This window comes from Leptospira ainlahdjerensis (genome assembly GCF_016919175.1).
GTDB lineage: Bacteria > Spirochaetota > Leptospiria > Leptospirales > Leptospiraceae > Leptospira > Leptospira ainlahdjerensis.
Map to the genome: position 1 here is coordinate 1 of NZ_JAFFPU010000086.1, position 46,405 is coordinate 46,405.

A 46,405-nucleotide genomic window follows, 5' to 3' on the forward strand; every position below is an offset into this window, starting at 1 on the left:
AACGAAGGAGTTCCTACTTTTTAGAAGAAGACTGTGAAAACGAAGGAGTTCCTACTTTTTAGAAGAAGACTGTGAAAGCGAAGGAGTTCCTACTTTTTAGAAGAAGACTGTGAAAACGAAGGAGTTCCTACTTTTTAGAAGAAGACTGTGAAAACGAAGGAGTTCCTACTTTTTAGAAGAATCCAAAGCCCCTTCAAAGCGATTTTCAGCCGACAAATCCATTCTTTCGAAATTCGAATCTAAATTTGCAGAAACATGCAAAAAAGAATTCATTTTTCTACGTTAGACGGCGTATTTTATTTCCGCAAAAATTCTGACTTACAATACGATTCACACATGATAGCACTCGATCAACCGGATGTCTTTCCCTACATTCCCTTTTTATAAAATACTCTTTTATAAATTCACATTCGGTCTTGAAAAAATAGGACTCGAATTCTTTTCTATCCATCCAAGACGAATTCACACATTCGATAGAATGAAATATTGTTCAAAGAATCGTTTATTCAGTTTTTTTGCAGAAACGAAGAGAAAGGTTGAAATCCAACTAAGGAGAAAGTTAAGAAAATGAAGAAAAAAATAGATTCCAAAATAACTTTTCAAAGAAAAAACTCTCTGATTTCTTATCTGCAAATTCTGACTCTCCTCCTCTTTGCGACTTCTCTTCAGTTCTGTAAAATAGATTCGACTAACAGTAATTTAGCGATTTTAGTCGTGGCCCTCCTCGCAGGGAACTCCCAAACCATCACCAGCGATCCCGCCGATTCTTTTATTCCGGGAGAATCTCCGAATCGACCGATCTTAAAAGAGCTAACGGTTCAAACCGCTTATCTTAATGTGGGAAGCGGAGAACAGAAAATCCAAGTGGATGTATCCTTTGAAAACAATCCACCCTCTCCAACTCTCAAAGTTTACTTAGGAAGACCGAGTCTGATGTCCCTAAACGGGGACGGAATAAGCGTACGGAACTATATGCAGGAGAAACTCAATCCGGATTCCACGTTATTTCCGAATCGATTCAGTTTTTTTTCACCCGAAATCACACAACGTTACAAAATCATCATCGTTGCTTCCAATTCTTTTGGGAAATCTTCGAAAGAAATTATTTCTATTCCGCCGACAGCACCCGGCGGACCTTGCGCGGGAGCGCTTAACGCGCCCACTACAATCGGGAACTGTGCGGAACATTGTGTTCAAGTGGATTTAAACGGAAACACGATGGAGCTGACCGCAAAAGACACTACGGCAGCGGTTCAGGATTATTTCTATCTGGATCTGACAACTTCAACTCCTTCCGGAGGAACCGGCCCCACTCCTTTCTCTTATATAGAATTCGGCGTTGAAGAACCGCCGATTCCGGTTCCAACCGGAACCCATTCCACTCCCAAAAAAACCCTCGATACACAAACCTATGACAACGCCTGTGTTGTTGTGAGTTCATATCGAGTTCTGGACGGGCTTGGCGGTTTTTCAGATCACTACCTAACCCAAAAAATCATCGTTCCATAAAAAAGTCTCAAATCGATTCTACATTGAAAAGAGCTCGAAGCGACGGAACGAAAACTTCGCGACGATTCCGAGAATCCGAATTTTATCAAATTGTAATTTGATATTTTTCTCAAAAATTTTAATGCGACTTTCCATTTGTTCTCTGTTATCTACACAAATTCTACCGTAGAATTGGAAAACCTATGGAAGAAAACAAAAAGGACCAGAGTCCAAAATCGATTCCGAGGTAAATATGATTATCCACCCTTCTCTCTCGCAGGAAGAAACAACTTCCGATTATCATTCTCAATTCTTCAGTTACCTGGATCGGTTCGATTTTGACGGCGCCTTTAAGCTCTTATCGTCGATCTTCCAAAAGGAAGAATGTCAGAATAAAAAGGGTAAACCCACCGATTTTCATTACGAAGAAGACGCAAACTCTATAAAAAAATTATTTCAACACTTTCAAGAATTGAATACAGCGTTTCACTTTTCAGAACCTCTCGAAAGCCGTATCGGAAGAATTTTAGAAAATCTGGAAGATAGCCTTACCGAAGACAATCTCCTCAAACATCGTTTTAAGCCTTTCAACGGTTTCCTTTTTAAGATGAGCGACTATGAATTCTGCAACGCGGTGATGGACTCCATACATTTCGATTCTTCCGAAAAAAAAACGTCTTCAGCCCTCGAACTCAATCATGAGATCATCTGGGACGCTGACTCCTATCCTCCGGAAGAATCCTCCGAATATTACGATTTTATTTACGACCTCAAAGAGGGAAAATATCCGATCTCCTTTCAGGGAAAAAAAATAAAAGGAAACGATCTCCACGTTCATACAAAATTACTTCTCTTTTCAAAAATGATAAGCGAAATCGTAGGAACTTTATTCAAGGAAGAACGATTCGCCAAAATTCCGAAGGTATTCCCGTTTTACGTTCTGATCGATTCCCAAGAATGTTACGACTATAAGGGAAAACCTTTTCTTTTGGAAATTCTTCCCGCGATCGAACTCGAATCTTTAAAAGAGAATCCGCACTTCGCGTTGATTCAATCCTCTTCCCAAGAAAAGAATCAAACTTCCCCCGAAGAGGAGTTCCTCTTTGCGATCGACTATCTAGAAAAACCGGATCAAAAAGAATACAAGCGTCTTCTCAAACTCGTAAATTCTCATCCAGAATGGAAAGAATTGCTCCTTATGGCGGCAAAACAATCTCTCCAAAGAACACAAACTGTGATCGGAAAGCCTAACTGGAGAAGACCGTCCGTAAAAAATGAAATCGCCGATTCCGATCTGAGCTCCAATAAAACTTCTACTTCCGTGTTGAATGAATCGGAATTATCAGTGTTTTGGAAAAAAGTCCAACTGTATCCACCATCCTATTTTTCGAGTTTTTTCTGGAGACTCGCCGACCTTGATCCGGATCTTCACTTGGAAACGGCAAACAATTTTCAGAAAGAAATCTTTTTAAATTCTCCCCAACCTCTCGAAGACTCCTATCAAGACGCCCTTCCATACATTCAAGAATTCTCATATACGCTGATTGATTCCTATTTGGGAATTCCAAAAAACCGAAGGGAAGAATTGGGATCCTCTTTTTCGGAAGCGCTTCTCCGTCTACAAGAACTTCCTCATCCAGGTTTTAAGTTGAGAGCCATGGAAATTCAATCGCGTCTTTCTCTAGACGACTGGGAATCTCAAATCAGTCCGATTCTAAAAAGCGCAACCGAAGAATATCTAAAACAGATGATCGGTTTGGTCCGTTGTATGCCGGAAAAATTTCCTTGGTTCGGCGAGCCCTGGGATTTTATCTTCGAAGATCGACTGATTCCTCTCGGCCACCAAGCCAAGGTCGTGGTTCCGGTTCTCACAGACGTTTTAGAAAGATACAATCGAGACTATTTCAATGAAGACGTTACGCGAAACCTAGCTCCCGTTTTTTACGAGATCGGTGCGGAGGATATCCACCCCCTCATCCACGAACTGCATGAAAGAAACGAATTCTATATGGAAGAATTTTATTCGAAGTGGTCCAAACAGGCGCCCGCGAATCGATGGGAAAGTTTTGCGGAAACGATCGAAAATTCTCCCGAATCCCTCAGTTCTTCCTCCGTCTGGGAGAAATTTCTCTACGACAGCCCGCCCGGTTTTCAACTCTATTACGAAAACATTGAAAAGAGAAAGGAAAGAGATTTTATTTTTCGCTCCTTTCTTCAAGCGCTTCAGGATCAACCTTTCGATCTTTTGCAAAGATTCGCTCTTTTTTATTCGGAGTCTAAAAGGAAATCCGCTAAAAAAGGAAACGAAGATTATTTTAAAATTTTAGCGGAAACGACGGAAATTCTTAGACTTCTCAAACCGAAACTATCACTCTCAAAAGAGTTACAAGAAACCTTCGAACTCGGAATCTCCTCGAAGGCGGTGGAAGCTTTCGTGAAAAGAAAGGAAAAAACCGAAGAGATTCTCGAACAAACGTTAATCGAACTTCCCAAAAATCCGTTCTTGCTCTTTTTAAAAGTCAAAACGATCGAAACAAATTACGGATTAAAAGAGGCGATGGAAGAATTAAAAACGATCCTTCCGAATCTCTGGAAAGAAGACCACGTTCTCGACAAAGCCTTTTTCTTATACTGTTTACAAACCCATCAAGACTGGAGTCGAATTTCCTCGGAAGAAGTTTATGCTTTTTACGATAAGGCGAACGATCTTTTCGAAAAACATTTCTATATGGATGGAAAATTTTCGGGAACGCTCGGCTCGTTTAAAATGGATCTTTTTTCGAAAGTCTTAGAGGAGGAATATTCCAAAATTATCCTGGAAACACACGATACATTCTTAAAACAAAAAAAGGAAGAATTCAAAACACTTTCCACGTTAGACACCCTTTCCATGGAAACAATGATTTCTTATCTAAAACCTGGAAACTCTTCCTTAAATCTGATTCTTGTTTCCAAGTTGATCAAACACTCGAAACAATTCGAAACCTCCCTTTTTCAATCCTTAGAATGGGAAACCGAAGAGGAATCGATTTTTTCCTATTTAAAACTATTTTATCAAGACCCTTTTTTAAAGGAAAAACTAGTCGACCATCCTCTTTTTTTGGAACACCTTTCCTACTTCATTCGAAATTACGGAGACATCGACTCCAAAGAACTCGCAAAATCCCTTTTTCATCTTTTGAAAGAAAAGAAGAATTCAAAACCGATCGTAAAAGCAGTACGAACTCTGGATAATGAAACGATCATAAATAGTTTTCTTTCGATCCACTGGGCCTTTCAAAACGAAAACCAATTGGAAGAATTGGAAGAACTTACGGATCGGATTCTGCAAAAAACGGACTCACGGAAACCCGAATATGTACTGGTCGCGGGAAACCTCAGCGCAATGCACATTCTAAGCGGAAATTTGGAAAAGGCAAAGCAAATTTTTCAAAATCTTTTTTCAATGGATTGGAGTCGTTTCGATTATCAAAAAAACGAAATGGCCTTGGATATGGAAAAAATTATCGGACCCGATATCAACGAACAATATGCGGTAATCTTTCGAAAGTATTTTGCTATGGCAAAATACAACGCCGCTTGTTTGTATTCCAAGCTGGAAGATCCGACGCGAGCGATTTCCTTTCTGAAAGAAGCGGTTTCTCTCGAACCTAAAACTTACGATCGCGAAAAGATTCAATCCGAAACCGACTTTTCAACGATCTGCGAAAATCATACATATAAAGAATTTCTAAACTCTCTCAATTGAGGAAAACAAATGTATAAACCGCAGTTAAAACTTCTCAAAAGAATCCCATTAAATTCTGCAAACCGTTTCGTAATTCACAAAAGTCATGCGTTCGTGTATGAGATGTACGGACTCGCGCGGGAAATCCACGTTATTGATCTGACATGTCCTGAGGATCCGAAATTAGTCGATTCGATACGATTTCAAAAATCGATCGGCAGTCTTGCCATTCACAAAGACAAGTTGTATGCGACAGAAAGCCGAAGAGCGCTTCATGTTTTTGATCTTACCGAAATTTCCAATCCTAAGTTTATAGAATCCCATATTCTGTTGGGACACGACCTCTATGATTTGCGAATACGGGAGGAACGGGCCATTCTCGCAATGAACTGGGAAGGGATCGGAATCGTAGATTTAAAAAAACCGAATTCGTTCCAACCGATATTTATGCAAAAATTTGATAATGGATTCGTGGAAAAACTCCTTCCTTTCCAGAATCGTTTTTTACTCACGAATAACAGAGAATTATTATATTCCATTTCCATTCTCGATGACAAATTGGATGAAATCGAAAAACGGAGCTTTCCAAATTTTAAACCTTCCAAAATATTCCCAAACGGCGAAGAAATCCTTCTCTTCGGAGAAGCAAAAAAAGGGAAAAAAGAATTTTCTTCGATTCTTCTTTTGGATAAAAATCTGCAAGCGCAAGAAGAGCCAATTGCGATTCGTCAAGAACCCGTAGATTGTCTTTCTCTTTCTGACGGAAACATCCTCTTCGGTTTTGATCATTCGTATGAATATTTGGATCGGATCGAAAAGAAAATCCGTCCTTTATTCGAACTTTTTGAGGAAAGGGAATCCAAAACCTATGTGGAAATTCCTGCAAAAGTTTACAATCCATCCGAAAATTCGAACGAGGATCAGAACGGAGAAGAATACGATTCTCGCAAAGATAAATTGTACTGTTTTGATTCTCTGAAATACGTTACCAAAAGAGGAAATTTTTTATTCGCTACCTACGGGAACGCCTTTTTTTCCTTTTCCATTTCAGAGAATTCTTTCTTTCAAAAAATCTTAGAATGATTTTTAAGACCGTCTTTTCTCTGATCCTAGATCCTTTTTTGAATTTTTTAAAACATTCGAACTATGTTCGACAAATCTTTGTAAAACGAATGATTTTGTCCGCATCGCGACGAATCGGGAGTTCCACATTGATCTTTGAGGGTCCGATACAAAGGGCGAAATAACCCAGGATCACTTTTATCTATCAGTATATTCTACTTTTCGCAAGTATTAATCTCTTCTTTCCGCTTCTTTTGGATTTCAAGAAATATTCTTTTTGCGGTCTTGTGGATTCTAAGAGTTTGCCCCAGGAGCCCATCGAGCTCTCTTAGAAGCTATAAGCTGAGTTTCGCGGAATGCAGGAACTCCAATCAAAATGGAACCTCAATCAAGTGTTCGAATTTTCCGGAACCGTTATAAGGACGAATGTGCGGAAATCGCCGGCGCATTATTCTGAACTACCGTTTCAATCGATGGCGCTTACTACGATCAGGTTTTGAGATAGGTTCTAAATGGCTTTCCAACTCGTAAGAAGGATCGCCTGATTAGAAAGAGATTTTTGTTGAGTTCGCCCACAAAGCTCTTTCCTCAAAAAAACATTCGGAGAAATTTCCTTTTTTAAAATGGAGGGATCTTCTCACGCGACACTGCACTGCGAAGGACGAAAATTCAAATTCTAAACTTCTAAAAACGAGTCTGGCGCTCGAGTCCCCTTTTGGGGCCGGTAGATCACCTCATTCTTAACCCAAATTCGCTCGTAAAGAATTTCCCGAACCTTCCCTCGAATTTTTTGAGAATTCCCACTCTATAAGAAGTGAATCCGAATTCTAAAAAATGAACTAAATTGAAGGTGGGCATTTGTTGTCTTTTCAAGTTATATCTTTCTAAATCAATGAAACAACATTCCAATTCCAAACACCCTTTGATTTCATTTTTGTTTTTGATCCTTATCTGTCTGCTGCTCGTAGCTTGTGTTCCGAAGCCCGATGGAAGTTCTTTTATTGATACGGCAGTTTTTTCCAATTATCTGACCAACGCTCAAACTCCGATCCAACTTAGGGTTCGGGTAAAAGGGCTTGCGAACGGCGCGTCTTTTACGATCTCGGATCAGGATTCCGAAAACCTGTCGATCACGGGAAACGGAGATTTTGAATTTTTGAAAAAGAAATCGAAGTATTCCGAATTTACGATTTCAATTCTTTCTCAACCGGTCACGACCCCGAGCCAAACCTGCGTCATTACCAATCCTACGGGAATTTTAAGTCCCGATTCTAATCTTGTCGAGATCAACTGCGGAACGAAATTTTTCGCTCTCAATCTCAATGTTTTTGGAATTGCAAGCTCCGCGACCGGAACTCTTTCCGTTCGAAACGGAGCGGTAGATACCCTGAATCTTACGACCGACGGAACCTATTCCTTTTCGGCTCAGGTTCCCGATTTAGGTTCTTATTCAGCCGCGATTCTTTCAAATCCGAACAAACACAATTGTATCCTGGAACCGGTTCCTGCAGCCGCAGGAACCGTCAACGGCGCACCCGTGACACTCAACGTGAATTGTTTGAGTCTGATTGATTCATTGCCAGTCGATCAAACTGTGATCGGTCCGAATGACAATCTGATTTTTACATTTTCAAAACCGGTCACGCCGATGAGCTGTAATTTTGTCGCTCCGCCTGCGACGTGTTTGGCGGACCTGAGCGCAGCCGCCCTCGTACCGGTCGCCGCAAACTATAGCGGAAATCGACTTACGATCAGCCCTAACCCAAACTGGAATAACGGTCTTAGGCAGTGCCTCCAACTCGCGGGTTGTACGGAAGCGGGAACCAATCGTCCTTTCAATCTTCCTCGACCCACGAGTTACGCGGTTACGAATCAGATAAAGTACGTGAGCGCGGGAGGCGCAGTCGCGGGCGCTTGTAGCACCGTCGCGACGGCTTGCGCGAGTATTCAATATGCGATTTCTCAGTGTAATGTTCTTTCTCCTTGTTTCGTTCTCGTTTCTCAAGGAGTTTACTCCATCGCTACGATCCCAGACCGGATTATGTTGATCGACCGACTGCAACTTTTAGGAGGATTTAGACCCGACTTTCAATTTCGAGATACTACCGCCTTTCAGACCACGATTCGGGACGACGTAGCGGGCGGCGTCTGCGGTGCGAACGACCCCACGTCCTGTACTCCGATCGCAGGCGGCGCCCTCGCTCTCACGTCAGACATCCTGATTCAAGGTTTTACGATCATTACCAATTCGAATAACCAAGTTTCGACGGGAATCTGGTTGAATAATATCAATACGGGCGCGAGCTCGCTTTCGATAGACGGAAACATCATTCTCGGTTCCAATTCCGCGACCCCCTACGCCCTGATGCTTACAAGATCGGGGGTTTATGCTTCCAGCGTTTCCCCATCCTTTGTAGTTTCTGGAAATTATATTTTAGGCGGGAGCGGCAACTCTATGTCGGTCGGCCTACGTTTGTTAAATGGAACACAAGGTCTGGTTTTGAATAACTCGATCAGCGCCGGTTCTCACTTAAATCTAAACGACGGTCTCGACTCTTCTATAGGAATTACGGTCAACAACGCTGTGAACAATACGACTCAATCTTTGGTGATCGCGAATAACATCATCAACGCTTTTCATGTCAACGGAACTCCTCCAGTTACGGCTACAACTTCAAGCGGTATCCAGGCACTATCGATCAACTCTCCGAACTTTTACGTTTTACACAATACGATCTACGGAGGAAGCGGAACCACCCGTTCTTACGGAATCCATCACCAATCTACCGGACCTCTGAATGTAAACGTGGTCAACAATCAGTTTAGTACGAATCCTACCGCGACCAATCGGATTTGTATGAACTATGACGTCAACAGCGTGAACGCCGGATCCGATATCCGAGGAAATAACTTTCTCGGATGTAACATTCCGGTCCAAACCTTTCCCGGCGGAACCTTCCGTCTTTGCGGACCGGAACCCGCCAACCTGAGGGAATCAAATTTTTGTATCACCCTTCTTACGAATTTGGCCGCGAGGAATTTCAGTCACGATCCGCTTTTTCCAACACCGACCGGAAATCTGGATGTTTTTCTTCTAAACTCGAACTCACGATGTAACTCGGTTTACGGAGGAGTTGATCCCGGATATCCTTTTCCTCTTTCACAAATCTATCAGCGTGATATCCGAGGCGCTACGAGGACGGCGAACGTCCTTCCAGCCCCGGTTCCGACCGGCTCTTTCGGATATTCGATCGGAGCTTTCGAATACAACGGAAGTTGCACTCCTTGATGCTGATATTTTTTCATTTTAGAATATTCTAAGATTCTAATTTTTACTGGATCGAATTCGCTCGAAAAAAAGGAAATTCCGTTCGAATTCTTTCTCAAAAAAAATATTACAGGATGGAGTGCCGCTTTTTCCCGATCTTAGTTCCTCTTTAAAAAAGCATATCTTTACCCACAAGTTGTCTATATCTTCGGAGAATCTGTCGGAACTACGACGGCTCCTCCGTGAAAGTCGCGCGCCCCGCCCTGATCTTGGGTGGTGGGGCGGGTGGTGGAAAAATTCCGGAAATTTTCCTCTATCACAGAATTTCACTTTTTACAAGTCAAAATTCCCTTGTAGGAACTCCTACAAAATTCCTCTTAGAATCCGAGTGAAATCCAAATCGCTTTCAACTTGTGAGTAAAAAAACGCGTAGATTTCGAAGCATCGTCCCATCATTGAAAAGACCCAACACTCCGAGATAACTTCGAAGAAGTGTTTCAAGAGATCATTCTTCCAGAATCAAACTGTTCGTATACAATCGATAGCCGTTCCAAACACGATCCAACGGATAAGCTTCCTTGATCGCATCCAAAGATTCTTGAAAACGAATATAGAGCGGAACTTTTGTTCGGCTTCTTTTGGTTAGGCGTTTTAAAAAGTCGACGTGGGCGGTATCACTTTGCTCGCCGATAAAAATTACCCCCGGACCGATAAACCCTTGAGCAAGCCAATAAAAGGTGTCCCTATAATTGATAGTATCGGATCTTTCCTCATCCAAAAAAGAAGAAGTAAAAATCCAATTTCCCTTTCTCTGGGGCCCCAAGGAATCGGAAACGTTTCTCCCGCCGATCGTCAAGCTTACCTGATTTACGATTTCAAGAGGATATTGAAGAACATACAAACGACTCTTGGGATCGGATCCAAGATCGCCCGAGCCGATCTCGAAGGTTTGTAGATCCTTCAAGGTCTTTTGCCAGACTGCTTCCGGTTTGGAACTTGCTAAAAATTGAATCTGATATTCCGGGTTGAATTCTTCCTGAGTGGAAAAGACCGGATTCGCGATCAAAGATTCCGGGTCGTTTACAAGATAAAAACGGTCTTCCGTTCTAGGGACCAAAGGAACTCGAAAATGATAAGAACTCAAATAGAGATACGTGAGTTTGTTCTTCGCGAGTTTGATGCTTTTTCTATATTCGTTTTCCAACTCTTCCCGAAGTAAAACCTCGTATCCGCCACGGGAAGCTTCTTCGAGATATTGAAAAAGGGAGGCTCGAAACTTACGATTGTCCTTAATCGCGAGATCCCCCTTCGACTTTCCCTTTACAAAACGAATATAAAACGATTCCAAACCGAGATCCATCACGGATAAAAATTCCTGGTCCTTCGGAAGTTTTTCTTTGAGACGTTCCGAAACCGATGCGAACACTGGAATATCCTTGTAATCGGCGTTGTGATTTAAGACCAAAGGCCTGCTCATAGAAACCAAGTCTTTCGCCAAAGAAAGATCGAAAAAAACTTCCGAGTTGTTCTTTCTAAAGGATAACTTCTGCAAAAATGTGATCAAATCCAAAAGTTCGATGCGATCCCTGGAATGAAACGGTTTTCCTTTTTTGGAACGGACAAAAACGTTTAAGAATTCTACAAACTCGGTCGGCGGCTTGGACACGACCTTATCGTATAACGGAAGCCATTCTCCCCGTTCCGTACCGGAAACGGTTCCCACTTTTTGATTTTTATGAAAATCTAATTTTTCTAAAAAGACATTCTTTTCTTTGAATATGATTTTGTATTCATTGCCGATCTTGTATTCCGAACCGATTTTTTCGATCCAATTTCGGCTCTTCTCCAATTCTCCTCGAGACAAAAGCGCTTGAGAATAACCTAATACCATTCTTAAAGCTCTTGATTTCGCCCCGATACCCCATTCGAATTCCACAAGGGAATTCGCCAAAAGATCGGCCTCCTCGTTTTCCTGAAACGGAACCGCGTACAAAATCAGATGATAAAGAAGACTTCTCTCTTCTGGATCCAAGGATTCGAACAGTTTGGAAGAATTTCCGTAAACTTCCGAGTATAAAGAATACGGAGAAAACCAAGCGCCCGTAATTTCTCGTTTCCAATTCAAAAACAACCTTTCCCGAAACTTACCGGTATCCTCTTCAGCTTCTTTTTTCTTTAGAACTTCAAAAGCCGCGTCCCATTTGCCGGAAAGAATGAGATACAATTCCTCCTTTCTAAAAATCTGATTCTTAGAAAGATTGGATCCCTGCAAAAAATATTTCTGAGCCAGAAGACTTTGTTGAATTTCTTCCACCTCTTTTGTCTCCTCGGAATCGGTCGCCAACACAAGCGCGTTGTTATAAGCAAAATCTCCGACTTCCCACTCGTAGAGATTTCTGGAAATTTTAAGTATCCTTTTGTAATAAGAATAAGGATCGTAAAACGATGCAATCCACTTGGGCGACACACGAAGCGATTCAGGGGAAACCGGGATACCGCTCCTAAGAGAATATAAGGATAAAAGAATATTCTTTTTTTCTAAATTATCCACATCTTGGGGAGAATAAGATTCGCAATCCTGCAGATTCTGATCCAGGTAACAGGTCAAAAGCGCCGAAAAAAGAACCGAATCCTTTTCATCCTTATTATTCAAAACATCTGAATAGATATCCTTTAATGAAACTCCCGTGGAAAGTTTCCACTTCAGACGAAGGAGATCCAATTCTCCCGAAACGACGGGACTTGTCTCAGTATTCACCGAACGATATGAAAAAGCGTGAGAATAAGCTTCTCGAATCTGATCTTTTCTTTCGTGATTTCGAGCTGATTCGTAGGACTTGTTTCCGATTTTGTAATCGGATTTAATTCTTAAAATACTCGCACCCACGAAGATATTTCCAGGAAGAGGTTTTTCTAAAACCGTTTCCGGTGGGTTTTCGGAACAGTTTTGTTTGAGCTTACAAAGCGAGACATTTCGAATACCGGAAGCGCTTAAGAGTTCGTAAGCTTCGGATATTTTCCCGAGATCCTCAAAATCTTCTCCGTAAAATAAGGCGGATGAGATTTCATTACGATTGTGAAAAAGGTCTTTCAGCGCGAGTTCTTTCGCGGAAAAACTCTCACCGAAGGAATTGTCGCCTTCCACTTTTGGAAAAAGGGAAATTATCAAATCCGTATCCAACAGCCTGGAAAGAATCCGGTTTGACTCCGTCTTTTTTATTCTTAAAGTAGAATCATTGTTAGGTGATCCTTCCATAAGGGCCGCAGATCTGAGTGGTCTGAAATCCTTTTCTTGAAGGGGTCTGAGATGAGAAGGCCTAAAAACCAAGGAATGTTTTTGGGGAAGGCTCTCTTGTAAGGATTGAAGATTGATTCCGCCGTCCAGCTGCACAAACCAAACCTTCCGACTTGCAAAAGGGACCTTACCGGAATTTGAGATTTGTTTTAAAACTTCTTTCGGATCTCCGTTCAACGTTAGATATTCTTCCGTCGAGGAACCGGCTCGATAGATTTTTATCTTAGAATTGGATGATTCCATTCTCAGATAACCCTCTCCGTCACCGAGAAGCACTTGTGCTGAAGGTTCCTCCGAAAAAATTCCCACATACCCGTCTAGGTTCGGGTTTTTGGTTTTTATCTTGGTAAGAATTTTATCCAGATCCTTTGCAAAACCTTGATAGTCCTTTTGTGCGGAATCCGACTTTTCTTTTTTTTCCAACAGGTTCTGAATCGCAGCGTACGCGAACTTTTGTTTTTTAAGAAGAACATGAAGTTGATTTACATCCGCCGTAAACCCCGAGTCTTCCGATTCGTGAGGGATTCTTACGAACTGCCGATACAAATTGATCTTATGAAGACGATCTAAACTCTTAAATCCTTCCGCCAACCTCCCTGACTCGAAATAAATCTCGGCTTGTATTTTAAAAAGTCTGTGTATTACAAAAAACTTAAGTTCTCCGATCAGATGGGGATGAGATAGGAGAAGAGCGGATGCCTTGTCTATTTTCTCTTTTGCCCTCGTGTAACTTTTTTCGTTTTGTAAAATTTCGGCCTGAACGACGAGACATTCGATCCACTCCTGGATATAATAAAATTCATTCGCGGATTCCGCAGATAGTTCCAAAAGATTTTTGGCTCTTTCTTCGTCCCCCAAGCGAACGTAAAGAGCGGCTCTGCTCAAAGAATGCAAAATTCTTTCTCTTCTCGAATACGGATCCGCAGGCAATCCGACTACCTCCTTCGGAACCTGGGACGGATTTTCCAGAAGCCCTGCGGACAAACCGAACATCTCAAAGGCCGAAGCCGATTCTCCGAGACGAAAGAACTGCTCTCCTAAATAATAATATACTAATGCAAGCGTTGGATCGTGATCAGGATTTGCGGCGTAAAACCGAAGGTGGCACTTTTTTCGTTCCGAGTGGATCATCTCTTCGATATATTGAGCATCACCCAGACAACGATTCACAAAATCTTGTTTTGAACCTACCAAAGTTTCCAGAGCCGTTTGTAAGGTTTCCGATTCCAAGTTCGGATCTTCCTTGGAGTTCTCCAGGTGCGCAAAAAAAGAATAAAGCCCTCTTCGAAAGGAAATGCGCGCCTTCGATACAAATCCTTGATCCGATTCGAACTTCTCAGCGTCTTCATAGAGGGTCATCGCGGCTTTGAATTCCTCTCTTTTGAAGCGTAGATATCCCAAATCATTAAACGAATTGGATCGAATGAGAGCGCCCGCAAGAGTGCGGCCGAGTCCCTTGGATTTCACGTAGGAAAGACGGGCGTTAATCTCTTCAATCGCCTTTTCGATTTCGTAGGAGTGAATGAGATTATTGACTCTAATTCCACTTGTCATCAAAGGTTGAAACTTTGGCGAAATCGCCTCAGGAAATCTTCCTTCCCCGGAAATTCTCACTCCGTCCGGAACCGCCACATCCCAGACAAAGTCCCAGAAATAATCCCAAAAAGTAATCTTCACACCCTTGGGAATCCAATCCCCTCCTCTTCCGGAGGAGATTTTTTCAGCATCTTGTAGATGAGATTCCGATAATTTAAATTTTCCTAATTTTTGATAACAGAGCGCGAGTCCGTTATGAAGATTGACCGGATCGATCCAACCTTTGTCTCCGTTGAGTGAAAGCGCGTCCTTATAAAACAAAACCGCGTTTGAAAATTCTCCGGATTCCATATAAGAAAGACCGGTTAACGTGAAAAGCAGGGCTAACTTAAACTTATACTGCTGAAGTTTTTCCGGTCCTTCCTTTCCCGCCAAAGTTTTTCTCGACTCGTTTTCAAAGTACAAACCCGCGGCGGCTTTGAGTTTGCCGACCGCCGATTTATAGTCCGCCACATAGATCGAAGATCTCGCGGAATTAAAAAGAAACATTGCCTTTTGACGATAATTCTCAAATTGCGTTTTTGAAATGATGTAATTGGAAAGAGAATCGACCTTAGAATACTGTTCGTTAGCTCTAGGATAATTTTTTAATAGGAAGTAGTTGTTTCCGAGATTCAATCTGAGATCGGAAAGTGCCTTTTTATTCTCGAAATTCTCGCCTAAGAGTTCGAGAACCTGACTGTAGAGTTCGATGTTTTCCTCGAAGTTTTTTTCCGGAAAGTATTTCTTATACACTCCTGAATATTTTTCCTCGTCGGTCGGCTGGTCTTCCCCGGATTTTCTCCCTTTTAAAATGTCTATATACTGATACATCCAACCCAAAAGCTGATAGGCTTCGTAATATCGGGGATCGGCAAAGATGATCCATCTCAATTCATATTCAGCTTGTTTAAAGTCTCGGAGAATCTCCTCCTTTCTCGCTGAAGTCATCGAATCGGCGGCGTTATAATAGCTTTCGCGAATCACACTTCGATTGACCAAATAATAAGAATAGCCGTAGAGAGTCGCCAGATCCAAAACGGGACGCGATCTAGGAACCGCAATTTTATAATACTGATTTATATAAGCGAGCCCTTCTTCCGCAAGAGGATCGACGCTCGCGATATCGATGATGTCGATTTGTTTCAAAAGAGCCTTTTGTTTTTCTTCGCTAAGAAAGCCGGCGAGTTTAAAGACAGCATCAACCATCATCCTTTGATAATATACGGCGTATTCCTTATACAAGGTTTCCAAGAATAGATTTCTGCTCTTTACGAGAAACATATTCTCCGTATTATAGAAATAGTGAAAGGCCGCATCTTGAAGATTTCCCCTTCGATCGTGGTCCCTCGCTTTGTTTTCGAAGTATATAAAAGACCGTTCGATTTCTTTCTCTTCAAGATCCACGCCCAACAAAGGATCGTATTTTTCAAGATAGATCCGTAGTTCGTCGAAGGACTTTTGAACCTCTCCAAGACCTTTGAAGTTGTCCGATTTCAGAAGATGTCCTTTTAAAAAAAGAGGATCGGTTTCTGCGACGGAAGAAAGAAAGGAGTTCATCAAAGAATTACTCTCTTCAAAAGAGCCTTTTCCATTCAGACCGAGAGCTTTGATATATAAGAAATATTGAAACAAACGTGGAGATTTTTTCTCCAGGAAATTCGTAGAAATTCCCGCATCAGCTGCGCTCATTCTCTCCGAAAAATTCTTACCTTCTAAAAGTTCACGATCGATTTGTGCGTAGAGGAGTTTAAGATCTTCTTTTCCTGCATTCGGATCGTTTGCGATCGAATAAAACGTCTCGGGGATTTTGTAAGAATGAATCGAAGCGTTTTTGAACTGGAGATCCCCCGATTTTCGGTAGATGTCCCTGATCCGATAATAGCTCGGATACAAGTTTAGAATTTCCTGATATAGTTTGAGGGATGTTTTCAAATCCCCCGCTATCCCGGAAAGATCTGCTTCTTCCTCCAGAAGCGAAGCCAGAACGTTTGCAGAGACGGAGGCGACGGTTTTGATTTGTTCGTAGTATTTTTTCAGTTCCTGTATCGCGGAACCGTTCGAGGATTTTCGTTCCTCCGCCAAAAATAAACCGTAGGCAAGCCCCGCAGAAGGATGAAGCCGCGTTGAAAAAATTTCCTTTTTTACGTTTTCCGCGACCGAGCTTCTTCCGGAATCGCGAGCTTCCTTGTACTTGAGAAGAAGCGATTTGGAATGAATGAGAGGAAAAATCGGATCTTGGGAAAAATAAAAATCGATCGCGTCGATTGCGAGGAGAAAATCTTCGAAACTCTGTTTATCCCTGTATTGAAGCGCAAGTTCGTATTGGGAAATGATATCCTTCTCTTTCGAAACGGATCCGGACGCAGGGATAAAATAGATATTAAGAGTATTATAATATGCTGCCGTAAAAAGAACCGAACCTCCGTTAAACGAAGAAAACTTGGAGTCAAAAAGGGAATCGTTTCCGGAGGTAAGCTGCCGCGCGACTCCGGTTTTTAGATCCTTTCTCACGATCAAACTGTTGTCCCTTTCGTCCAAACGGCCGTTTTTATTTGTATCGTTTCGAATCGAAGTATAAAACAGATAACGATTATCGGTCGAGAGAGAGGGTGAAAAGTTGAGATAAGGATCCGAAGTGACTCTTTCCTTTTTTCCGGAAGCCACATCCAAAAGATAGATATCACCCGTGTTTGAGGATTCGTAGGAAAGATAGGTGATCGTTTTTCCATCTGCGGACCAGACCGGCGAAGTTCCGCCGTTCTGAGTCAAAAGTCTCATCGGCTCCTTTTCATCGGTGTCCAGAACGACCAAGTTTTGAACGCCGGGGCTCAATCGATCGGAAGAAAAAACTACTCTACGGTTGTCTGGAGAAAAAGAAGGATCGGTATCTACAAAACCGTCCTTTTTGCCGGAATCGGAAAAATTAGGATTTGTTAATACAACAAAATCTGAATTTAGAAAACGTTTTCCTTGGAGAATCTTTTCCGCCCAATAAGAAGGGTCCATTTCAAGCAAAACGATATCCCCGGAAGAATCGTACTGTTCGGAAACAAAAACCAACTTGGTTCCGTCGGGGCTGATCGCGGGTTTTAACTCCGGGGCAGGATGTTCCGTGACCGGGACTGTGATCGAACTTTTGAGATCACGAAACCAGATGTCGTAATTTCCTTTTTGTCCCGTTGTGTAAAAAAGATATCTGCCGTCGGCGGTCGCGGAATTGTATAAGTTATTTCCTCTTTGAACTGTGAGAGGAAAAGGTTTTTCGTTTTCGGGAGTGAAATAGTTAACCGCAATCGAGGAATAATTAAACTCGAGCGGTTTAATCTTCGCACTCGATTTCAAAAGTGCACACTGATAAAGAAAAATAAAACCGAAAAGCCAGGAGAAACGAATCATCACTTACTCCTTAAGCACCCATTTGCCGGGGGACTTTTCGTAGTATTCGCCTTTTTCCACGAGTCGATACCAGGTTTGTTCCAGATGTATCCGAAGATTTGCAAACGATTCCTTTGAATCCGTTTTTGTTTTCCCGTCTATCTTTGCGGAAATCACTTTGTTTCTGTGTTCGTTAGCGAGAGAAATCAGGGAATCGATCCGTGATTTGATTTCCTTTTTAGAAAGTTCATTTTTGATTCCTGCTTCAGCCGCAGAAGGATTGATTCGAAGTTTGCCGTCTCTTCCTTCCGCGAGAAAGCCCTCCTCTTTCCACGTTTTGATCTCTGGGGCTAGATAGGCAAGAGCCCTTAAGGACATTAGAATATTCTTATCTCCTTGCGCATACGCGTCTCCAGAATAATCCTTTTTCCAAACCTCGGAGCCTGCGGATGAAGTTTTGATCGAAGAGATAAGCCAACCGTCCTTCTCTAGAATCCGATCCTCTCCGATCATCTGTTTTTCGGAGGAAGTCTGAGTCTGTGTGAACGTGATCAAAGGAGATTTGATGATACAACCGGAAAATAAAATCCCTAAGAATAAGATACGAACGTTTCGATTGAGAATAATAGGTTTCATGTTGGAGCTCCTTCACTGATACGTGTCGATTTCGGATCGTGCTCTTTTTAAGAAGTTTGCGAGAGGCATTCTTTGCTGTGAAATCTGACTGTTTTCCAAATTGATAATCGTGTTCAAAATAGAACGTTTGAACTGAATGACAGCGTAGACAAGCCCCTTAGAAAGCTCCACTTCGATCTTATCCACGGCATAACTATTGTAGATAAAATCGGTGAATACGTTCGAGGGAGTGAAAATATTCACAGCGCTTTTAGCAAAATCCTGTCCGATCTGAAAGACGCTAAAGAAAAGATTTATATTCGGAATCGGATCCGCGAGATTTCGACCGGAAACGTTTAGATCGGCCTTGATCTTTCCGTCGTCGATCTTGGATCTGCTTTTCGGAGGAAGGAGTTGTTTTAGATCGATATCCTTAATCTGAACGACCGCGCTAAACTCCATCGTCTCCGGCCGCCCCTCACCCACGTTCACGAGAATATCCTTTCCGGTAATGAGACCGTCTAACGTTAGAATTTTCAAATATTCTAATTTAAGAAAGTTTTCGGAGTAATCGATCCTCGCCGACAAACCAGGCTGACCGGCTTTTGGTTTTACATAGTCGAAAGGAAGGCCGCTGATGGAAGGATGAGTTCCTACGATCTGTTTGATCGTAAAGTTCGGGATGGGAACTCTTCCGTAAGTTTTGATGAACTTCTCCTTGTTCCCGTCGATAAGATTCGCAGTCGTTTTGACCGCCAGGTCGTGGACAAACGGAAATTCCGCATTCATTCCTTCGATCTGATAGAGTTTACAATCTTCGCCGGGGCAAAAGGAGTTCGCATAACCGACGTTCGTATTTTTTGAAAGTAGGCTTCCGCTCGCGATCGAATTTTTCAAACGAAACCCGATCGAAAAAAGCCCTTGAAAAGTAATCCCTTTAAAAAGATAGGCGGGGTTTTCGGATTTAAAAACGATCCCACCCTTGAGATCGGGAATCAGATCGCCGAACACACCTTCTTCCGTCTTAGCCGCTTTGCGGAGATTTCCGCTGGCTTCCATCCTAAATCTGGATTGGAACGCAGTAAGGGTAAATTTCGGAAGTGTAATGGAAGAATCGTTTCCAATCTTAACGTCCAGATCCAGCTTTAAATCCTGAACTTGAATTCCTGGGAGGTCAAAAAGAAGATTTCCTGAAATCGTTTGGGCTCCTTCCATAAGAGCGTAGTCCGCGTTCCCATCGAGGTTGATTTGATTTCCTAAATTACTTCGAACCGGAATCAGACTTTCCCTAAGAGAAAGAGGAAGTGTAGGTGTTAGTCGATCGAGCGTCGTTTTCAGCTGCAAGGAGGAAAGGACCATTCGAAATCCTTTTTCAAGAAAAAGAATTCCTTTCGAAGAAATCGCGAGGGATTCTTTTCCATCCGTTCCTTTTGTGAGAAGGAAAAGAGAATCGAGCTTTACGACGCTCGGAATAAAGGGTTTCTCGAATTGAATCTGAGACTTGACTTCCATCCCGACCGGAATCGGAGAGGATTTTCCCCTTCCCATCGGAAAACGAAAACCTCCGATCTGAACACCTCCGAGTACATTCAAAGAATGGAATGAACCGCCGACCTTCAGTTGTAGTCCGAGAAGACCGTTGAGAGTTTTTACATATTCCGTAAGATTTAATTTTTGAACCGCAAGATTCAAGTCGAGTTCGGATCCTCGAAGAATGCTTCCCGTCGCTGCAAGTTCGATCCCGTTGTAAGTGAGGGTCAATTCTTTCAATTCCAGATTTTCGAGAATCGGAAGCGGTTTGGACGCGCTCGGAGATTCTTGTGTGAGAGGATGTAGGATAGAATCCGCGACCAAACGTAAGGTCGGTATTTTATGATTTTTGCCCGCGATAGAAACGAGAAGATCTTTTGCGGAAATATCCGCTGACACTTTCAAACGAGTGTCTTTACCGGAGATCATGATCGGAGCCAGACTCAATTCTCCATCCAACTGCATCTTTGGAATTCCGGGAATCGTGGATAAAAAATCGGAGAGCGGTTTTAATCGAATCGAAGATTTCTGAATTGCAAATTGAACGTTTCTTTCTTTGGAAGAAACTCCGGTGATCTCACCCGCGCCTTGTAACCAAACGTCTTGATTCACCTTCCATTCTAAACTTTCGAGTTTGAGTTTGTCCTCTTTTTCAAGATAACCGAGTTGATAACGGAATGCAAAACCGAAAGGAGCCAAGAGTTGATTGCGGACACGGATCGGAATCGAATCGGAACCGATATCGGCCTTCGAAACAAGAAGGCCTCCGGCGACGGAATCGTCTCTTGTGAGTTCGAGATTCATTCGAAAAGGTTGATTCAGAGATTTGGAATCGTCTTCGAAAAAAATCTGAACCGTCTTTTCGGGGTTCAATTGAAAACGAAGCGTATCAATCAACTGAAGAATTCTTAGATTCAAAGGGATCGTTCGAAATCGAACCGTATCCAATTCCAAGGCGAGATTGAATCCTTCCAAACCCGCTTTGTAAGAGGAAAGACCCGACTCCGAAGTAACGTGAACAAAAAGATCTTTGAGTTCGAACCGAACATAAGCGCTCACAGGAAGATACGTTGTGATCTCTTCAAGAGGAGTGGACATTTCTTCCTTTTCCGGAACCTGATCCGAAGGAGGAAAGAGTTTGGAAAGATTCCATTCTCCTTTTTTTTGTCTCAGATCGACGTTCAATCCAACGAGTGCAATTCTTGAAAGTTTGGCCCTTCCCAAAACGATCAGCGGAAGATTGTAAGAAAGATCCAATTCCTTTAAGGAAAATACGGGTTTGTTTTCAAAGGAAGAATCCGATCGAACGGTCACATCTTCCATCGTGAACCCGTACAGAAGTGAGAACTTCGTGACGGTAAAACTCGCGGTTCCCTGAATCGAACCGGAAAGAGCTTTGTTTAAAACGTATTGCCCGGTGAACCGGTTGAATACGAGTTTGTAAATAAATAATAGACTAAAGAGAATGTAATAGAGTCGTTTATGGCGTTGGAAATGACGTTTGAAAGTTTCCACGACTTCTGATTGGATCAGTATTCAAAAGATTCAAGAGCTTCTTCCAGAGTCTTATAGATTTCAAAGATGCTGGCGAGCTTAGTAATCTCCATTAAGTTCTCGATATCGGAATTGAGGTTTGTAAAAACCATTCTTCCTTTTAAGCCGTCGATGTGTTTGTAAATATTCAAAAACATTCCAAGACCTGCGGAGTTGATAAAGGGAACTTTTTTCAAATCGATGATAAATTTCGGAACGTCACCTTTGGAAATGTATTCTTCTATTTTTTGTCCGAGCTCGAACTCATTCCCTGCTTTGATCGGCCCTTCAATCTTGATGATGTGGACGTCGTTTTTCGTGGTGACTTTAATTTTCATAACCCTGACTTGGATATTGGATGCAAGTATAATTTAATTTCCTGGCAATTTGTAAAGAGAATTTTTAAGCATAGCACTAAAAATCAGGGCAAAAACCCGATTTCGCAGACATACCGGCAAAGAAGTGAGCAAGAAGCTTCAAGACGAAAGCCGGGGAATAATTCTGGACAAAAAGCCGACTCCTGCAATCCTTACGGGTACATCTTATGGCCGAAAGACCTCCTCTCCTTTCCGTTGTCATCCCGATCTACAACGAAGAAAAAACCATTCCCGAACTTACGAGAAGACTTTTTATTCTCCAAGACCTTTTGATTCGAAATCGATCCTTTAAAAAAGACGATTTGGAAGTTCTCTTTGTCAACGACGGATCTAGAGACGATAGTTTCGGCGTTCTTAAAAAGTTCTGCGCTCAGACAAGCGGGTTTCATCTCGTAAATCTGTCTCGCAACTACGGTCATCAAACTGCGATTACAGCCGGCATCGATACCGCAAGGGGTGAGGCTGTCGTTGTGATGGACGGAGACTTGCAGGATCCTCCCGAGTTCGTGAACGACCTCTATGGAAAACTACTCGAAGGATACGATGTCGTATATGCAAAGCGGAAAAAAAGACCGGGAGAATCCTGGTTCAAACTTTTGACAGCTCACGTATTTTACAGAATTCTAAAGAAGATCACGAGGTTCGACATCCCGATCGACACGGGCGATTTTAGAATCATGAGTCGAAGAGTCACGAACGTCCTCTGTTCCATGAGAGAACAACATCGTTACATCAGGGGACTCATTTCGTGGATCGGGTTCAAACAAACCGGACTCGAATACGAAAGAGAGGAACGATTCGAGGGCGTCACAAAATTTTCCGTAGGAAAGATGCTCAAATTCGCGTTAGACGGAATTACTTCCTTCTCCTCGGCTCCTCTAAAATTATCCTCTTATCTCGGTTTTTTCACCGCGTTCGGCGGGGCGATTTATGCGTTATTCGTCATCTATCTTCGGATTTTTACTTCCGAGACGATCACGGGATGGAGTTCTATGATGATCGTCGTACTCATCTTAGGCGGAACTCAACTCCTCGCGCTCGGAATGATCGGGGAATACTTAAGTCGTGTCAACGACGAGTCTAAAAACAGACCCCTCTATGTGATCGAAAACGTGTATTCTTCCAAAAACGCAAAACAGACAAAGAAACGATAGAAAGTGACGAATTCACTTTCACGGAGACGAAGATGAAAAAAGATAAATTTCTGATCCCGGGTATTCTACTTTGTTTATTATCCTTGGGACTTGCGTTTTACATGGGTTATGCGAACTGGGAAATTTTTATCCGGACTTGTAGCCTAAAGGATCTTCTAACTTGGGATGAAAACATCCGACTCAACGTCGTCCTCGATCAGTATCAGGATTTTAAGGAGTTCCGTATTTGGAGGGCTTTTTTTCCATTTTTAGAATCTCCCACCTGGCCCCCACTCCGGTCCTTTCTTTCCCTTTTACTCCTTCTTAGCCCGGGAGAAATGCCGATCACTTGGAAAGATTCCTTTTTGGGACTCGTATTCTACGTTCTTTGTTTTCCGACGATCCTCTATGTCGTTTATCAAATCACCGGTTCGGCTTGGAAAGCGGGATTAGTTTCGATTCTTACTCTTGCGCTCACGCTTCATACGACGGAAGCACCTTCTTACAGCCTTTCTTCGATGCTGGAAACACAAGGGATGTTTTTTCTATTATGGACTTATTATACTCTTTATAAAATCTACAAACAGACGGAAGAAGATCCCTATCGAATAGAATTCGACAAAAAGGAAAAAATAGAGTTGTCCGTGATATTTTCACTTTTCGGATTATTTTTTACGAAATATCCGTACGGGCTTCTTTTGTTTATCGCGATCGTCGTCTACGAAGCCGTCTCCAAACCGAAAGAATATTCCGAAATCGTAAAGTTTGCGTTTACAAAACGTTACAGAGGAATTCGAAGAATTTTTCTCATTCTAGTCGTCGCGCTCGTCCTATCACTACCGATTTTGAGAGTAGTCACAAACCTAAACCTGGATCAGAGACAGTTTAAATTGATCATCTACTATTGCTCCGTTCTACTTTTTATCGACTTCAATCTTTTTCTCTACTTTCAAAAAGAAGAATGGAAAAAAATCGCTCCGTCCTCTATCCGAGTGATCTATCTTTATGCGATCGCTCCTTCGCTTGCCTGGATCTTTGCAAACCCGGACCGAGTGATGAGTCTCATCAACGCGCAGATGATCGTAAACGAATATGTGAAAAGTTTCGTCTTCGCTCTTTTTGCGTCTCCTACAACGACGAGCCCTGTGAGTCACGTATTTCAAGAACCTTGGATCTTTCGGATTTTCTTTTTTGGAACGGTCGCTCTGATCTTATGGTTTTTTAAAACCCGTCTTCAGGAAAAAAAGGGAACCGTTCTTACCTCGATCGCCGAAACCTTTCGAGATCCTCTCGTCGCGGTTACGAGCATTCTATTTTTGCAATATATCATCATCGACGCAACCACCGGAAACAAACAACTCAGACACGTATTCCCTCCTCTACCTGCGTTGTTTACGATCTTCTCGCTTTGGGTATTTCGTTTTATCGAAAGTCCGATTAAAAAAGAAAAAATCGCGGCTACGAGCTTCGGTTTGATCGTATTTTTATGGAGCGCAAGTCTTTACCTAAGAGAAGGTGGGCTTTTGACAAAAAGTTTTGAAAAGGTCCAATACTTCTGTTTAAAAGGATTTCAGACCGACCTTTTTCAGCCGGCAAGAGATCTCACCGCAAAAATTTCTCCGGAAGGAAAATACATCGTCTTCAACGGATTTCACGAAGAATTCAACTTTGACAAAAAAGGAAGATTGATCGCCTCCGAAATCGATCTTTTGATGAGAATGAAAACTTTTGAAAAAGGAAAATACCGCAACGATTCCAGACACAAATGGAAAACTTGGGAAGAATTTTCATCCGCGCTCGTGATCACTCCAAGCTGCGGGCAAAAGGAAATGATGGACAAGTTTGCGATCCGTGCTGCGGCCGTTGGCAAAAATACAACTCTCAAAAAAGAATACAAACATCCTTCCGGAAATTACTGCCTTAGAGAATATACGATTCAATAAGAATGAAACTGAAAACCGCATCCATCGATGCGGGTTTTACTTGAGTTTGAAATTCTTAGCCGATCTTCATCTCAAAAACATGCTTCAACCGATCCATCTTCGGTGATTTGAAAAATCCGATTTTCACTGGAAGATCGATTCTTTCCAAGGACCGCAAAAAAAAATCTTAATTCCAAAAGCGAAACTTCTAAAGTAGGGTTCCTCAGAAAATGAATTGCAGGATTGAGAAAGATCGATTTACTCTGGCATTGATTTCAAATCTCGTATGCAGCCTTCCTGGATCATTCCTTCTATTTTTTTTGCACTCACAGCGGTTATCATTCTCAATCTTGTTTATTTATTCTTATATTTGACCGAGAAACATAAATTTCTCTTATTCTGGTTGTTTTCGTGGTTTTTCCAATTAATTTTCCTTCTTGGAAATCTTTACCGGGCAACGCTCGGTCCCGAAGAATGGGTTTCGATCACGACACATTTTGCGGATGTGTCTCGTGCTTTCTTTTTACTGGCGGGTTGTTTTCTTTTTCTAAAAAAAGAAATCCCAAAACATACCTTTTTGTTATTTCCGACCGGTTTTATTTGGGCGATCTTCGAAGAGATTTATTTCCCGGGTTCCGATCTTGCATCGGCTCCTATCTATTTAATCGTCGGCGGGGCTCACATCTATTCGGGGATTCTATTTTTAAAAATCCCTTCCACGTATTATAAAGGAAATCAAATCGCGGGATGGAACTTCATTCTCTGGGGAATCCATATCCTCGATTATCCGCTATTGCGAGGAATTTCCGACTTCGCGATCATCGGCTTCTTGTTAGGCGGGCTTTTTAGATTGAGTTCGGCAATTTCAATTTTACTGATATACTTCGAGTGGTCTAGAGAATCGGAGATCCGACTCGATTCACTTTACAAAAAGATAATAGACACTTCTCAAGAGGGAATTTGGATCATAGATAAAGCGGGAAATACAACGTTTGCTAATCCAAAAATCGGAGAACTCTACGGACTAAAACCCGAAGAGATGTTGGGTGTGAACATTTTGGACGTCGTAGAGCCGGAACGCAGAAACTCGGTTGCCTATCGTCTGGAAGAGAGAAAAAAGGGAAAGACTGAAATCTCAGAATACAACTTCGTAAATCGGCTGGGTGAGAAAAGATTCGCGATCGCCTCGGCAAATCCTTTGTATGACGATTCGGGCAATTACGACGGCGCTCTCGCGATGATCGTAGACATTACGTCTTTGAAGATGGTTGAAGAAAGGCTAAGAGAGAGCGAGAGACAAATCTCCACGATCATCAGCAATATTTCCGGGATTGTGTATCGCTGCAAGAACGATCCTCCCCTCTGGTCCATGGAATATATCAGCGAGGGCTGCCAACAACTCACCGGTTATTCTACGAACGAGTTTTTAGAAAACAAGACCCTCGATTTCGGGGATCTTATATTGGAGGAGGATCGCGTCCAGGTCGAAACTTCGGTTTCGGAATCGGTTGAAGCGGGAAAACCGTTTCAACTTACTTATAGGATCCGAAAGAAAGACGGAAAAATTCAATGGTGTTTCGAACAGGGTATGGGGGTTTTCGATTCTCAAGGAGTTCTACAAGCCTTAGAGGGAGTTATCATAGACTACTCTTTGCCCAAAGAAGCGGAGGAATTGATTAGCAATTCCCTAAAGGAAAAAGAATTACTCTTAAGGGAAATCCATCATAGGGTCAAAAACTATATGCAAGTTTTATCAAGTTTGATAGGACTTCAATCGGAATACTCCGCAGAACCTACTGTACAGAAAGTTTTGGAGGATAGTCAAAATAGGATCGCGTCTATGGCGATGATTCATGAAACATTATATTCCAAAAGTGTGGAGAGTCAGATTTTTCTCCCGGATTATATCCAAAAACTGATTTCAAATCTGATGCATTTTTTCGGTTACGATGAAAAAGAGCTCAAAACCTCCGTTCATTGCGATTCATTGGTGTTAAACCAGGGAATTTTAATTCCCTTAGGTTTGATTCTAAACGAACTCATAACAAATTCGATGAAACACGCGTTTCCAAAAGTAAAGGGAATAAAAAAACTTTCGGTTAGTTTTACGATGGGAAAGGAGAATTCTTCCTGTCTCGAAGTTATCGACAACGGCCCCGGAAAGGATCCGAATTCTCCTCCGAAAAAAGATTCTCTGGGAACAGAATTGATTTCCCTGCTCACCCACCAACTCAAAGGTCGTCTGGAAGAGACGACGTCTAACATAGCTTATACTACACGCGTCTTTTTTCCTCTCAAATAAGGATTCTTTTAAAGGAGTAGTTAGGCCGCTGCCGTCTCTTCAGTTTTTCCGATTGGATCGGATAATCCCGTCGAGGTCGAGTTTGGACTTCGAGAAGAGACATCTTCGAATGTTTCCTTGTATTTTTCATGGTTGGTTCCCATGATCTTGTCCCAAAAGTTGAAGTAGAGGGAAAAGTTACAGTTGAAATACTTATGATGCATGTTGTGATGTGTCGTCGTATTGTGCCAGTTCGTAAACTTGCTTCTTAAAAACCAGGAAGGAAAGAGTTCGTAAGAGAGATGGCCCAAAACGTTAAGCGAAGTCATATAAACGAAAAATACGAGCATCGCCCCTTGATGAAGGGGAAAAAGAACGGACGCAAGCGGAATGATCCCCGCCTCTACGATCGCTTCCAGAGGATGAAAAGAAAACGCCGCCCACGGAGAAGGATTTGTCGATTTATGATGAACGAGATGAAAACTTTTGAATAAAAGTTTATGGTGCATCATCCGATGCGTCCAGTAGAAGTAAGTGTCGTGCAAAAGGATCAAAGCGAAAATGCTGAAGATCAGATAAGCAATTCCGTAGTCGGAGACTTTTTCATAAATGAAATTGTATCCGTTTACCTGAGACCAAGCAGTAAAAATACCGGAAAGTGCAAAGACAAAAAACGTGATCAGGGAATATTTTACTTCGTGCCAAATTCTTGCGGATTCCGGTTTTTTCCCTTGGATGAGTTTGTGCGAAAGTTTTTTACCTAAAAAAATCCAAACGATCAGAAACGCTCCCCCGGCAAAGAGCACATAACGTATGAACAAGGTTCCCCAGACTATCCCGAAAAATCCTGTATAACCGACCTTTGAAAGCAATTCTGACATTCTTCTTTTCTCCAATTCTACAAAATAAGACTCGTAGAATTCCATTTATTATGGCCTGGAAAATTTATTTAGGCTTACTATTTTCAAAATCGTTCAGGTTTATTTTCGGATCTACTCGGTTTTTTCGATATTCGGTCGGCGTGAGAGACGTAAGTTCCTTAAAAGCGCGGTTAAAAGGCCCCAAAGATTGATAACCGAGATCCATTGCGATTCGAATGACGGGGATCTCATCCTTACCCGGATCTAAAAGTATCTCGCACGCCTCTTGAATTCGATAACGATTGAGAAAATCGTTGAAGTTGCGAAACCCAAGATTGCCGTTGATAAGCCTTCTGAGTTTGTATTCGTGAACCTGAAGTTCGTCCGCAAGACCACGTATCGTCAAACCTTCGGAGCGATACATCTTCTCTTTTTCAAATGAATCGATGAGTTTTTTCTGAAGAATCGGATCCACCGCTGGAGGTTTTTCCTCTCCTAAAATTCCCACTTTCTTTTGGATGAGACCGTCTTTGAGTTCGAACATCAAAAATTGAAAGGCGAGAATGAGTCCCCAAGCGAGTGCCCCGTTGATCAAATCCAAGATTTCCGAAACTTCCTTTCCGCGTAAGAAAAGATGGGAGAAGATATTGAGTGCGATTACCGTTCCGGAGATAAGAATATGAATCTGCCTGAGTGTCCTTCTGGATTCTACAAGGTCGTCCTTTCTTCCGATGTAGGTTTGGATAATCGCGGTCAAAACAAAACCGAGAGAAAAGATCGAAGGTAAAAGAATCCGGGATAGAATTCTTTCGGATTCCACGGGACCACGCAGAGAAATTTGTCCAAGTTCAGGATATGTCGCGATCGTTGAGATGATCAGTTTTCCCGCGAGGAGCGCCCAGAACCATTTTTTGATTTCGAAATGATCTTCAAACGCGGCTAACGTAATGAGCCAGTAAAAAAAGGGCAAAGCCAAAACCGATAAGAAAAGAAGATTCCGGATCATCGGCGGAATCTGAACGTTTACGTCCAAATTGAGGATCAGATAAGAAAGAATCGAAAAGATAAAGAAGACGGCGATCTTTCCTCGGATATCATACCAATGACGAAGCGAGAAAAAAAGAAGGAGAGAAATCAACCCGCCTATCGAAAAGAAATGTAAGATATTCGTAATTTCAGTGATCACTGATTCCTTCCAGATTTTCCAATTCTGCCCAAAAGTCTTTTGTTTGTAAATCAGGAAGCACGTTCCGAATGAGCCCGCTATCGATAAAACTATCCTCTCGATCGGACTCTACGATTTCGGATTTCGGAATTCGATCGTGTTCTTCCAGAAAGGAAAAAATTTCTTTCCAAGTATGCCATTGATTATCCGAAAGATTGAGGACGTTCGGAAGAATCTCAAAATTCTTTTCCCGAATGAGTTGTGTTAGACGAACAACCGTAAGCGCGACGTCGTCCCCGTGTATAAGATTGAGTTGTCTCGAATTCTTCTTTACCAATCCTTTTCTCGCCCAGTCTGCAGGATTTCTGCCGGGACCGTAGATTCCGCAGAGACGAAGAATTTTGCCGCCCCTGCGAAGCCATTCCTCTTCCACGGAAAATCGATCGTGATCTTCCAAGAGTGGAGTCGATTCTACGATATCGGGATCTCTTCGATAGATGCTAGTTGTTCCCAGAAGAATCGGATTCTTAACCGATACAAAAAGAAGATCCAGAAAGAGAGAAGGATCTTGTAGTTTTTGAACCGGGAAAGTTACGATTCCAAGATCGATTTCTTTTGGAGAAATCTTTTTTGAAAACGTTGTAAGTGAATTCGTATCGGAAAAATCGAAATTCTCAGTTCCGGAAATTTGAGTTTTCGAAGAAAAACTGCGAAGCGAAATCTCCGGAAACGCTTGGAGCTTTTCAGCGATGCGCTTTCCGGTATAACCTAGACCGAAGACGGCGACGTTCCGCACTACTCCAATCCCAGACGTTTGTAGATGAGTCCCACTTTTTCAAGATAAGGTTCGATCTTAAAGATATCATCCAGATCTTTTTGTGTGAGAACCTGATTGACGCGAGAATCCTTTTCCAGTCTTCCTTTGAGAGTTTCGGATTGATTCCCCCAGACCGCCATCGCGTGTTCTTGCACGATGAGATACGCGTCTTCGCGAACGATCTTTCCTTTTTCGATAAGCGCAAGAAGAACCTTTTGCGAAAAGATCAAACCACGTGTGACGCCTAACGTTCTTTCGATCGCATCCGGATAGACGTGGATATTTTTAATCACGAAGAGCATCTTATCCAAGATGTATTCCAGTCCAATCGTAGAATCGGGAAGTACAACTCTTTCCGCAGAAGAATGAGAAATATCCCGTTCGTGCCAGAGGGCTACGTCTTGCAATCCTACGTTTACGTTCGCACGGATCACTCTGGAGAGCCCGGAGATTCTTTCACAGATCACAGGATTTCTTTTGTGAGGCATCGCCGAAGATCCCTTTTGTCCGACGGAAAAAGGCTCTTCCACTTCTCTTCCTTCCGTCTTTTGGAGAAGTCTAATCTCAGTCGCCATTCGATCCAGAGAAGAAGCCGTAACTCCTAAAACGGAAAGATAAAACGCGTGACGATCCCTCGATACTACTTGGGTAGCGATCGGATCGACGCGAAGTCCCATCTTTTCGCAGACATAGGATTCGATTTCGGGATCTATATTGGAATAAGTTCCTACGGCTCCTGAAAGTTTTCCGACTGCGATCTCTTCTCGGGCGTCAGCCATCCTTTTTCGATTTCGGTTTAATTCTTCAAAAAATAATGCGAACTTAAGTCCCAAGGTCATCGGCTCCGCGTGAATTCCGTGAGAACGTCCGATACAAGGAAGATCCCTATACTGAATCGCCTTCTCTTTTACCGCGACGATCAACTCGTCGGTTTTTTTTAGGATAAGATCCATCGCTTGAACCATCTGCACACAAAGCGCGGTGTCTCCTATGTCGGAGGACGTAAGACCGTAGTGGACGTGACGTCCCGCGGGACCGATGTAGGAATTCATATTGGTTAAGAATGCGATGACGTCGTGATGAACCTTGCTCTCGATCTCGAGAATTTCATCCACTTTGAATTTTGCTTTCGTTTTGATTTCCTGAAAGTCCTCGGCCGGAACTTCTCCGCGTTTCATTCGGATTTCGCAGGCAAGAATTTCTATTTCTTTCCAGATTTCAAATTTGTTCTCTAATTCCCAAATTTTGGAAATGGAAGGATTGGAATATCGATCGATCATTGCTGGAAGGTCCTTTTAGGAAAATGAATTCAAATCCACTCTTCTATAGAAGGTCTTTCTGTAAAAAGAAAAATTGGACCTACAAAACGAGGAAGGTCTTCTGTGAGAGGGAAGTGTGCGGTGTTCCGTCCACTTTGCAGACGGGAAATCCTTGCTCCGACAAAGGATCCCATAGAAATTTTCCTTAAAAAAGGACTCGAATTCAGCCAAACGAGATCCTCGAAAAGATTTTTACATCCATTTAAAAAAAGGAATTTCAATTTTAGAATTTAGAATCCAACGATCCCAAATCATCTTTTCAAACGGATGTTCTACCGTGAAAAACGGACGGTCTACCGTCCACTTTCACCCTAGCTCGAAAGAACGAACAAACTCGCGGATCGTATTGATATGATCGATCTCCGGAGAAGGATTCTCCTTACTCGGCTCATAAAGATGCTCGTCGAAAACATGATAATCAAAAATCTTCAGAGAAAAATCCGGAAACGTGATGATGATATTTTCCGAATGGATATCAAAGATCAGCTTCTCTTCTTCCGCGAGATGTTTTGTCACCTCGATTACTCGGTGAAAATCCAAAGCGATTTTTTTCAACTTCGAACGGCTGATCACACCGAACTTATGAGTATCAAAGTTCAACTTCCATTTTGGAAAGAACGCGTCTTGCAGAGGATTCTGTCGGATCTTCTCATTCAAACGAATGAATTCCTTCAAATGTTTTCCGGGCAGAAGGTTCTGATTGTCGCAAGGCGTTAGAGTAAGAATCGGAATTCCGAACGGAGTTCTCCTTGCACGAAGACCCATAAAGTAACGAGTAGGAAGAACCAAATCCGGAATCAAGGATTTCAATTTCCAATAATGAAGACGTTCCAAACCAAGCCTTGAAAATTTAAACTGAATGTCTTCTTTTGCGGACCGACCCCATGTTTTGGATTTCAAAAACTCCATCAAATGAATTTCTTCCGGTTTCAAATAACGATCCAGATTCTTATTCACATGTTTGTATAAGGAACCGAAGATCGGATCCGAAGGAAGTTTGGATTTACCGATCTTTACGACCTGATTCCAAGGAAGTGCGTAAACAAACTTATAAGAACCTCTTCCGATATATTTTTCGGCGGAAAGAGGCATGAAGTTATCAAGATACTCTCTTTCATAACGATGCGTTATGCGAAACAGATGGGAGACGGGGAAAAGTCTCTCGTATGTTTTTCTCACGAACCCCGATTCTCTCAGCCGAAAATCGACGGGAAGATCTTCGATCGGGATTTCGGGTTTCGCCTTATCCGGATCGTAGAAGAGTTCCTTATCGAGCCCCTTCTCCAAGAGCTCGATAAAGTTCGGAATCTTAGGCGAACTTAAAAAATCGCGTATGACCCCGCCTAACTCTCCTAAACGATTTCTCTGAGCCATAAGCTTGAAATCTTACTGAAAATAAACCTTTTCTGGAACTACCGGCAATTTGGATTTCGTCCTCAGTGCCTCTTCTAAAGTTGAAGCTTTTTCCGTATCAACCCACCAGAGTGAAGATGCTGCTTTTTCACTTCCAAATTTTCCTAACGGATTTTTGGGAAATTTAAATTTATTCCAATACATGATTCTTGTGGCATTTGTATTCCAAAGGAGAACATATGGGACTTCCTTTGTTAAAATTTTATCTATCTTTCGAACGATTTCATTTCTTTTTAGAATAGAGAATTCTGATTTTTGTTGTTCAATGAGTTTATCAACTTCTTCGTTCTTAAACCCTGCAAGATTATTTTGACCTTTTTCATCTGCATATTTAGAATACCACATTGCTTCCGGATCTTTAAAGACGCCGCCACCCCAAGCGGCCCAGGTCATATCAAAATCATATTTATCTACTCTCGAACTCCATTCCGATAAATCAGTAAGCTCCAGATTAATTACAATTCCCACTTCCCTGGCTTTTTCTTGTATAACTGTCATGTATTTCTCAGCCGTTCTATCTCTTTCTAAAATAGTAAATTTAAATTCTTTCCCATTTTTCTCTAATATACCTTTTGCATTTGTTTTCCAACCGGCTTGTGCGAGAAGTTCTCTCGCCTTCTTAACGTCGAAATCGATAGGAGGATTGGGAGAAGAATTTGACGGCCACAAATCTTGATAGAATGCGTTCGTCTCCTCATATTCGTTGTAGGCAAGTTTTTCAATGAGAAGTTTTCGATCCACAAGGTGCGCGATCGCAGTTCTTACTCTAACGTCAGAAAAAATTTCTTTTCGAGTGTTAAATACTAATCCTTGAAAACCAATAGGTTTAGCGTTATAAAATTTTTGCTTAAGTATATAATTTTCTTCGAACTTTTCTCCAACTGCTTCCTTTACCCAAAAGGAAGCAGTATAAGCTGGATAAATGTCAATATCACCTTTTTTGAATGCTTGAAACGCGATCGGTTCTTCGTTGTAAACCTTAAATAGAATCGTATCGAAGTTATCCATTCCTTTGTAAAAAGGATAGGCTCGCATCCAATAGTCGCCTCTTCTTCTCATCTTTACATAACGACCCTTTTTTGCGGACAACATCGAATAAGGCCCCGAAACCACAGGAAAATCAAAATTCTCCTTATCGAAGTTTCTGCCTTGAAAGTGATGCGCCGGAAGAATGTAGAGTGAATTCGCAATTGTGTTAAAATTGGACCAGTGAATTTCTTTCTGAGTGAATTCGATTTCTCGGTCGTTTAAAACGACCGGTTTTTCAAATCGGGAAAGATCGATTCGAAAAAAAGCCGTGTTATTGTTCTTATCCATCAGGGTTTCGTATGTAAAAAGAACGTCATGCGCCGTGATCGGTTTTCCATCCGACCAAGTCGCGTTCGCGTCGATTGTAAAAGTAAATTTCTTTTTATCCGGAGAAATCTTCCAAGAAGAAGCGAGATGTGGAATCGGTTCGAGTGTGATCGGATGATAGTCGAGAAGAGGTTCGAACATCAGACCGAAAATATGCGCGGTTGTCGAAAATTGATCCAAATAGTAGTTTAAAGATTTCGGAAACTGATGGCTATAGATCCGAAAGGTTCCCCCCTTTTTTGCTTCCGGAGAAACGATCGGGTTTGGAACTCGAAGCGCCGCCGGAATCGAATCCGGATTCCCTTTCCAAAGAACGTCTTCAACAACCGCGGAAGTATCGGCTTCTTCTTTTTCGCCGCACTGAATGAGAACGCCCGCTGAGACAAAAAGAAAAGAACAGTAAATAAAAAGTTGATAGATCTTTTTCAAAAAAAGTTACCTCGTGTTAATTTTTAATTCGATGAGCTTGATAAACGTCCGGGATTTGTTTTAGATTGCTCAGAATTTCCTTGAGCTGATCCAAATGTTCCACTTCCACTTCAAAACTAGCAACGAGATTTCCTCTCTGATCCGTAGAGGCTTTGGATTCTCGAATGTTGGTTTGTGTGTTGGAAATGGATTTTACGATTTCCATAAAGATACCTTGACGATCCTTGGATTTCACTTCGATCAAAACAGGAATGGATTCGCTCTGACCGTAATCCCATTCGACCGTGATGACACGCATGGATTCTTCTTGTTCCTGTTGTTTGGCGGTAATACATCCCTTTTTATGAATGCTCACGCCTCTTCCTCTCGTAACGAAGCCGATGATCTCGTCGCCCGGAAGAGGAGAACAACAACCCGAAAGTCGAACCGGAATTCCACGAAGGCCCGCGACTACGACCTTACCTGCGGCTAAGTCGATTTGTTTCGTAGGTTTCGAGGAAGGTTTTTTCTTGAGCTCTTCCAAGACGTCCGCGTTAAGCGTAATCTCGGCGGCGAACTCCGCTTCTTGTTGGAGATCTTTTTTGGTTTCTTCTCTGAGTCTTCGAAAGTATGCTCTGAGTTTTTGTCTCGCGGAAGGAGTTCTTACGATCCGAAGCCAGATCGGAGAAGGTTTGGTTCTTTTATCGGTGATGATTTCGATCTGATCTCCGGAACGAATTTCGGTTCGAAGAGGAAGCATTCTTCCGTTGATTCTTCCACCCTTTGCTTTTAAACCGACATCGGTATGAATACGAAACGCAAAGTCTAAGATCGTCGCACCTTTTGGTAACTGGAGAATCTCGCCTTTCGGCGTAAAGACGAAGACTTCGTCCTCGTGAAGATCGTATTTTAGTTCTTCTACAAACTCTTTTGGATCCAGAGCGGAATCCTGCCAAGAACTCAAGAGTTCGAGCCATTTTACCTTTACGCTCTTTCCTCCCGTGGAAGGTTTTCCTTCCTTGTACATCCAGTGTGCGGCGATCCCGTATTCCGCGATATCGTTCATCTCTCTGGTTCGAATCTGAACCTCGAGAGGTTTTCCGTCCGGTCCGATCACGGTCGTATGAAGGGACTGATACATGTTCGTTTTAGGAGTTGCGATATAATCCTTAAAACGACCCGGAACCGGATTCCAAAGAGTATGCACGATTCCTAATACACCGTAACAATCCTTAACTTCGTTTGCAATGATTCGGATCGCGCGAAGATCAAAGATTTCGTGAAAGGTTTTTTCCTTGAGCTTCATCTTTCGATAGATGGAATAAAAATGTTTCGCCCTTCCATCCACATCGGCTTCGATCTGAATTTCGGAAAGCCTCTGGAGAAGAATGATCTTCAGGGTTTCGATAAAACCTTCTCGTTCCGATTTCTTGGAATTGATGTTTTTCTTAACGTCTTGGTATTCTTCCGGATTGAGAATCTGGAACGCAAGGTCTTCGAGTTCCGATTTGATTTTATAAATCCCGAGTCTTCCGGCGATCGGCGCATAAAGAGAAAGCGTTTCTTGCGCGATTCTTCTTTGTTTTTCCGCCGGTTGAAACGAAAGAGTCCGCATGTTGTGAGTTTTATCGGCGAGTTTGATCAAAATGACTCGGATGTCTTTTATCGTAGCGACGATGATCTTACGAATATTCTCCGCAGCCTCGGTTTCCTTCGATTGGCTTTTGATCTTGGAAATTTTCGTGACACCTTCCACGAGATCGGTGATATCTTCTCCGAAATCCCGAATCATATCATCGCGGGAATATTCCGTGTCTTCGATAACGTCGTGAAGAAGACCGGCGCAGATGACCTTTTCGTCCAAACCGAGTTCGAAAAGAAGATATCCTACTTGAAGAGGATGTACGATATACGGTTCACCGGAGAGACGGAACTGTCCTTGGTGAGCCTTTTCGGACACGTCATACGCCTTTAAGACGGATTCGTATGCGTTGTCTCCTAGAGTTTCCCGAACTCCTTCTAAAAGCATTTCTTTGGAAGCTGGAGCTTTCAAAAATCCCATCCTCAGTTTTGTTCTATATCCAGACCGAGGTCCAGAAAACGAGTCGTATGAGTCAGATATCCCATGCTCACCCCGGCGCCTGAAAACTCGGAGAGGGCCTCCAATTTTTCGGGAGTGATTCCGCCTGAGAATTCGATCTGAATTTTAGGGGCGCGTTCTTTTAAGATCTTATAAGCCGTCCTCGTATCTTCGATTGAAAAGTTATCCAAAAGAATCACGTCCGCTCCGGATGTGATCACGTCTTCGAGTTGTGAGAGAGAATCAATTTCCACTTCCACGAGCCTTCCCGGAAATTTCGACTGAATCTTGCCGACGGGTTCGTGAGCCGAAGAATACATCGCAAGATGGTTGTCTTTGATCATCGCCATCTCCGAAAGATTGAGTCTGTGATTGCTTCCCCCTCCGCAATAAACGGCATACTTCGCGAGTTTGCGGTAACCGGGAAGAGTTTTCCGGGTATCTAAAATCATAAGGCCGTTTTTTCCGTATTTGGAAACGACTTCTCCCGTGCGCGTTGAAATTCCTGAAAGATATTGGAGAAAATTTAAAAGAATTCGTTCAATACGAAGAATGCCGATCAGGCTACCTTGAATTTTGAGAAGTGTTTCCCCTTTTGCAAATGCATCCGAATCTTTTTTAAAGAATTCATACTGGATGGAATTTCCCGAAAGAACATTCAACACTTCTAATACACCGGTTCCGCAGAGGATTCCGGGTTCTCTTGCGTTGAGGTTGGCGATTGCTTTTTTTTCGGGAGAAAAAAGGGATACGGATGTAATGTCCTCCTCCGGACAGTCTTCCCTCCACGCGAGGGAGACTAAGGTTTCGTAATCTTGAAAATCGAGGGAGGAAATCGGATGAGTATAAGCGCGCTTCATTTCAATACTAAAGAATGTTTTCCAATTCAGAGGCCACAATCAAGTGAATTTCAAGGAGAATGACAAAATAAGAAACCGTCCCCAGAGTCTGAATTTTCGACCTTAAAAACCGGAAAGGAAAGAATTTTCGAAGTAGAGAAGGGAATGTCTAAAATCTTATCCAAAAAAAGCGGGCTTGGATTCAATTTTCGAAACTTTCCAACAAAAAAACAAAGTGGAATACCGAGTTCGCCTCGAAAGGAAACAAATTTCTCGTTTTGGAAAAAATGCCGGGATTCATCTCAGGTAATTTCCGGGCCAAGAAGGGAAAAAAAGAATCAAATTTGAAATTGTAAAGAGAATCTAACGTAAAAACAAAAGTAAGAATTTAAGAATCAAAAAAATCACAAGAACCTGTTGCAAGGATAACCCCTCGAAAAAGTCGAAAAATCAAAAAGGAGATCCAAAGTGAGAGGAAAAGGAAAGGAAAGATTAGAAAATCTTTTAAACGAATACGAGAAGGACTTAAATCGAGAATTTATTGGAAACAGAGCCGAGTATTATTTTAAGAAATGGGAAAAAATGAAAAAGAATTCTTCGGCGATGAAAATTTATTCTTGGAACTGGGCTTCCGTATTTTTAGGACCGATCTGGTATGCTTATCGAAAAATGTATTCGATCGCAATCATTTACTATGCTCTTATCTTCGGCGCCTCGGTCATTGTGGCTTATTTTTTTGAAAAAGATCTTCCCTACTCTGCATTTGGCGGAGGAATTTTGGTTTTCGGTTTGATGGGAAATTATACCTATTTGGATTTTGTCTCTAAAAAAACTCAGAAAATTAACGAAGGTTCCGCGAAAGATGAAATGGAGAAGTTGGAAGAATGCAAAAAACAAGGCCGAACCAACTTCGTCGCAGGTGTTTTGGCCGGTATACCGGCCGTGATCGGCGGAATTCTCGAGTTTGTAAAATGAAAGCGCAGGATTGAAAAGGTCGATTTTTTAGAAGTTCTGAGTTTTTTCGAAAAAGTGGACGGAACTCCGGACACAAAAAAGGCTTGGTCTCCAGACCAAGCCTTCGTTTTTAGAAGAACCGAAATTCTTACTGTAGATTTTCCGGATTTTCCTCTTCGGCATTTTCCTCTTCAGGAGCAGCTTCCGAACCGGCGTCGTCTCCGGACGTTTCCGGTTCCTTCACTTCATTCTTCTTTTTGCTCTCTCCATCCTCGCCGCCGGTTTCAGGTTCCGCTTCTTCCGTAGTTGCCGGTTTTTGATTTTGCTCAATTGCTTCCACTTCTTCCGCAGCAGCTGGTTTTTTCTTACTCGGGACCTTGCTTTTATCAAACTTCGTAGGTCCTTTTGCAGGAGGAATGAGTAATACTTGTTTTGGGAAGATCAAGTTTGGATTTTTGATTTTTCCACGATTGGCCTCGTAGATTCTTTTCCAAAGTTTAGAAGTTCCGTAATGTCTCTTATCTTTTGCAATTCTCCAGAGGCAATCCGCAGGAACTTTTTTACGAACCACATAACGTGTCCAACCTTCCGGTAAGCCGTCTTCTCCCATTTTGGAGGAAGAATTCTTTCCATCGTTCGTAGTCTGCGTCTTGTCTTTTTCATCCTTTCCGGTTTTTGTATCCCGGTTCGCCACGTTGTCTCCGGATTTTCTCTCCATTCTTTCAGCGAGTTCCGTAGATTGGTCTACCACGATTCTGGAAAGACGAATTGCTTCTTCGGAACGAGCGATGGAGTCCTCATACTTTTCGGAAGAATAGAGATCCTCTGCCGAAACTCTGGATTCTTCGGCAGCCTTTAGATTTTCTTCGGCTCTCTGGTAAGAAACCTGGAAATCTCTGGAAGCGTTGATTTTCGTTTTATCAAAGGATGCTAATTTTGTTGTAGCGGAAGCGATGCTCTGCTTCGCAAGTTCCTTTTGCTTTTCAGCATAGGCTTTGATATTTTTTGCTACGAGTTCACCTGATTTTTTGCGGATATCATCGATTTCGGCGTAACCGTCTTTGATTTTTCCTTCTTCAATCTTGGCTTTTGCGGAATCCAAACGGTTTCTCGTTTCCGTAACCTCAGGGTCTTTTCCTTCTGCATATTTATCTGCATCACTCAGATTCTTTTCTATGTCTGCAAGAGAATCAATGAGTTGTTGTTTCTGGGAAAGAGCCAACACTTTGGATTCATCTGCTGACTTTCTAGAATCTGCATATTTCTGACGAGATGCTTCATACTGATCAAAAGCGGCTAAACGGGTTCTTAACTTTGCATCATCTCCGGATTCTCTTGGATAGGATTCTAAGGTTCTATCCGCAGTTTCCCGAAGTGTATCCCCTTCTTTCCGAAGTTGAACAGCGGTATTGTAAGGTTCGGAAGCAAGTTGGGAGGCATAGGCTTCGTCGGCGGAGTCGATAGCTGTATTCGATTCTTTCTTAGCTTCGTCCACGGTGGAAGGAAAGGATTTTTCGGAGGCGTCCAAAGCCTTGGCTCTCGCATAGTCCGCTGATTTCTTTGTTTCTGCTAAATCTTCTTCCGATGCTTTTTGGTGGGCATTCAAGAGACTCTTGCGAGCTTCCTCTAATTCTGCTGGAGCATATTTTTCAGCGCCTGCCGACTTTGCTCTCGTGATTGAATTCTTTGCGTCACTTAGTTCCTGAATCGGAAGTTCAGCGCCACAGGCGATCAGGACACCTGTGAGTAAAATTATAAAAACGGAGGATATTTTTCTTTGGATAGATTTCATTGCGGCACCAGGTTTTCAGAAAAGGTAGGATAAATTAAGAATCCGATCTTACTTGAAGGCAGACACTGCCTCTGCTTCATTATCAAAAATCTCAAAGAAAGAAGTAAGCTTTGTAAGCTCGAATACCTTTCTTACCGACCCAGAGACATTGATAATTTTGAGTCCCCCCTGATACTTTTTCAGGTTGGAGAGGCTGGAAATCAGTGCACCAATACCAGAAGAGTCAATGTAGGAAACTTTTTCCAAATTGATAATGGTATAATATTTTTGTTCCTCGATGAGTTTAGCGATTACATCTTTTATCTCTGGGGCATTGTAGAGATCGATCTCTCCGTTTATGTCCAGAATCACAATGTTCCCGCTTTCTCTTCTGGTTATTTCCATAAATAATCAGCAACTCCTTTCTGTCTCTTTCCGGCCAGCTCTACTAAAGGAAAGGCGATTCTTTAAATAGTCAACCGGAAAATTCAGGCTTTTCGTACAAATTTTTCCATCTGGCATAAGTTTCTAAAAATTCTCCTTCTTGAATGGATTTTTGAATCTCCGAGAGAAAGTTTTTCATAAAAAATAAATTATGAAACGTTGAAAGTGAGAATGCTGTGATTTCTCCGACGTGATGAAGATGTCTGATATAGCCGATGCTATATCTCTTGCAAACTTTGCACTGACAATTCGGATCCATCGGCGCGTCGGAGTTCTTCCATTTTTCATTTCTGAGATTGACCTTTCCTAAAGAAGTAAAGACTTGTCCGTTTCTCGCGTTTCTGGTCGGAAGTACGCAGTCAAACATATCGACTCCATTCTTCACTCCGTCCAAAATATCGGGAACTGTTCCCACTCCCATCAAATAGAGAGGTCTGCTTCGATCGGTATGAGAAGAAATTCCATCTAAGATTCTTATAAAATCCTTTCTCGGCTCTCCGACAGAAAGTCCTCCGATGGCAATTCCGTCAAACGGTAATGAGGCGATCGTTTTCAAACTCTCCAGACGAAAATCCAGATCGATTCCTCCTTGAAAAATCCCAAAGAGATGTTGAGAATTCTTATTCTTTTCCCAATGTTCTACGGACATTTCCGCCCAACGATGGGTTCGATCCAAGGATTGTCTCAGACGTTCCGGGCTCGAATCAAAAGGCGCGCAGTCATCCAAGACCATCATGATGTCGGATCCGATGCTCCTCTGCACATCGATCACAGAACCCGGTGTGAAATAATGACGACTTCCGTCGATATGGGATTGAAAGCGGACGCCGTCCGTCTCATATTTAAAGAGAGAATTGAGACTGAAGACCTGGTAGCCTCCACTGTCCGTGAGAAGAGCTCCTTTCCAAGTCATGAACTTCTTCAATCCTCCGAACTGATCCAAGACGGAAGTTCCGGGTCGCAGATAGAGATGATAGGTATTCCCTAATATTAGAGAATACTCAAGTTCTTCCAAGTCTTCTGTATCAAGCGTTTTGACAACACCACGCGTTCCCACGGGCATAAAAACAGGAGTGTTTAGTTTCACTCCGTTGAGATCGAGAATTCCGGTTCTGGCTCGAGTTTTTGAATCCTCGGAAGTTGTTCTAAAAATCATCTACCGGAAGTGTGTTCGCTACAGGTCCCGTAGATGTTTAAACTGTGACCTGTGATTCTGAATCCGTTGTCTTTCGCCGCTTGCTCTTGAAGCTGTTCGATTCTTTCATCTACAAATTCCACAATTTTTCCGCAAACCGTGCAGATGATATGATCGTGATGTTTGTGTCCGATGATGTGTTCGTAATATTTGTAATCTTTTCCAAAGTTGTGCTCTTGGAGAAGTCCTGCGGAAACCATGATCGAAAGAATTCGATAGATCGTCGCTTTGGAGATTTGATCTCTCTGATCTTTGAATTCTTCCAAGAGTCCTTCCGCGGTGAAGTGATTGTGGAGAGAAAAAATTCTCTCCGCGACCAACATTCTCTGGCTCGTGATCTTGAGTCCTTCTTTCTGAAGGTATTCGGAAAAAGTCTGCATTTCCATGCGGATCGCGGGTTCTGTTTTGTTAAGAATGGCTTCTTGTTTTTCTCGGTTCATAAAGAGATTACTCAAGGGGCGGGTCAAGATTATCAGGGATCAATCTTTCCGGCAATAGAAAAATACCAGGCTCTTTCCATCTCTTCTGCGATCCGGATGGCCATAATTTTTAGGAGACGGGACTGAGCTTGGCTCTCGCTTTCTCGATATCCAACTTGATCTGAAAAGATAATTCTAACTGGAATTTCCTCTCGTTCTAAGAGAATTTTTTGTCCTCCGGCTTTCTGAAGTTCCAATCGTACGATCACGAGCAACTCTCGAGAGATCGACTGGCCTCCTTGGTCCAAGAGATTTCCCACGAGTTGATAGTGAACCACTTCTCCGTAGAGTCGATACGCCGCGAGAGACTTTTCTCTGGTTTGGATAAATCTTCCTCTCGAATCGATTTCGGATTGAACGAGTTCTGTAAGAAGGGTCTGAATTCCCATTCCATAGGAATTGTTTCTGAAGTTTTGTACGTAGAGCCTTCTCTGATCATCCGGAATCGGAACCCCGTCGATCTTGGGTGGGTTTCTTGGTTCTCTCGTAAAATAAGTGCAGGAAAAAAGGGAGAGGATTGTTAGAATCGAAAATGCCAGACGGGCAAAGGACATAGTTAGAAGGATCTTTCTTGGTCGTACCTCCGGGCAAGAGATTTTTAGGATATGCTTTTCAGCTTTACAAATTTCGAATTGAGTTCCAGTTTCTTAGGAGGATGATTCGATTCTTTGTTGTTAGATGTGCTTTCCTATTTTCAATCCTAATCTTGTCCTGGGGCGGGTTGAGGGCGGAGGACCGTCCAGAATTTCAGCTCTTTCCCGAACTTCAGGGAAAGCTCCGCTTCCCAATGGAGTTTCAAACGCCGATTTCCGGTTCTTTCGCGGAATATAGAGTCCACCATCTGCACATGGGGGCCGACTTTAAGACGTTCCATGTGAACGGTCTTCCGGCCATCGCACCTTTCGACGGATTTGTGGAATCGATTTCAGAATCACCGACCGGATACGGCCTAAATCTGATGGTCCGTTCTCCTTCCGGGTTGCGGGCAAAGTTCGCACATCTTTTCAATTTAGAGGGTGCAAAGAAAGAATTGGAGAATTTAAGACAGGCTCTTCATCTTTTGAGCGATGGCGTTTTTTCAATAAAATTTTCCGACCAAAAATTCTCCATAAAACAAGGTCAGGCAGTTGCAAGAATCGGGGAATCAGGAACGGGAGTTCCGCACTTGCACTTCGAACTTCACGGAAATGGGGACACGTTTAATCCACTGGCTTATCTGAAAATGACGGACAAGGACGGAACTCCGCCCGAAATGCTGGTTTTGTACATTGATTCGTCCGATGGACAAAAATTTCGAATTCCTCTGATAAAAAAGGAAAATGGAATTTATGAAACAAACGATTCGGAACCACTAAAGATAGGCGGAGAGGTCTGGATCAAACTGGGTGCCTTTGATCGAATGAATTCCAGGAATAAGAATAATCTCTATTTCGCAAAACTTCTCTCCGGACTTCAGACTCTCTACGAGAGAAAATTTGAGAAGCTGAGCTATAACGAAGCGAAAGACCATCAATCCATCTACGATTCGAATCGTTCTTCTCTCAACCCGCCGGTCTATGTGTACAATCTTTTCCCAAATCAAAAATCAAGCATCGACTTAAGACTTTTCCCTGAGGGAGACGAGATTCCACTGGAGATTATCGCGGGAGATAAAGAGGAGAATATCTCTTCCCTGAAGTTAAAAATTCTCAATACTGGGTCGAGAGGAAAAATCGAAAAAGCTACTGCGACTGAATATTGGTCTAAAGACAGAAGACTCTCTCTGAATACTCCGAAAGGGAACACTTTTGGAAAAGGCCAGATTCTCTTTGAAAAGGTCGGAACACCGCCAGATCAACTTCTACCAGAAGGACTCGTCCTCAAAAGCGACTTGATTGAGATTGAATCGACTGGAATCAGCTGGTCCGGAGAAGCTAGATTCCTCTGGAAAGGGAAAAGAATGGGAAAAGGAGAAAATCTCTTCCTCTTTGAAGAAGGAACCAAACGTTGGGGAGTGCTAAAGACAACTTCTTCCGGAGAAGGAACTATCGCAATCTTAAGTAAAATCGGAATCATTGCCGTCCTGGAAGATCGCTCTAAACCGAGGATTGAACACCCATATCTGATCTCCCGTCATAGATTTGCGGCGGAGGTCCGACCAAATTCCATCATCGAAAGGATGTATTCTGTATCAGATATTGGTTCCGGTTATGGAGGAGGCGCTGAAATTCTCCTGGATGGGGAAAATTATCCTTATGAATTTGAATCCGATCGAAAAATGATCCTTGTAAGAATTCCCAAAAACTTCAGAAAATTTAAGAAACGAATTTTACTTCAAGCGAGAATCAAAGACAGGGCTGGGAATTTTTCAGAATGGCTGACAGATTTGATAGACTTGGATAAATCTTTCGAGAAAGAGAAAGGTTAATTTTAAAAATATCTATTCAAACAAAGCTCTCAAACCTCAGGAGAGGACGGAACTCCGCCCACTCCTGATAAAAATCCTTTCTTTACAACAAGATCACTTCTTCATTTCAGGATAAGCACCGCCCGCTGGAGATTTATAGTTGATTTCGAAAATATCAAAATCGGACTTTCTCCAACCCGTTGCAAAAGCGACCGAAACACCGATAAAGTATTTCGTCCCGAATTTCATAGTATCCCAAGCAAAGGTAGCAACACTTTCATTCGTGATCGAAAAAGGATGAACTTTTCCACGAACCTCATCCAAATAGAGACCTTCATAGGTTCCAATCATCGTTCCTTGATATTCTAATTTTAGAATCCTTCCGGCAACGGAGAAGTTACGTTTAGCACCCGACTTCTCGACAATAATTTTGTCTGAGATGTCTTTCGGAATCGATGGAAGTTGTTTCACGGCTCCGATCACTTCAAAATCGGTAGAAAGAGCAATCGGTTCAAATCTATGAATTCTATACTGAACAAGAATTTCTTGATTTAGATTGTTATTCAAAAAATTTACAACTTCTCCGTTCTCCGGACGTACACTAAATTCTACCTTTTCCTTGAGAGGGGAAAAACATTCGTCTTTTGAAGCGTCGCATTTTTCCTCTTTATTGAAAGTCGTAAATTCAAGGAGCCCTTCGTGAGAATCAAAGACAAGCCCGCGACTCTCAAACTGAATGAGTTTTACAACGGCCCAACCTTCTGAATAAGTTCCTGCTGCAAAAACGGAAGACGAAAAAAACAACAGACCAAAAGTAAGAGTTAAAACAATAATTCTTTTCATTTCTCGGAACATCCTACACTCCAAAATTTTCATAAAGACTTAGATTCGAACACTCTAAGACTCGAATCTTCATTTTCAAGAAAATATTTACATAATTCTCAAATTTAGATCTCAAGAACAACGTTGAAAGTTCCTCTCGGGTTCTTTTTTACTTGAAAAGAAATATTATTTCCGACTCCTTTCTATCAAAAATTTTTGGAAACCAAGCTGACTCTTATGTTCCTGTTTTGAGTTTCAAGTCTTGTGCCGGGAGAAATGGGACTTCCGATTTTTCTAAGATGAGATTCTCCGTAAATTTTGATTTCGGATAAAGATCGATCTCGTTTCTCAGAACCAAGCCCAACCGACAGACTCAATTTCTTACCCAAGTCCCCGAAACACAGCGTAAGAAACCTACTAAAATGAGGATCGCCCAGGATCTGAATTTTAGTACTGCAAAAATTTCCACCCCCATTCAGCCAACACGCCCTCAGCCTCTAACGTCAGCACAATTGAAAGAGAAACGTAAGAATCCGACAATCAACGTCGACTTCTTTACGAACTTAACTAAGAAGATCCTGAATGACTTCTACCCAAAATATTGTCCGAATTGCCTCGACACTTTACTAACGAAAGAAATCTCAACTCAGCCTGAATTGATCCGATGCGAAAGATGTAGGTATCTAACGTCACGTTTGAGTTACACCCCCCTTCATCACATGAAACTTCCATTGTGGATGTTTAGTTACGTTTTCTACGAGAGCATGATTCAGCATCCTAAGGTAGTCACCTCAACTGAGATTAGTAAGAGATTAAGAATCTCCTACAAATGTGCTGCCCTTCTAAAGAAACGATTCCAACTCTTTGCCTCACAACAATTACCAAAATACAAACAACTTACCTTTGACGCACT

28 protein-coding genes and 1 pseudogene are annotated in these 46,405 nt (G+C 42.2%); 11 read left to right on the forward strand and 18 right to left on the reverse strand.

The window, feature by feature from the left end:
- The first annotated feature begins 567 nt into the window (after positions 1 to 567).
- From JWG45_RS21885 to JWG45_RS21905, 5 genes are all read left to right on the forward strand, one after another.
- Positions 568 to 1,509, forward strand: coding sequence for a hypothetical protein (locus tag JWG45_RS21885; RefSeq protein ID WP_205281728.1), 942 nt, complete (start codon positions 568 to 570; stop codon positions 1,507 to 1,509).
- Positions 1,510 to 1,741: 232 nt separating this feature from the next.
- On the forward strand, positions 1,742 to 5,236 hold the full coding sequence (locus JWG45_RS21890) for a TPR end-of-group domain-containing protein (protein WP_205281729.1): 3,495 nt from the start codon (positions 1,742 to 1,744) through the stop codon (positions 5,234 to 5,236).
- Between the two features lie 9 nt (positions 5,237 to 5,245).
- Complete coding sequence (locus JWG45_RS21895; RefSeq protein ID WP_205281730.1) at positions 5,246 to 6,298, forward strand: LVIVD repeat-containing protein; 1,053 nt, start codon at positions 5,246 to 5,248, stop codon at positions 6,296 to 6,298.
- Between the two features lie 871 nt (positions 6,299 to 7,169).
- Positions 7,170 to 9,566, forward strand: coding sequence for a hypothetical protein (locus tag JWG45_RS21900; protein WP_205281731.1), 2,397 nt, complete (start codon positions 7,170 to 7,172; stop codon positions 9,564 to 9,566).
- Positions 9,567 to 9,787: 221 nt separating this feature from the next.
- Positions 9,788 to 9,937 (forward strand): hypothetical protein, encoded by a 150-nt coding sequence (locus tag JWG45_RS21905; RefSeq protein ID WP_205281732.1) that lies wholly within the window; start codon positions 9,788 to 9,790, stop codon positions 9,935 to 9,937.
- Positions 9,938 to 10,050: 113 nt separating this feature from the next.
- Here JWG45_RS21905 and JWG45_RS21910 read toward each other — a convergent pair whose 3' ends face one another.
- Genes JWG45_RS21910 through JWG45_RS21925 form a run of 4 tightly spaced genes read right to left on the reverse strand, consistent with a single transcriptional unit; the run spans position 10,051 to position 21,809 of the window.
- A complete protein-coding gene (locus tag JWG45_RS21910) occupies positions 10,051 to 17,814 on the reverse strand; it encodes a PD40 domain-containing protein (protein ID WP_205281733.1) in 7,764 nt (2,587 codons plus the stop codon).
- Between the two features lie 3 nt (positions 17,815 to 17,817).
- Positions 17,818 to 18,429: a DUF1318 domain-containing protein gene (locus JWG45_RS21915; RefSeq protein WP_205281734.1), complete on the reverse strand. Its 612-nt coding sequence runs from the start codon at positions 18,427 to 18,429 to the stop codon at positions 17,818 to 17,820.
- A gap of 12 nt (positions 18,430 to 18,441) precedes the next feature.
- Entirely contained in the window at positions 18,442 to 21,453 is a 3,012-nt protein-coding gene (locus JWG45_RS21920; protein ID WP_205281735.1) for an LIC_11026 family protein, read from the reverse strand.
- A gap of 14 nt (positions 21,454 to 21,467) precedes the next feature.
- Positions 21,468 to 21,809, reverse strand: a complete 342-nt coding sequence (locus JWG45_RS21925; RefSeq protein WP_000695903.1) for an STAS domain-containing protein — start codon at positions 21,807 to 21,809, stop codon at positions 21,468 to 21,470.
- Between the two features lie 206 nt (positions 21,810 to 22,015).
- Here JWG45_RS21925 and JWG45_RS21930 point away from each other — a divergent pair, with 206 nt between their 5' ends.
- The 3 genes from JWG45_RS21930 (at position 22,016) to JWG45_RS21940 (ending at position 27,205) form a co-directional block, all read left to right on the forward strand.
- A complete protein-coding gene (locus JWG45_RS21930) occupies positions 22,016 to 23,002 on the forward strand; it encodes a glycosyltransferase family 2 protein (RefSeq protein WP_205281736.1) in 987 nt (328 codons plus the stop codon).
- A 32-nt stretch (positions 23,003 to 23,034) separates the two neighbouring features.
- Positions 23,035 to 24,924, forward strand: a complete 1,890-nt coding sequence (locus tag JWG45_RS21935; RefSeq protein ID WP_205281737.1) for a hypothetical protein — start codon at positions 23,035 to 23,037, stop codon at positions 24,922 to 24,924.
- Between the two features lie 265 nt (positions 24,925 to 25,189).
- Positions 25,190 to 27,205, forward strand: a complete 2,016-nt coding sequence (locus JWG45_RS21940) for a PAS domain S-box protein (protein ID WP_205281738.1) — start codon at positions 25,190 to 25,192, stop codon at positions 27,203 to 27,205.
- A gap of 20 nt (positions 27,206 to 27,225) precedes the next feature.
- Here the strand turns inward: JWG45_RS21940 and JWG45_RS21945 are convergent, their stop codons facing one another.
- From JWG45_RS21945 to nadC, 8 genes are all read right to left on the reverse strand, one after another.
- Complete coding sequence (locus JWG45_RS21945; protein ID WP_205281739.1) at positions 27,226 to 28,065, reverse strand: sterol desaturase family protein; 840 nt, start codon at positions 28,063 to 28,065, stop codon at positions 27,226 to 27,228.
- A 64-nt stretch (positions 28,066 to 28,129) separates the two neighbouring features.
- The gene (locus tag JWG45_RS21950; RefSeq protein WP_205281740.1) at positions 28,130 to 29,230 is read right to left on the reverse strand and encodes an AraC family transcriptional regulator; all 1,101 of its coding nucleotides are present in this window, start codon (positions 29,228 to 29,230) and stop codon (positions 28,130 to 28,132) included.
- Positions 29,220 to 30,005, reverse strand: coding sequence for a Rossmann-fold NAD(P)-binding domain-containing protein (locus JWG45_RS21955; protein ID WP_205281741.1), 786 nt, complete (start codon positions 30,003 to 30,005; stop codon positions 29,220 to 29,222). The genes JWG45_RS21950 and JWG45_RS21955 overlap by 11 nt, the downstream gene beginning before the upstream one ends.
- A complete protein-coding gene (gene purB / locus JWG45_RS21960; RefSeq protein WP_205281742.1) occupies positions 30,005 to 31,306 on the reverse strand; it encodes an adenylosuccinate lyase in 1,302 nt (433 codons plus the stop codon). The genes JWG45_RS21955 and purB overlap by 1 nt, the downstream gene beginning before the upstream one ends.
- 345 nt (positions 31,307 to 31,651) lie before the next feature.
- Positions 31,652 to 32,719, reverse strand: a complete 1,068-nt coding sequence (locus JWG45_RS21965; RefSeq protein ID WP_205281743.1) for a hypothetical protein — start codon at positions 32,717 to 32,719, stop codon at positions 31,652 to 31,654.
- A 12-nt stretch (positions 32,720 to 32,731) separates the two neighbouring features.
- Positions 32,732 to 34,543 carry an extracellular solute-binding protein gene (locus JWG45_RS21970; protein ID WP_232380830.1) on the reverse strand — a complete coding sequence of 604 codons (1,812 nt, stop codon included), beginning with the start codon at positions 34,541 to 34,543 and terminating at the stop codon, positions 32,732 to 32,734.
- Positions 34,544 to 34,559: 16 nt separating this feature from the next.
- Positions 34,560 to 36,584, reverse strand: coding sequence for a RelA/SpoT family protein (locus JWG45_RS21975; protein WP_205281744.1), 2,025 nt, complete (start codon positions 36,582 to 36,584; stop codon positions 34,560 to 34,562).
- Positions 36,585 to 36,586: 2 nt separating this feature from the next.
- Positions 36,587 to 37,462 carry a carboxylating nicotinate-nucleotide diphosphorylase gene (nadC, locus tag JWG45_RS21980; protein ID WP_205281753.1) on the reverse strand — a complete coding sequence of 292 codons (876 nt, stop codon included), beginning with the start codon at positions 37,460 to 37,462 and terminating at the stop codon, positions 36,587 to 36,589.
- A 447-nt stretch (positions 37,463 to 37,909) separates the two neighbouring features.
- Between nadC and JWG45_RS21985 the strand changes: the two genes are divergently transcribed.
- On the forward strand, positions 37,910 to 38,416 hold the full coding sequence (locus JWG45_RS21985; protein WP_205281745.1) for a DUF2628 domain-containing protein: 507 nt from the start codon (positions 37,910 to 37,912) through the stop codon (positions 38,414 to 38,416).
- Between the two features lie 127 nt (positions 38,417 to 38,543).
- On the opposite strand, the gene JWG45_RS21990 is transcribed toward JWG45_RS21985, so the two are convergent.
- The 5 genes from JWG45_RS21990 to lptE form a co-directional block, all read right to left on the reverse strand.
- Positions 38,544 to 40,187, reverse strand: coding sequence for a lipoprotein LipL71 (locus JWG45_RS21990; RefSeq protein WP_205281746.1), 1,644 nt, complete (start codon positions 40,185 to 40,187; stop codon positions 38,544 to 38,546).
- Between the two features lie 48 nt (positions 40,188 to 40,235).
- Complete coding sequence (locus JWG45_RS21995) at positions 40,236 to 40,571, reverse strand: STAS domain-containing protein (RefSeq protein ID WP_002745051.1); 336 nt, start codon at positions 40,569 to 40,571, stop codon at positions 40,236 to 40,238.
- Between the two features lie 70 nt (positions 40,572 to 40,641).
- On the reverse strand, positions 40,642 to 41,766 hold the full coding sequence (tgt, locus tag JWG45_RS22000; RefSeq protein ID WP_205281747.1) for a tRNA guanosine(34) transglycosylase Tgt: 1,125 nt from the start codon (positions 41,764 to 41,766) through the stop codon (positions 40,642 to 40,644).
- The gene (locus JWG45_RS22005; RefSeq protein ID WP_205281748.1) at positions 41,763 to 42,245 is read right to left on the reverse strand and encodes a Fur family transcriptional regulator; all 483 of its coding nucleotides are present in this window, start codon (positions 42,243 to 42,245) and stop codon (positions 41,763 to 41,765) included. Before JWG45_RS22005 ends, tgt begins: the two co-directional genes overlap by 4 nt.
- 32 nt (positions 42,246 to 42,277) lie before the next feature.
- The gene (gene lptE / locus JWG45_RS22010; RefSeq protein WP_205281749.1) at positions 42,278 to 42,838 is read right to left on the reverse strand and encodes an LPS assembly lipoprotein LptE; all 561 of its coding nucleotides are present in this window, start codon (positions 42,836 to 42,838) and stop codon (positions 42,278 to 42,280) included.
- 101 nt (positions 42,839 to 42,939) lie between these two features.
- Here lptE and JWG45_RS22015 point away from each other — a divergent pair, with 101 nt between their 5' ends.
- Positions 42,940 to 44,691 carry a M23 family metallopeptidase gene (locus tag JWG45_RS22015; RefSeq protein ID WP_205281750.1) on the forward strand — a complete coding sequence of 584 codons (1,752 nt, stop codon included), beginning with the start codon at positions 42,940 to 42,942 and terminating at the stop codon, positions 44,689 to 44,691.
- Between the two features lie 93 nt (positions 44,692 to 44,784).
- On the opposite strand, the gene lsa26 is transcribed toward JWG45_RS22015, so the two are convergent.
- On the reverse strand, positions 44,785 to 45,525 hold the full coding sequence (gene lsa26 / locus JWG45_RS22020; protein ID WP_205281751.1) for a surface adhesion protein Lsa26: 741 nt from the start codon (positions 45,523 to 45,525) through the stop codon (positions 44,785 to 44,787).
- A gap of 305 nt (positions 45,526 to 45,830) precedes the next feature.
- Between lsa26 and JWG45_RS22380 the strand changes: the two are divergent.
- Positions 45,831 to 46,405, forward strand: a pseudogene (locus JWG45_RS22380) (transposase); the annotation flags it as partial.

Bases quoted from the DNA above. Each gene is read 5' to 3' on its own strand.
- JWG45_RS21885 (WP_205281728.1), top strand. From the start codon at position 568: ATGAAGAAAAAAATAGATTCCAAAATAACTTTTCAAAGAAAAAACTCT.
- JWG45_RS21890 (WP_205281729.1), top strand. From the start codon at position 1,742: ATGATTATCCACCCTTCTCTCTCGCAGGAAGAAACAACTTCCGATTAT.
- JWG45_RS21895 (WP_205281730.1), top strand. From the start codon at position 5,246: ATGTATAAACCGCAGTTAAAACTTCTCAAAAGAATCCCATTAAATTCT.
- JWG45_RS21900 (WP_205281731.1), top strand. From the start codon at position 7,170: ATGAAACAACATTCCAATTCCAAACACCCTTTGATTTCATTTTTGTTT.
- JWG45_RS21910 (WP_205281733.1), bottom strand. From the start codon at position 17,814: ATGATTCGTTTCTCCTGGCTTTTCGGTTTTATTTTTCTTTATCAGTGT.
- JWG45_RS21915 (WP_205281734.1), bottom strand. From the start codon at position 18,429: ATGAAACCTATTATTCTCAATCGAAACGTTCGTATCTTATTCTTAGGG.
- JWG45_RS21925 (WP_000695903.1), bottom strand. From the start codon at position 21,809: ATGAAAATTAAAGTCACCACGAAAAACGACGTCCACATCATCAAGATT.
- JWG45_RS21930 (WP_205281736.1), top strand. From the start codon at position 22,016: ATGGCCGAAAGACCTCCTCTCCTTTCCGTTGTCATCCCGATCTACAAC.
- JWG45_RS21935 (WP_205281737.1), top strand. From the start codon at position 23,035: ATGAAAAAAGATAAATTTCTGATCCCGGGTATTCTACTTTGTTTATTA.
- JWG45_RS21940 (WP_205281738.1), top strand. From the start codon at position 25,190: ATGCAGCCTTCCTGGATCATTCCTTCTATTTTTTTTGCACTCACAGCG.
- JWG45_RS21945 (WP_205281739.1), bottom strand. From the start codon at position 28,065: ATGTCAGAATTGCTTTCAAAGGTCGGTTATACAGGATTTTTCGGGATA.
- purB (WP_205281742.1), bottom strand. From the start codon at position 31,306: ATGATCGATCGATATTCCAATCCTTCCATTTCCAAAATTTGGGAATTA.
- JWG45_RS21965 (WP_205281743.1), bottom strand. From the start codon at position 32,719: ATGGCTCAGAGAAATCGTTTAGGAGAGTTAGGCGGGGTCATACGCGAT.
- JWG45_RS21975 (WP_205281744.1), bottom strand. From the start codon at position 36,584: ATGGGATTTTTGAAAGCTCCAGCTTCCAAAGAAATGCTTTTAGAAGGA.
- nadC (WP_205281753.1), bottom strand. From the start codon at position 37,462: ATGAAGCGCGCTTATACTCATCCGATTTCCTCCCTCGATTTTCAAGAT.
- JWG45_RS21990 (WP_205281746.1), bottom strand. From the start codon at position 40,187: ATGAAATCTATCCAAAGAAAAATATCCTCCGTTTTTATAATTTTACTC.
- JWG45_RS21995 (WP_002745051.1), bottom strand. From the start codon at position 40,571: ATGGAAATAACCAGAAGAGAAAGCGGGAACATTGTGATTCTGGACATA.
- tgt (WP_205281747.1), bottom strand. From the start codon at position 41,766: ATGATTTTTAGAACAACTTCCGAGGATTCAAAAACTCGAGCCAGAACC.
- JWG45_RS22005 (WP_205281748.1), bottom strand. From the start codon at position 42,245: ATGAACCGAGAAAAACAAGAAGCCATTCTTAACAAAACAGAACCCGCG.
- lptE (WP_205281749.1), bottom strand. From the start codon at position 42,838: ATGTCCTTTGCCCGTCTGGCATTTTCGATTCTAACAATCCTCTCCCTT.
- JWG45_RS22015 (WP_205281750.1), top strand. From the start codon at position 42,940: ATGATTCGATTCTTTGTTGTTAGATGTGCTTTCCTATTTTCAATCCTA.
- lsa26 (WP_205281751.1), bottom strand. From the start codon at position 45,525: ATGTTCCGAGAAATGAAAAGAATTATTGTTTTAACTCTTACTTTTGGT.